This is a genomic window from Dokdonella sp. GW821-FHT11D02, from assembly GCF_058808595.1.
Genome location: NZ_CM179520.1, coordinates 1,309,631 through 1,364,393 on the forward strand (window position 1 = coordinate 1,309,631; position 54,763 = coordinate 1,364,393).

Annotated in this window: 57 protein-coding genes and 1 tRNA gene (2 of these 58 cut by a window edge); 32 read left to right on the plus strand and 26 right to left on the minus strand. The window is 66.3% G+C overall.

Annotated features, from left to right (window positions below; all coding sequences use genetic code 11):
* On the minus strand, positions 1-84 hold the 5' portion of the coding sequence (locus AC3QL3_RS05545; RefSeq protein WP_492897345.1) for an alpha/beta hydrolase. Its footprint begins 828 nt before the window's first position; 84 of the gene's 912 nt are visible here — the first part of the coding sequence; it begins with the start codon at positions 82-84; its stop codon lies beyond the left edge, outside the window.
* A gap of 179 nt (positions 85-263) precedes the next feature.
* Between AC3QL3_RS05545 and AC3QL3_RS05550 the strand changes: the two genes are divergently transcribed.
* Positions 264-740, plus strand: a complete 477-nt coding sequence (locus AC3QL3_RS05550) for a DUF952 domain-containing protein (protein WP_492897346.1) — start codon at positions 264-266, stop codon at positions 738-740.
* A gap of 55 nt (positions 741-795) precedes the next feature.
* On the opposite strand, the gene AC3QL3_RS05555 is transcribed toward AC3QL3_RS05550, so the two are convergent.
* Genes AC3QL3_RS05555 through AC3QL3_RS05565 form a run of 3 tightly spaced genes read right to left on the minus strand, consistent with a single transcriptional unit; the run spans position 796 to position 3,609 of the window.
* Positions 796-1,668, minus strand: a complete 873-nt coding sequence (locus tag AC3QL3_RS05555) for a hypothetical protein (protein ID WP_492897347.1) — start codon at positions 1,666-1,668, stop codon at positions 796-798.
* On the minus strand, positions 1,646-2,752 hold the full coding sequence (locus AC3QL3_RS05560; RefSeq protein WP_492897348.1) for a peptidogalycan biosysnthesis protein: 1,107 nt from the start codon (positions 2,750-2,752) through the stop codon (positions 1,646-1,648). The genes AC3QL3_RS05555 and AC3QL3_RS05560 overlap by 23 nt, the downstream gene beginning before the upstream one ends.
* Positions 2,752-3,609: an alpha/beta hydrolase gene (locus AC3QL3_RS05565; RefSeq protein WP_492897349.1), complete on the minus strand. Its 858-nt coding sequence runs from the start codon at positions 3,607-3,609 to the stop codon at positions 2,752-2,754. The genes AC3QL3_RS05560 and AC3QL3_RS05565 overlap by 1 nt, the downstream gene beginning before the upstream one ends.
* Before the next feature lie 195 nt (positions 3,610-3,804).
* Here AC3QL3_RS05565 and AC3QL3_RS05570 point away from each other — a divergent pair, with 195 nt between their 5' ends.
* Positions 3,805-5,325 (plus strand): hypothetical protein, encoded by a 1,521-nt coding sequence (locus AC3QL3_RS05570; protein WP_492897350.1) that lies wholly within the window; start codon positions 3,805-3,807, stop codon positions 5,323-5,325.
* Positions 5,326-5,427: 102 nt separating this feature from the next.
* Entirely contained in the window at positions 5,428-6,333 is a 906-nt protein-coding gene (gene gnd / locus AC3QL3_RS05575; protein ID WP_492897351.1) for a phosphogluconate dehydrogenase (NAD(+)-dependent, decarboxylating), read from the plus strand.
* Between the two features lie 36 nt (positions 6,334-6,369).
* Here gnd and AC3QL3_RS05580 read toward each other — a convergent pair whose 3' ends face one another.
* Positions 6,370-7,446, minus strand: coding sequence for an NAD(P)H-dependent flavin oxidoreductase (locus AC3QL3_RS05580; RefSeq protein ID WP_492897352.1), 1,077 nt, complete (start codon positions 7,444-7,446; stop codon positions 6,370-6,372).
* Positions 7,447-7,633: 187 nt separating this feature from the next.
* On the opposite strand from AC3QL3_RS05580, the gene AC3QL3_RS05585 reads away from it, so the two are divergent.
* Together AC3QL3_RS05585 and AC3QL3_RS05590 are read left to right on the plus strand one after the other, a co-directional pair.
* Positions 7,634-8,053 carry a YciI family protein gene (locus AC3QL3_RS05585; RefSeq protein ID WP_492897353.1) on the plus strand — a complete coding sequence of 140 codons (420 nt, stop codon included), beginning with the start codon at positions 7,634-7,636 and terminating at the stop codon, positions 8,051-8,053.
* Positions 8,054-8,083: 30 nt separating this feature from the next.
* Positions 8,084-8,506 carry a VOC family protein gene (locus AC3QL3_RS05590; protein WP_492897354.1) on the plus strand — a complete coding sequence of 141 codons (423 nt, stop codon included), beginning with the start codon at positions 8,084-8,086 and terminating at the stop codon, positions 8,504-8,506.
* Between the two features lie 81 nt (positions 8,507-8,587).
* Here the strand turns inward: AC3QL3_RS05590 and pgm are convergent, their stop codons facing one another.
* From pgm to AC3QL3_RS05615, 5 genes are all read right to left on the minus strand, one after another.
* On the minus strand, positions 8,588-10,237 hold the full coding sequence (pgm, locus tag AC3QL3_RS05595; RefSeq protein ID WP_492897355.1) for a phosphoglucomutase (alpha-D-glucose-1,6-bisphosphate-dependent): 1,650 nt from the start codon (positions 10,235-10,237) through the stop codon (positions 8,588-8,590).
* On the minus strand, positions 10,234-11,886 hold the full coding sequence (gene pgi, locus AC3QL3_RS05600; RefSeq protein WP_492897356.1) for a glucose-6-phosphate isomerase: 1,653 nt from the start codon (positions 11,884-11,886) through the stop codon (positions 10,234-10,236). The genes pgm and pgi overlap by 4 nt, the downstream gene beginning before the upstream one ends.
* Positions 11,883-12,977 carry a transaldolase gene (gene tal / locus AC3QL3_RS05605; RefSeq protein ID WP_492897357.1) on the minus strand — a complete coding sequence of 365 codons (1,095 nt, stop codon included), beginning with the start codon at positions 12,975-12,977 and terminating at the stop codon, positions 11,883-11,885. The genes pgi and tal overlap by 4 nt, the downstream gene beginning before the upstream one ends.
* Positions 12,978-13,277: 300 nt before the next feature.
* Positions 13,278-14,207 carry a DUF6923 family protein gene (locus AC3QL3_RS05610; RefSeq protein ID WP_492897358.1) on the minus strand — a complete coding sequence of 310 codons (930 nt, stop codon included), beginning with the start codon at positions 14,205-14,207 and terminating at the stop codon, positions 13,278-13,280.
* Between the two features lie 510 nt (positions 14,208-14,717).
* Positions 14,718-14,966 (minus strand): hypothetical protein, encoded by a 249-nt coding sequence (locus AC3QL3_RS05615; RefSeq protein ID WP_492897359.1) that lies wholly within the window; start codon positions 14,964-14,966, stop codon positions 14,718-14,720.
* Positions 14,967-15,219: 253 nt separating this feature from the next.
* Here AC3QL3_RS05615 and AC3QL3_RS05620 point away from each other — a divergent pair, with 253 nt between their 5' ends.
* Positions 15,220-15,492 carry a DUF2845 domain-containing protein gene (locus AC3QL3_RS05620; RefSeq protein ID WP_492897361.1) on the plus strand — a complete coding sequence of 91 codons (273 nt, stop codon included), beginning with the start codon at positions 15,220-15,222 and terminating at the stop codon, positions 15,490-15,492.
* A 785-nt stretch (positions 15,493-16,277) separates the two neighbouring features.
* Positions 16,278-17,897, plus strand: a complete 1,620-nt coding sequence (locus tag AC3QL3_RS05625; protein WP_492897362.1) for a putative bifunctional diguanylate cyclase/phosphodiesterase — start codon at positions 16,278-16,280, stop codon at positions 17,895-17,897.
* Positions 17,898-18,075: 178 nt separating this feature from the next.
* On the opposite strand, the gene AC3QL3_RS05630 is transcribed toward AC3QL3_RS05625, so the two are convergent.
* Complete coding sequence (locus AC3QL3_RS05630) at positions 18,076-18,513, minus strand: nuclear transport factor 2 family protein (RefSeq protein ID WP_492897363.1); 438 nt, start codon at positions 18,511-18,513, stop codon at positions 18,076-18,078.
* A gap of 249 nt (positions 18,514-18,762) precedes the next feature.
* Between AC3QL3_RS05630 and AC3QL3_RS05635 the strand changes: the two genes are divergently transcribed.
* The 3 genes from AC3QL3_RS05635 (at position 18,763) to AC3QL3_RS05645 (ending at position 21,187) form a co-directional block, all read left to right on the plus strand.
* Positions 18,763-19,863 carry a sensor histidine kinase gene (locus tag AC3QL3_RS05635; protein WP_492897365.1) on the plus strand — a complete coding sequence of 367 codons (1,101 nt, stop codon included), beginning with the start codon at positions 18,763-18,765 and terminating at the stop codon, positions 19,861-19,863.
* Complete coding sequence (locus AC3QL3_RS05640; RefSeq protein WP_492897366.1) at positions 19,864-20,598, plus strand: LytR/AlgR family response regulator transcription factor; 735 nt, start codon at positions 19,864-19,866, stop codon at positions 20,596-20,598.
* 292 nt (positions 20,599-20,890) lie between these two features.
* On the plus strand, positions 20,891-21,187 hold the full coding sequence (locus AC3QL3_RS05645) for a 2-hydroxyacyl-CoA dehydratase (protein ID WP_492897367.1): 297 nt from the start codon (positions 20,891-20,893) through the stop codon (positions 21,185-21,187).
* 616 nt (positions 21,188-21,803) lie between these two features.
* On the opposite strand, the gene AC3QL3_RS05650 is transcribed toward AC3QL3_RS05645, so the two are convergent.
* A tRNA-Phe gene (locus tag AC3QL3_RS05650) sits at positions 21,804-21,879 on the minus strand.
* Between the two features lie 167 nt (positions 21,880-22,046).
* On the opposite strand from AC3QL3_RS05650, the gene AC3QL3_RS05655 reads away from it, so the two are divergent.
* From AC3QL3_RS05655 to AC3QL3_RS05670, 4 genes are all read left to right on the plus strand, one after another.
* A complete protein-coding gene (locus AC3QL3_RS05655; protein WP_492897368.1) occupies positions 22,047-22,436 on the plus strand; it encodes a BlaI/MecI/CopY family transcriptional regulator in 390 nt (129 codons plus the stop codon).
* On the plus strand, positions 22,426-24,822 hold the full coding sequence (locus tag AC3QL3_RS05660; protein WP_492897369.1) for a M56 family metallopeptidase: 2,397 nt from the start codon (positions 22,426-22,428) through the stop codon (positions 24,820-24,822). The genes AC3QL3_RS05655 and AC3QL3_RS05660 overlap by 11 nt, the downstream gene beginning before the upstream one ends.
* Positions 24,823-24,887: 65 nt before the next feature.
* Positions 24,888-25,310, plus strand: coding sequence for a DUF6491 family protein (locus AC3QL3_RS05665; RefSeq protein ID WP_492897370.1), 423 nt, complete (start codon positions 24,888-24,890; stop codon positions 25,308-25,310).
* Between the two features lie 281 nt (positions 25,311-25,591).
* Positions 25,592-26,017 (plus strand): DUF6491 family protein, encoded by a 426-nt coding sequence (locus AC3QL3_RS05670; RefSeq protein ID WP_492897371.1) that lies wholly within the window; start codon positions 25,592-25,594, stop codon positions 26,015-26,017.
* Between the two features lie 42 nt (positions 26,018-26,059).
* Here AC3QL3_RS05670 and AC3QL3_RS05675 read toward each other — a convergent pair whose 3' ends face one another.
* Genes AC3QL3_RS05675 through ftsY form a run of 4 tightly spaced genes read right to left on the minus strand, consistent with a single transcriptional unit; the run spans position 26,060 to position 29,196 of the window.
* The gene (locus AC3QL3_RS05675; protein ID WP_492897372.1) at positions 26,060-26,332 is read right to left on the minus strand and encodes an oxidative damage protection protein; all 273 of its coding nucleotides are present in this window, start codon (positions 26,330-26,332) and stop codon (positions 26,060-26,062) included.
* Positions 26,329-27,402 (minus strand): A/G-specific adenine glycosylase, encoded by a 1,074-nt coding sequence (gene mutY / locus AC3QL3_RS05680; RefSeq protein WP_492897373.1) that lies wholly within the window; start codon positions 27,400-27,402, stop codon positions 26,329-26,331. The genes AC3QL3_RS05675 and mutY overlap by 4 nt, the downstream gene beginning before the upstream one ends.
* Positions 27,399-28,064, minus strand: coding sequence for an AsmA family protein (locus AC3QL3_RS05685; protein ID WP_492897374.1), 666 nt, complete (start codon positions 28,062-28,064; stop codon positions 27,399-27,401). The genes mutY and AC3QL3_RS05685 overlap by 4 nt, the downstream gene beginning before the upstream one ends.
* A complete protein-coding gene (ftsY, locus tag AC3QL3_RS05690) occupies positions 28,057-29,196 on the minus strand; it encodes a signal recognition particle-docking protein FtsY (RefSeq protein ID WP_492898870.1) in 1,140 nt (379 codons plus the stop codon). The genes AC3QL3_RS05685 and ftsY overlap by 8 nt, the downstream gene beginning before the upstream one ends.
* 67 nt (positions 29,197-29,263) lie before the next feature.
* Between ftsY and rsmD the strand changes: the two genes are divergently transcribed.
* From rsmD to AC3QL3_RS05730, 8 genes are all read left to right on the plus strand, one after another.
* On the plus strand, positions 29,264-29,869 hold the full coding sequence (gene rsmD / locus AC3QL3_RS05695; protein ID WP_492897375.1) for a 16S rRNA (guanine(966)-N(2))-methyltransferase RsmD: 606 nt from the start codon (positions 29,264-29,266) through the stop codon (positions 29,867-29,869).
* A gap of 35 nt (positions 29,870-29,904) precedes the next feature.
* On the plus strand, positions 29,905-30,408 hold the full coding sequence (gene coaD / locus AC3QL3_RS05700; RefSeq protein WP_492898872.1) for a pantetheine-phosphate adenylyltransferase: 504 nt from the start codon (positions 29,905-29,907) through the stop codon (positions 30,406-30,408).
* 11 nt (positions 30,409-30,419) lie between these two features.
* On the plus strand, positions 30,420-30,929 hold the full coding sequence (locus AC3QL3_RS05705) for a hypothetical protein (protein ID WP_492897376.1): 510 nt from the start codon (positions 30,420-30,422) through the stop codon (positions 30,927-30,929).
* 103 nt (positions 30,930-31,032) lie between these two features.
* Positions 31,033-31,296, plus strand: coding sequence for a YfhL family 4Fe-4S dicluster ferredoxin (locus tag AC3QL3_RS05710; RefSeq protein WP_492897377.1), 264 nt, complete (start codon positions 31,033-31,035; stop codon positions 31,294-31,296).
* Positions 31,297-31,311: 15 nt separating this feature from the next.
* On the plus strand, positions 31,312-33,006 hold the full coding sequence (gene ggt, locus AC3QL3_RS05715) for a gamma-glutamyltransferase (protein WP_492897378.1): 1,695 nt from the start codon (positions 31,312-31,314) through the stop codon (positions 33,004-33,006).
* Positions 33,007-33,129: 123 nt separating this feature from the next.
* Entirely contained in the window at positions 33,130-33,993 is an 864-nt protein-coding gene (locus tag AC3QL3_RS05720; RefSeq protein WP_492897379.1) for an MBL fold metallo-hydrolase, read from the plus strand.
* Positions 33,990-34,724, plus strand: coding sequence for a TMEM43 family protein (locus AC3QL3_RS05725; RefSeq protein ID WP_492897380.1), 735 nt, complete (start codon positions 33,990-33,992; stop codon positions 34,722-34,724). Before AC3QL3_RS05720 ends, AC3QL3_RS05725 begins: the two co-directional genes overlap by 4 nt.
* Positions 34,725-34,749: 25 nt before the next feature.
* Positions 34,750-35,151, plus strand: a complete 402-nt coding sequence (locus AC3QL3_RS05730; RefSeq protein ID WP_492897382.1) for an MAPEG family protein — start codon at positions 34,750-34,752, stop codon at positions 35,149-35,151.
* Between the two features lie 52 nt (positions 35,152-35,203).
* Here the strand turns inward: AC3QL3_RS05730 and AC3QL3_RS05735 are convergent, their stop codons facing one another.
* On the minus strand, positions 35,204-35,752 hold the full coding sequence (locus AC3QL3_RS05735; protein WP_492897383.1) for an NUDIX hydrolase: 549 nt from the start codon (positions 35,750-35,752) through the stop codon (positions 35,204-35,206).
* 237 nt (positions 35,753-35,989) lie between these two features.
* On the opposite strand from AC3QL3_RS05735, the gene AC3QL3_RS05740 reads away from it, so the two are divergent.
* On the plus strand, positions 35,990-37,456 hold the full coding sequence (locus AC3QL3_RS05740; protein ID WP_492897384.1) for a hypothetical protein: 1,467 nt from the start codon (positions 35,990-35,992) through the stop codon (positions 37,454-37,456).
* 16 nt (positions 37,457-37,472) lie between these two features.
* Here AC3QL3_RS05740 and AC3QL3_RS05745 read toward each other — a convergent pair whose 3' ends face one another.
* Positions 37,473-38,369 (minus strand): 5'-3' exonuclease, encoded by an 897-nt coding sequence (locus AC3QL3_RS05745; RefSeq protein ID WP_492897386.1) that lies wholly within the window; start codon positions 38,367-38,369, stop codon positions 37,473-37,475.
* An 8-nt stretch (positions 38,370-38,377) separates the two neighbouring features.
* A complete protein-coding gene (locus AC3QL3_RS05750) occupies positions 38,378-38,944 on the minus strand; it encodes a nitroreductase family protein (protein ID WP_492897387.1) in 567 nt (188 codons plus the stop codon).
* 161 nt (positions 38,945-39,105) lie between these two features.
* Between AC3QL3_RS05750 and AC3QL3_RS05755 the strand changes: the two genes are divergently transcribed.
* The 5 genes from AC3QL3_RS05755 to AC3QL3_RS05775 all read left to right on the plus strand — a co-directional run bounded on the left by AC3QL3_RS05755 (position 39,106) and on the right by AC3QL3_RS05775 (position 43,822).
* Positions 39,106-40,233 carry a Re/Si-specific NAD(P)(+) transhydrogenase subunit alpha gene (locus AC3QL3_RS05755; RefSeq protein WP_492897388.1) on the plus strand — a complete coding sequence of 376 codons (1,128 nt, stop codon included), beginning with the start codon at positions 39,106-39,108 and terminating at the stop codon, positions 40,231-40,233.
* A 113-nt stretch (positions 40,234-40,346) separates the two neighbouring features.
* Complete coding sequence (locus AC3QL3_RS05760; protein ID WP_492897389.1) at positions 40,347-40,643, plus strand: NAD(P) transhydrogenase subunit alpha part 2; 297 nt, start codon at positions 40,347-40,349, stop codon at positions 40,641-40,643.
* A gap of 5 nt (positions 40,644-40,648) precedes the next feature.
* Positions 40,649-42,055: an NAD(P)(+) transhydrogenase (Re/Si-specific) subunit beta gene (locus tag AC3QL3_RS05765; protein ID WP_492897390.1), complete on the plus strand. Its 1,407-nt coding sequence runs from the start codon at positions 40,649-40,651 to the stop codon at positions 42,053-42,055.
* A gap of 38 nt (positions 42,056-42,093) precedes the next feature.
* The gene (locus AC3QL3_RS05770; RefSeq protein WP_492898874.1) at positions 42,094-43,242 is read left to right on the plus strand and encodes an acyltransferase family protein; all 1,149 of its coding nucleotides are present in this window, start codon (positions 42,094-42,096) and stop codon (positions 43,240-43,242) included.
* A 91-nt stretch (positions 43,243-43,333) separates the two neighbouring features.
* Positions 43,334-43,822, plus strand: a complete 489-nt coding sequence (locus tag AC3QL3_RS05775) for a L,D-transpeptidase family protein (protein WP_492897392.1) — start codon at positions 43,334-43,336, stop codon at positions 43,820-43,822.
* 57 nt (positions 43,823-43,879) lie between these two features.
* Here AC3QL3_RS05775 and AC3QL3_RS05780 read toward each other — a convergent pair whose 3' ends face one another.
* The 5 genes from AC3QL3_RS05780 to AC3QL3_RS05800 form a co-directional block, all read right to left on the minus strand.
* Entirely contained in the window at positions 43,880-44,317 is a 438-nt protein-coding gene (locus AC3QL3_RS05780) for a hypothetical protein (RefSeq protein ID WP_492897393.1), read from the minus strand.
* A 119-nt stretch (positions 44,318-44,436) separates the two neighbouring features.
* Positions 44,437-45,261 carry an isocitrate lyase/PEP mutase family protein gene (locus tag AC3QL3_RS05785; protein ID WP_492897395.1) on the minus strand — a complete coding sequence of 275 codons (825 nt, stop codon included), beginning with the start codon at positions 45,259-45,261 and terminating at the stop codon, positions 44,437-44,439.
* A 20-nt stretch (positions 45,262-45,281) separates the two neighbouring features.
* On the minus strand, positions 45,282-45,749 hold the full coding sequence (locus AC3QL3_RS05790; RefSeq protein WP_492897396.1) for a GNAT family N-acetyltransferase: 468 nt from the start codon (positions 45,747-45,749) through the stop codon (positions 45,282-45,284).
* On the minus strand, positions 45,746-46,402 hold the full coding sequence (locus AC3QL3_RS05795; protein WP_492897398.1) for a pyridoxamine 5'-phosphate oxidase family protein: 657 nt from the start codon (positions 46,400-46,402) through the stop codon (positions 45,746-45,748). Before AC3QL3_RS05795 ends, AC3QL3_RS05790 begins: the two co-directional genes overlap by 4 nt.
* 4 nt (positions 46,403-46,406) lie before the next feature.
* Positions 46,407-46,853 carry a carboxymuconolactone decarboxylase family protein gene (locus AC3QL3_RS05800; RefSeq protein ID WP_492897399.1) on the minus strand — a complete coding sequence of 149 codons (447 nt, stop codon included), beginning with the start codon at positions 46,851-46,853 and terminating at the stop codon, positions 46,407-46,409.
* A gap of 90 nt (positions 46,854-46,943) precedes the next feature.
* Between AC3QL3_RS05800 and pdxR the strand changes: the two genes are divergently transcribed.
* Positions 46,944-48,401 carry a MocR-like pyridoxine biosynthesis transcription factor PdxR gene (pdxR, locus tag AC3QL3_RS05805; protein WP_492897400.1) on the plus strand — a complete coding sequence of 486 codons (1,458 nt, stop codon included), beginning with the start codon at positions 46,944-46,946 and terminating at the stop codon, positions 48,399-48,401.
* A gap of 120 nt (positions 48,402-48,521) precedes the next feature.
* On the opposite strand, the gene AC3QL3_RS05810 is transcribed toward pdxR, so the two are convergent.
* Positions 48,522-50,576, minus strand: a complete 2,055-nt coding sequence (locus AC3QL3_RS05810; RefSeq protein ID WP_492897401.1) for a glycosyl hydrolase family 18 protein — start codon at positions 50,574-50,576, stop codon at positions 48,522-48,524.
* Positions 50,577-50,864: 288 nt separating this feature from the next.
* Between AC3QL3_RS05810 and sufT the strand changes: the two genes are divergently transcribed.
* The 3 genes from sufT (at position 50,865) to AC3QL3_RS05825 (ending at position 54,603) form a co-directional block, all read left to right on the plus strand.
* The gene (gene sufT, locus AC3QL3_RS05815) at positions 50,865-51,422 is read left to right on the plus strand and encodes a putative Fe-S cluster assembly protein SufT (RefSeq protein ID WP_492897402.1); all 558 of its coding nucleotides are present in this window, start codon (positions 50,865-50,867) and stop codon (positions 51,420-51,422) included.
* Between the two features lie 82 nt (positions 51,423-51,504).
* Positions 51,505-51,924, plus strand: a complete 420-nt coding sequence (locus tag AC3QL3_RS05820) for a hypothetical protein (protein WP_492897403.1) — start codon at positions 51,505-51,507, stop codon at positions 51,922-51,924.
* Positions 51,925-52,257: 333 nt separating this feature from the next.
* The gene (locus AC3QL3_RS05825) at positions 52,258-54,603 is read left to right on the plus strand and encodes a S8 family serine peptidase (RefSeq protein WP_492897404.1); all 2,346 of its coding nucleotides are present in this window, start codon (positions 52,258-52,260) and stop codon (positions 54,601-54,603) included.
* Between the two features lie 130 nt (positions 54,604-54,733).
* On the opposite strand, the gene AC3QL3_RS05830 is transcribed toward AC3QL3_RS05825, so the two are convergent.
* On the minus strand, positions 54,734-54,763 hold the end of the coding sequence (locus AC3QL3_RS05830; RefSeq protein ID WP_492897405.1) for an asparaginase domain-containing protein. 456 nt of this gene lie beyond the right edge of the window; 30 of the gene's 486 nt are visible here — the last part of the coding sequence; the start codon falls outside the window, past its right edge — the gene reads right to left on this strand; it ends in the stop codon at positions 54,734-54,736.

The window sequence follows — 54,763 nt, forward strand, 5'->3', positions numbered from 1 at the left end:
AGGGGCTGATGCCGAGGAGGACTCGGCGGAAGCGGTGGAACAGGTGAGCAGAAGCGTCAGCGCGACGGGAAGAAAATTCGTCATTCGATGTCTTTAATCTTTGTTGGGATGGTGAGGGCGGCAAACCTTGCACCGTATGGCAACTGCAGAAGATTGACCATAGTCCGAAGAGCATGGGCTAGAAGAGGTCGCGATCCGTTCTGTTTCCGATATTGGCAAACGAACGCGTGTCGGTTGAACTTCCACATCGGAGCTGAAAAGTCATGCTGACCGTGCGATATGCGATGCTTTTGTCTTCGATCATTGCCCTGCTGGCATTCATGAACTTCTCGCGCGCTCAGGGGCAGTCTGACGGCACCGCTCAGGCGAAGCCGAAAGTCGCCTACAAGATTTTGACCGCGCAAGAGATGGCGGAGCTTGAAGCTACGCGGCGTTTCGCAGGTTCCGCGCAGGATCGTTCGGACGGCTACATCCATCTCTCGACCGCCGAGCAGTTGACGGCAACGGTCGACCGGCATTTCGCCGGTCAAACGGGCTTGTTCATCGTCGCCGTCGATTTGAAGGCGGCCGGCGATGTTTTGAAGTGGGAGTGGTCCGAGCGCCGCAAGCAAGACTTCCCGCATCTGTACGGAGCGTTGACTTGGGAGATGGTGATCGTGTCGGGTGCGCTTACCCGCGACGCCACGGGGACGGTGCAGCCGCCTGTCGCCAGCCGTAGCGGACGGCAACTAGAGTCTTAGCCGGCCACCGGGAAGCGCCGTATCGGGAATTCGCGGAGGCCTAGCCGGCCGTCGATCACGACCGCGCCGCGGCGTCGATCCGCTCGAGCAAACGCAGATTGAGCGCGTGCTGCTGCGCCTGCCACTCGGCCAGTTGCGCCGCGTCGATTTCCGGTTGTTCGTCGAGCGCGCTGAGCTTGCGCTTCCACCAGCTTCGGTAGCGATAGGCGGAGACGTCGCCGGTGATGTCGCTGCCGATCAGACGGCCTGTGAGCGCATCGATGCCGCGCGCGAGATCGTGTTCGAGCAGGCGGCCTTGATCCCAGTTCGTGTGCGCGACTTCGGGGCTCAGTGCGTCCTTGTCGATCGACAGATACACCGGCGCGGTCGAGCCGCGTTGTTCCTCGACGAAGCGATCGAGCAGGGCTGCGGGCGTGTCGAAACCGCGAAACGCGGCGTGTAGGCCGAGGCGGCGCGACCAGCCGGTATCGACGCCGACGGTCCAATATTCGAGCTTGCCGCGGCGCAGCGGGGTCAGATAGTTCTCCCACGCGTGCGCGGAGGAAACGTCGGCCGAGCTGATGCCGAGCACGCGTACGCGCGAAACGACCGGCAGCAATGCGACCTTGCGCACCCACGAACCGCAGTGCACGCCGAACGGGAAGCGCATGTTGTCGGGGTGGTTGTCGAATACGACGACTTCGAACGGTGCCTGCGCGGCACGACGTTCGATCAGCGGCCAGCTCAGGTGGTGGTAGTCGCCGCTGCCGAGGAAGACGGTACCGTAGCTCGCCGGCAGCTGCGCTTCGATCGCGCGCACGACCGCGCGGAAGCGGCGCAAGCCGCAGCCGAAGCGGATCGCCTCCTGCCACTGGCCGAGGTCGAGCACGCGCGCGCCGGGCAGCGCGCCGACCGAGCGGTCGAAATCAAGGACGAGCGGCGCCGGCATCGGTGTTTGAACCGGTGTCGCCGTCGAGACGCGCGCGGTCGCTCTCGAAGCGCCCGGCGATCTTCTGCAGCAGGGCGCGCAGCACGCGGCTGCGCGGGCGCACGGCATGGCGCGTGAAGGTGAAGCGCGCGCCGAGATAGGACTTGATCTCCGGATCGGTCCAGCCGGCGACGTAGCAGCACAGGTCGCGCCGCAGCGCGTAGTCGAGGTTGTGCATCCAGCTCACGAAGTAGAGGTTCTGCTCGCGCGCTTGCGGATAGCGGAAGCCGACGTATTTGTCGACCAGCGCATCACCGACGACGAAGCAGAGATTCCAGCCGATCAGCTCGCCGCGATGACGATACACGAACACGATACCGCCGCACGAGGCGTCTTGCAGCAGCGCGTCGAAGAACTCGCGACTGAGCTGGTCGAAGTGGATTTCGCTCTGCGCATAGACTTCGAGGTAGCGCGCGTAGAACTCCGCGCGTACCGCGGCGTCGGCGAAGTACGCATCGCCGGTCGGAATCTCGACGATCTCGAGTTCGGCGCGCGCGCGCAACTTGCGCCGGATGTCCTTGCGCCTGCCCGAGGACAGCCGCGCGAGATAGTCGTCGGTCGATTCGAAGTCGATCGGCACCCACGCCAGCGCCTGGCCTTCGAGCAGGACGAAGCCGGCCTGCTCGCAGGCGCGCGCGACCTCGCGCGCGGCAGCGTTGCTGGCCTGATCGAGCAGCGGCGATTCCTGCGGCAGATCCTTGACGATTACGAACGGCTGGCGTGCAGCCGGCGCGGTGCGCCATTCGCGCACCAGCGCGGCTGCGTCGGCGCCGCGCGGCAGCAGCGCGTACTCCGACACGGTGGTGCCGACGAAGCAGGTGCGCGGGCGCAGCAGGCGGCTCCACCAGCGATACAGCGGCAGCGCCGAGACGCGCCGGCGCATGTCGTCGTCGGCGGTGGTCAACAGATCGAAGCGCGCGACGAAGGCCGGCGTGCCCGAAGGCAGCGTCAAGGCGTCGAAGTCGAGCGGCGGATGCGCGAGGAAATGCCGTACCAGCGCGGGCGGTTCGAGCAGGTTGTGATACGCGCCCGCGACGGCCGTCATCAGTCGGCGGCGGCGATCGCCGCACCGTGCGGCAACTCGACCGGATTGTTTTCGACGATGCGCTGGAAGAACGCGGCCGAGCGTTCGATCAACTTGCCGCGCTCCTGATCGACCGTGACCATGTGGTAGCTGTTGTCGAGCAGCAGGGTTTCGACCGGCGCGTTCACGCCGCGCTCGACCATGCGCACGTTGCGCAACGAGGCGACGTCGTCGTTGGACGAATGCGCGACGAAGCACGGCGCGCGCACGCGGCCGAGGCGGTTGCGCACGTGCAGCGAAAGACGCTGGAACTGCGCCAGCGACGGCCACGGGAAGCCGGCCAAACCGGCCGCCTGGCTGTCGCCGGCGAGCATCGCGCCGACGATGCGGTTGCGGATGCGTTCGTCCTTGATGCCGTACGGCTCGACCTCTTCCGAGGCGCGGTCATGGCCGAAGCCGAGCGCGGTGATCAGGGGCAGCAGAAAGGCGAGGCGGCCGATCGCCGGCGTGGCCCAGCCGTCATGGAAGAAGGTGGTGCCGTAGAGGCCGAGGCCGTCGACGTCGCGCGGGCGGTCGAGCGCGAGCTTGAGCGCGAGCACCGCGCCCATCGACAAGCCGGCGACGAACAGATGATCGACCTGTTCGCGCAAGCGGTCGGCGGCGGCGTCGACGCTGGCGACCCAGTCGCGCCAGCCGGTGGCGAGCAGATCGGCCGGGTCGCCGCAGTGGCCGGCGAGCTGCATGCCGAGCACGCTGAAACCGGCGCGGTTGAGGCCGTTGCCGACGAAGCGCATCTCGGTCGGCGTGCCGGTCAAACCGTGGATCAGGAGCACGCCGGCGCGGCCGCCGCGTAAATAGAATTCCGAAGGTTTGATCATGAAGATTGTTCGGTAAATCAGTGTGTTGGGATGTCTCTAGCGACCGCGCGAACGCGCAGTGGCCGGACCTTGCCGATAGCTTGATGCAGCCGTCTTTCGGGCGGCTTTCGGCGGTCGAGCGGATGCGATGGGGAATGTCCCGATCCATCACGCAGTTGCGTACTTCGATGGCATCCACCACGCAATGGGAATGCCATGAGAACCGCTTTGTTCGCTTTCGGCCTGCTCGTACTCGCGCGCGCCTCCGCCATGGACATCGACAAGGACATCCTGCAAGCGCGTGTGCTCGACGCCGACGGACAGACCTTCGGCACGCTCGCCTCCAGCGACCTTACGCCGGATGCGAGCTTCGCCGGTTCCGGTTCGCGCACCGTCGATCTCAACAACGCCAGCGACAAATTCGACGTCGCCCTGCGCGTCTTCCCGAGCAGCGACGGCGGCTACTGGCTGGCCGGCTATCAGGCCGGTCCGTCGAACGCGCGCAGTCTGGCGATCAGCAAGCTCAGGGCCGACGGCAGCTACGACACCGCCTACAACGGCACCGGCAAGCGGCTGATCGCCTCGACCATGCTCGAGGTCACCGACGTCGCCATCGGCGGCGGCGAAACGCTGTACTTCGTCGGCACCCAGCACACCGGGTCGAACACCGACTTGGACATCCAAGTGGCCTGCGTCGACAACACTGGCACGTTGTGCGACGGCTTCGGTTCGGGCGGCGTGCACGCGATCTGGCTGGATCTGGGCGCCGATGCGGCGAACAAGGATGATCGCCCGAACCGCATCGTCTGGTACGCCAGCCAGCTCTACATCGTCGGCGAGACCGAAACCGATTCGGGCGTCGGCACGAGCAGGGACCCGGCCGCCTTCGCGATCAATCTGAACCCCGCCAGCGGCGCGCAGAACATGAGCTTCGGCAACGTCCCCGCGCACGCCGGCGTCTATCTGTACAACCCCAACCTCACGCCGAACGGGCGCGAGGCGGCGTTCGACGTGCTGGCCTACTCGCCGGCGCCGTTCGCCTATCGTCTGGTGATCGTCGGCATCAAGCAGCGCGCAGCCGGCGATGCAGACACCGACGGCTTCACTCTCAGCGTGAACGGCGTGACCGGGTACGCGGACGGTTTCATCGACGATTCCGTCTTCGGCGACCTCGGCAGCAAGAAGCAGGACGCGCTGCTGCGCGTGATCCGGCGCCACAACGGTGGTTTCGCCGTGGCCGGCTTCGCCTACAACGACAGCGCCAGCCCCACGCCGCAATACGAATTGCTGATGGCGGCCTACAAAGCCGACGGCAATCTGGACAACGGCTTCGGCGGCGACAACACCAATATGCGGCATCAGCTGCTGCTGAGCGGAACCAACGTACCGTACGGATTGGCCGAGCGCGTCGATACGCGCGATCTCGTCGTCGGCGTCGACATGAAGGCCGATCTGTTCGGCGATGGGCATCCGATGCAAGCGGTGGTCCAGCTCGGCAGGAATGGCGCGCCGCTGCACGGCTTGGCGATCCTCGACTTCGCCGCCAGCACGGACGCGCAGAAGGCTTCGGTCGGTTCGGATCTGATCATCGCCGGCGGCAAAGTCGTCACTGCCGGCTATCGTCGCTGGATGGAGGGCAGCCCGGCCGCTGCCGGCGACTTCGACATGACGGCCGCGCGCTTCGTCGCCACCGACACCATCTTCGCCGACCAATTCGGCGGACCGAACTCCGATTGACGCGCCGCCGCGACGCCGGCCGGCAGAGCATCGGCGGCGTCGCGGATTCCTTCGCGGCTATCATCGTCCTCGACGCGGACGTACCGCGAACGGAGTACGACGATGGAACTGGGCATGATCGGCCTCGGCCGCATGGGCGCGAACATGGCGCAGCGCTTGCTGCGCGGCGGGCATCGCGTGATCGGCTTCGACCCGAACGCGGACGCACGCGCCGCAGTGGTCGCGAGCGGCGGCGCCGCGGCGGCTTCGCTGCAGGAATTGGTCGGCCAGCTCGGCGCGCCGCGCGCGCTGTGGCTGATGGTGCCGGCGGGAGAGATCACCGATCGCACGGTCGCATCGCTGCTGCCCCTGCTCGCGCGCGGCGACGCCTTGATCGACGGCGGCAACTCGAACTATCGCGACACGCTGCGCCGCGCGGCGCAAGCAGCCGAGTACGGCGTCGACTACCTCGACTGCGGCACCAGCGGCGGCGTGTGGGGGCTGGCCGAAGGCTACAGCCTGATGATCGGCGGCGAGGCGGCCGCGTTCGAGCGGTTGCGGCCGATCTTCCAGGCCTTGGCGCCGGCGCCCGATCGCGGCTGGGGTCACGTCGGCGCGAGCGGCGCCGGGCACTACGCGAAGATGATCCACAACGGCATCGAGTACGGCCTGATGCAGGCCTACGCGGAAGGTTTCTCGATCCTCAAGCACAAGACCGATTTCGCCTTCGATCTGCACCAGCTGGCCGAAATCTGGCGCCACGGCAGCGTGGTGCGTTCATGGTTGCTCGACTTGACCGCCGACGCTTTGTCGAAGAATCCGTCCATGGCCGGCATCGCGCCGCACGTGGCGGATTCGGGCGAAGGCCGCTGGGCCGTGGCCGAGGCGATCGCGCTCGACGTGCCGGCGCCGGTCATCACGCAAGCTTTGCTCGAACGCCTGCGTTCGCGCGACGACGATTCCTATGCCGACAAGCTGCTCGCGGCGATGCGCAACGAGTTCGGCGGGCATGCGGTGAAGAAGGAATAGCGTCGACAGTCCGGGCGCGGCAGCGACGCGTAAGCGTCAGCGCGGCGGCAGGCCGCGCGCCAGCTCGCGCGTCAATGCTTCGGCCGGAATGTCGCGGCAGCCGCTTGCGTTCTGGCCGGACCAGAGCTGCGAGAAATCCGCACTGCCGCGCGCTTCCGCGTGCGCGCGCAACGGCGCGATCGCGATCGATGCGAGCGGGAACGCGGGCGCCGTTTCATCGAGCGGGCCGAGTTCGCGCATCAGGCGATTGACGATGCCGCGCGCCGGCCGGCCGCTGAAGAGATTGGTCAATGCCGTGTGCTGCGCCGTCTCGCCGCGCAAGGCGGCGCGATGCACGCTGTTGGTGGTCGCTTCGGGGCAGAGCAGGTAAGCCGTGCCGATCTGTACGCCGGCGGCGCCCAGTGCGAACGCGGCGGCGACGCCTTGCGCATCGGCGATGCCGCCGGCGGCGATCACCGGCACGCGCACCGCGCGCACGAGTTGCGGCAACAGGGCGAAGGTTCCGGCTTGGCGGGTGAGGTCGTCGGACAAGAAATGTCCGCGATGCCCGCCCGCCTCCAAGCCCTGCGCGACGATCGCATCGACGCCGCGCGCTTCCAGCCAAAGCGCTTCGTCCAAGGTCGTCGCCGACGACAGGACTTTCGCGCCCCAGGCGCGCACGCGTGCGAGCAGCTCCGGCGCCGGCAGGCCGAAATGGAAGCTGACGATCGGCGGCTTGAATTCCTCCAAGACATCCGCGGCAGCGGCGTCGAACGGCGTGCGCGATGCGGTCGTCGCCGCCGGCGGCAGATCGAGCCCGGCTTCGCGGTAGTACGGCGCGAGCCGTTCGCGCCAGGCCGCCTCGCGTCGCGCATCCGGCGTCGGCGGCGTGTGGCAGAAGAAGTTCACGTTGAACGGCCGCTGCGTTCGCTCGCGGATCGCCGCGAGCTCTTCGCGCAGAACCTCGCGTGAGAGCGTGGCGCAGGGCAGGGAGCCGAGCGCTCCGGTGCCGCACACGGCGAGCGCGAGCGCGCTGCCCTGCACGCCGGCCATCGGCGCCTGGATGATCGGCAGCTCGACGCCGAGCAGCGCGGCGAGGTCGGTGCGCGTCGGCGCTGCAACGATTTCGGTCATGCCCGGAACCTCGCCGCTCGAAGACGCCACAGCCTACTCCAGCCCGGTCGCCGGGAGCGCAGGGCTCGGCGAGCGGCCGTAAAACTTTTTTTGCGCGCGTGTCGATTTCCCGTTTTCCCGTTCGTCGTACCTGCAAGAGCGCAGGAACGGATCGTCCGTAACCCGCTCACATACGAGGAGAAGCGACATGCGATTCATGGTGATGATCAAGGCGAATGCGGACACCGAAGCGGGCGTGATGCCGAGCGAGCAGCTGCTTACCGCGATGGGCAAGTACAACGAAGAACTGGTCAAGGCTGGCGTGATGCTGGCGGGCGAGGGCTTGCATCCGAGTTCCAAGGGCCTGCGCGTGAACTTCGGCGCGGACGGCAAGCGCGCGGTCATCGACGGCCCGTTCACCGAGTCGAAGGAGCTCGTCTGCGGCTTCTGGCTGTGGCAGGTACGTTCGAAGGAAGAGGCGGTCGAGTGGCTCAAGCGCGCACCGTTCCAGGCGGGCGACGTGGTCGAGCTGCGCCAGGTGTTCGAAGCCGAAGACTTCGGCGCCGAGTTCACCCCCGAGCTGCGCGAACAGGAAGATCGTCTGCGCGCCGAGATCGCCTCGCGCTGATCCGAACCGACTGACGACCGGGACACGACGATGAAGCTCACCACTTATCTCAACTTCGACGGCAATACCCGCGAGGCGTTCGAGTTCTACGCGAAACTGCTCGGCGGCAAGATAGTCGCCATGATGAGCTACGGCGAAACCCCCGGCTGCGAAGACATGCCGGAAGCCGAGCGCAACAAGATCATGCACGCGCGCCTGGAAATCGGCAGCGATGCGTTGATGGCAACGGACAGCACCGCGCAGTATCCGTACCACAAGATCCGCTGCGCCTACGTCGTCTTCGATACCGACAGCTCGGAAGATGCCGAGCGCATCTTCGCCGCGCTGTCGGCCGGCGGCCAGATCGAAATGCCGATGCAGGAGACGTTCTGGGCGCATCGCTACGGCATCACCGTCGACCGCTTCGGCGTGCCGTGGATGATCAACCACGCCAAGCCGATGCCGGCGGCTTGATCGCCGTCACCGCAGCCGTTCGAAAATCCGCAATCCCCTCTCCCGCTCGCGGGAGAGGTGAACATCCGCGGCGGCGCGGACCTATGAGGCCAAGGCCGTATCGACGATCGCCTGCGCTTCGCGCAACAGTTCCTGCAGATGCGCTTCGTCGCGGAAGCTCTCGGCGTAGATCTTGTAGATGTTCTCGGTGCCCGACGGCCGTGCGGCGAACCAGCCGTTCGCCGCGACAACCTTGATACCACCGATCGGCGCGTCGTTGCCCGGCGCACGATCGAGCACGGCGAGGATCTTCTCGCCGGCGAGCGTGTCCGATTTCACTTCGGCCGGCGACAGTTTCGACAAGCGCTTCTTCTGTTCCAGCGTCGCCGTGGCGTCGACGCGCAGCGCGTGCGAGCCGCCGAGTTCGGAGGCGATGCGCGCGTAGCACTCGCCCGGATCGCGCTCGCTGCGCGCGGTGATCTCGGCGGCGAGCAGGGCGGCGGCGATGCCGTCCTTGTCGGTGCTCCAGGCGCGGCCGTCGCGACAGAGGAAGGACGCACCCGCGCTCTCCTCGCCGCCGAAGCCGAGCGAGCCGTCGAGCAGGCCGTCGACGAACCATTTGAAACCCGCCGGCGTCTCGTACAGGCGGCGTCCGAAACGTGCCGCGATACGATCGATCAGCGCGCTGCTGACCGCGGTCTTGCCCACCCCGGCGTCGGCACGCCACTGCGGCCGGTGCCGGAAAAGATAATCGACCATCACCGCGAGATAGCGGTTGGGCAGCATCAGGCCGGCGCTGCGCGCGACGATGCCGTGGCGGTCGTGGTCGGTGTCGCAGGCGAACGCGACGTCGTAACGGTCCTTGAGATCGATCAGTCCGCGCATCGCGTAGGGCGAGGACGGGTCCATGCGCACGCGGCCGTCCCAGTCCAGCGTCATGAACGAAAAGGTCGGATCGACGCGCTCGGCCAGCACGTCCAGTTCGATGCGATAGTGCTCGGCAATGCGCCGCCAGTAATGCACGCCGGCGCCGCCGAGCGGATCGACGCCGAGCTTCGGCGCGGCCGTACGGATCGCGTCGAAATCGATCACCTCGCCGAGACCTTCGACGTAGCGGCCGAGGAAATCGTACTCGTGCGTCGTCGCCGCCTTGCGCGCCTGCGCGAACGGCAACCGCCGCACCTCGCGCAAGCCCTCGGCGATCAGCGCGTTCGCGCGAGCCTCGATCGCCGCGGTCAGGCCGGTGTCGGCCGGGCCGCCGTTGGCAGGGTTGTATTTGAAGCCGCCATCAGCGGGCGGATTGTGCGAGGGCGTGACGACGATGCCGTCGGCGAGACCGCGTGCGCGCCCGCGGTTGTGCGCCAGGATCGCCTGCGACACTGACGGTGTCGGTGTGTACTCGCCACCGAGCGAAATCATCGTCTGCACGCCGTTCGCCGCCAGCACTTCGAGCGCGGACTCGAACGCCGGCACCGACAACGCGTGCGTATCGATGCCGATGAACAACGGCCCGTCGATGCCGTGCGTGCGGCGCGACTCGCAGATCGCTTGCGTGATCGCGAGCACGTGCTGTTCGTTGAAGCTGGCGTCGAACGAGCTGCCGCGATGGCCGGAGGTGCCGAAGGAGACGCGTTGTGCGGCGATTGAGGCGTCTGGTGTGATCGCGTAGTAGGCGTCGACCAGCGCGGCGACGTCGATCGGCGGCGTTTCGCGCGCCGAGTGGCCGGCGAGCGGCGAAAGATTCGTGCTCATGCCTGGCTCCTGCGCGCGCGATAGCGCCGGATCAGCGCGTTGGTCGAGCTGTCGTGCGCGAGCTTGGGTTCCTGCGCGCCGCTCAGTTCCGCCGCCGTGGTTTTCGCCAGCGCCTTGCCGAGTTCGACGCCCCATTGATCGAAGGAATCGATGTCCCAGATCGCGCCCTGCACGAACACGGCGTGCTCGTACAACGCGACCAGCGCACCAAGCGCATGCGGCGTCAGGCGGTCGGCCAGGATCGTCGTGCTCGGGCGGTTGCCTTCGAACACGCGATGCGGCACCAGCACAGGCGGCGTGCCTTCGGCGCGCACTTCGTCCGCGTTCTTGCCGAAGGCGAGCGCCTCGCTCTGTGCGAAGAGATTCGCGATCAACAGATCGTGCTGGTCGCCGAGCGGCGCCAGCGCATTGCAGAAGCCGATGAAGTCGCAGGCGATTCCGCGCGTCCCTTGATGGATCAACTGGTAGAACGAATGCTGGCCGTTGGTGCCGGGCTCGCCCCAGTAGATCGGGCCGGTCGAGTAGTCCACGCGACGGCCGTCGTGCGTCACGCTCTTGCCGTTGCTCTCCATCGTCAGCTGCTGCAAATAAGCCGGAAAGCGTTTGAGGTACTGCTCGTAGGGCAGCACTGCGACGCTGTCGAGGCCGAGGAAGTTCGTGTTCCAGATGCCGATCAGCCCCATCAGCGCGGGCAGGTTGTGCTCGAACGGCGCGCTGCGGAAATGCTCGTCCATCGCGCGGAAGCCGGCCAGGAGCTCGCGGAAGCCGTCGGGCCCGATCGCCAGCATGGTCGACAGGCCGATCGCCGAGTCCATCGAATAACGGCCGCCGACCCAGTCCCAGAAGCCGAACATGTTGGCGGTGTCGATGCCGAACGCGGCGACTTCCTTCGCGTTGGTCGACACCGCGACGAAATGCTTGGCGACCGCCGCCTCATCGCCCCCGTATGCGGCGAGCGTCCAGGCGCGCGCCGCGCGCGCATTGGCCAGCGTCTCCAAGGTGGTGAAGGTCTTCGAGCAGACCACGAATAGGGTTTCGCGCGGATCGAGATCGCGCGTCGCTTCGAGGAAGTCGATGCCGTCGACGTTGGAGACGAAGCGGAACGCGATGTCGCGCCGGCTATAGTGGCGCAGCGCTTCGTAGGCCATCACCGGGCCGAGATCGGAGCCGCCGATGCCGATGTTGACGACGGCGCGGATCGGGCGGCCGTCGTAGCCGGTCCAGGCGCCGTTGCGCACGCGCTCGGCGAACGCGGCCATGCGCGCGAGCACCGCGCGCACTTCCGGCACGACGTCGCTGCCGTCGACTTTGATCGCCACATCGGAGGGAGCGCGCAGCGCCGTGTGCAGCACCGCACGTTGCTCGGTGGTGTTGATGCGTTCGCCGCGGAACATCGCTTCGATGCGTTCGCGCAGGCCGACCGCAGCGGCCAGCTCGAGCAAGCTGCGCAGAATGGCATCGTCGACGCGTTGCTTGGAGTAGTCGAAATAAAGCCCGGCGGCTTCTGCGGCGTAGCGTTCGCCGCGCGCGGGATCGGCGGCGAACAGTTCGCGTAAGGTTCGTCGTGCCTGCTGCTGTGCCTGCACTTGCAGGGTTTGCCATTGCGGACGCGCGGTCAGGCCCGCGCCGGCCGTGGTCGGTTCGCTCATCCGGCGCTCCGCTGTGATCCGAGGCTGGCGCTCTTGTCGGCGATGCGTTGCAGCAGCTGCCGCCACGACTTTACGAACGCCTCCGCGCCTTCGCGTTGCAGACGCGCGGCGAGCGCGCCGAGATCGACGCCTTCGCCGACGAACTCGGCCAGCACGCTTTCCGCATCACCGCCGTCGGCGGGCATGGCGCCCTTGATCTCGCCGTGCTCGGCCAATGCGTGCAAGGTCTTTTCCGGCATCGTGTCGATCGTATCGGGTGCCGCGAACGCTTCGACGTAGAGCGTCGCGCGCGCATCCGGGTCCTTCACGCCGGTACTGGCCCAGAGCAGGCGCTGCGGCCTGGCGCCGGCCGCGGCCAGCCGCGCCCAGCGCGGCGAGGCGTAGAGCTCGCGATAGGCGCGATAGGTGCGCTGGCCGATCGCGATGCCGAGGCGGTTGTGCAGCGGCGCCGGCACCGAGTCGGCCACGGCGCGGTCCCAGCGGCTGATGAACAGCGAGGCGACCGAGCCGACGCGTGGATCGAGTCCGGCATCGAGGCGCCGCTCGATGCCGCGCAGGTACGCTTCGGCCGCGGCGAGGTAATGCTCACGCGAGAACAGCAAGGTCACGTTGACCGGCACGCCGGCGAAGATCGATTCTTCGATCGCGCTGACGCCGGCGGCGGTGCCGGGAATCTTCACGAAAAGGTTCGGCCGCGCCGCCTGCACGTGGATCGCTTTGGCCGAGGCGACGGTCGCTGCGGCATCGTCGGCGAGCAGCGGCGAGACTTCCATCGAAACCCAGCCGTCTTCGCCGCGGCTGGTGTCGTGGATGGTGCGGAACAAGTCGGCGGCGCGGCGCAGATCTTCCAGCGCGAGTTCCACGAACAGCGCTTCGCCGGCGAGGCCGGCGCGCGCCTTTTCGGCGATGCCGGCGTCGTAAGCCGCGGTCTTGCCGATCGCTTCGTCGAAGATGGTCGGGTTCGAGGTCAGGCCGGTGACCGACAGCTCGTCGATGTAGCTCTGCAAGGAGCCGTCATCGAGCATTTCGCGAGTGATGTTGTCGAGCCACAGGCTCTGGCCGAGTTCGTGCAGGAGGCGGGTGGGTTTCATGCGGGGTTCCGGGGTCGACACCGACGCGGCGCGCCGGCGCAAGGAGCGGCAAAGGATTCGGCAGGCGTCCGCCGGCGCGACGCGCGGCGGTTCGGCGAATCAGTTCGGGGCACGCGGCGAGGGCAGCCTCATGCGCCGACGATACACCGAGCCGCGCTCTTGTCCCAACTGGAGGGTGAGGGCGATCACAGGCCCGGCAAGTCGCCCGGCCGATGACGTCGACGCTCGCCTCGCAAACGAGTTAGCGCGGTCCGGGTTCGGAGCGGAAGGAGGGGGCACGTCCTTGTGCCCGAGCCTTGTTCAAAGGCCGGCTTCGAAGCCGTTGCAGAAGACGGTATCGCCGATGCGGCAAGTCAGCGGGATGGCCAGCGCCACCAGATCGACTTCGTCCTGATCGACACGCGGAACGCCGATCAGGGTTGCCTGACCGGTGTTCTTGTCGATGCTGTACATGCCGTTCGCGCCAAGTTCGAGGTTGGAGAAGTAGAGCGTCCCGCCGGCCGGATCGAAGGCGAGGCCTGCGGTGAAGATCGCCGGAACCCCGAGCGGGCCGACCACGGTGGCAGCGCCGGTGCTCTTGTCGATCTTGACCAAGCTGTCGCTCACTTGTTCGATTCCGTAGAGCTGGCCCTCTGCGTCGACCGCGATGCCGGTGATGGCGATGCTGCTGGAGCCGGTCGAGATCGTCGCCACGAAGGTCGTCGCGCCGGTAGCGGGGTTGATGGTCGACAAGGTTTGTCCGACGTTTCCTCCAATCCAGTACAGCGTCTGCGTGGTCGGGTCGACGGTCATGCCCCAGATGTCGTCCGTCGGCGGAGGCGCATCGGCGATTCGCGTCAGCGCGCCGGTCGTCGTATTGATTCGGTAGAAGCCGGTATCGCCGAGCGCGTACAGATCGGTGCCGAGGAAGGCCGAGCCCCAGATGGTCGCGCCGTTGGGTGAGGGTCCGATCCGCGTCGGCGCGGTGGGCGCGTTGAAGTCGAGCGAGACGAGCGTGCTGGCCTCGTTTCTGGTGATGATCGCGTAGCCCTTCACGGCAGTGGCGGACGGAAGCGGCGGCACCGGCGAGGCGGCAGCCGGCATCGCGACGGCGAAGCCGATCAATGCGGCGAAACCGAAACTCCGCGCGCGCTCGTAAAATCCGCGTTCAGCGTGAATCGGGCGGGGTTGTTTCGTTGTTGAAAAATATAATTCTCCACTGATTTCATTTGTGAGTCGCGTCCTTATCATGATGCATTTCCAGTCAGGGATGAGTGCCGGACTGTAGCAGCTGAAATTTGCAAGAAATGCAATTCGACGCGGTTATTCGTCTTTGCGCAGATTACGAATTTCTCGCTTAAGTCATCGATGGAGGCTCGACGAAAAGGCGCACACCGACGCAATCGCGCGGACGCAAGTAACTGGTGAGCAGAAGATTTACGGATGCCGTTGCGGAAGCAAGCGTGCGAGCCGACCGGCGATCGAGGAACATCCTCGGCTGAACGAGGACACGAATATTTTCAGTATTCAGGATCGGTTCTTCGAGATCGAAAAGCCCGAGGCGACGAAACGGCGCTATTCGTCCAGCCCGCTTTGGCGTGCGTCGCGTCGCCTCGACGCGACAAAGTTGGCGATAGCCAGACAGCAGGCGGACCGCAGCACGGCGTAGTTACGGTTCCAGCCAGACCAGCAGGGCGAGCACGAACGCGGATGCCGCGATCACGCCGAGCGCGAGCCTCGGCGACATGCCATACCGTACCTTCACGACTGCATCGCAGCGCGACGCGCTTTGAAACGGTCGAGCGCGGCTCGCAGTTCGAGGCTGCGCTCGTGCAGCGCCTTGAACTGCGCCCGCGATTTGATCACCGCATGCACGAGCTGCGCGCGCTGCAGCAAGTCGTCGCGGCGGCGCAATTGGCCGGCCGAGCACAGATGCGCACAAGCGGCCTTGGCGCGCTCGAGTATGGCGACGGCGGCCATCACGTCATTGGCGGCATTCTTGCTGGGCATGGCGATCTCCTGATCCTTCGAAAGCGGCCGTCTCGAACGAGAGCACCGCGGGTCGTATGAGGAGGGTTACGACGTGTGGGGCAGGAAACTGCCAATGGCGCGCGCGCGATCAGCGATATCGCAGGAAGAGCCGGCATCGATAGGCGCGTATCGGTTTCTGCGCATTGAGGTATCAGGGGCCGCATGAGTGCTTGTTGGCGCGCCGTGGCGATGTCAGGCTGGCTCTGTACAGCCACTCGACCTAAGCCACCCGATGGACGCCACCATGCGCTTCGCGATCTCGGCCATCCTGCTTTTCGCGACCGCCGCTCACGCGGACATGATCCGCATCGAGGGCAAGGTTCTGACCGACGGTGATTCGCCGGGCAAGGCGCGCCAGCTGCTGGGTACGCCCAATCTCGTCACGCGGCTCGAGAGCGTGTACGGCGGCGCCGAAGGCGAACGCTGGGACTACTACCGCGACGGCAAGACCATCGAGATCACGGTGCGCGACGGCAAGATCGCGCGGATCGTAGAGAGAAGGTAGCTTCCGGTGGCGAAGTCCTTGCGCGTGAGCGCGCAATGGACCGGGCCTCGCTCGCGAGAATCTGTCGATGCCGAGGACTACGGCCTCGGGTAGCTCACGCGTCGGCACGATACAGCGGCGCGGGCGAGTCCGTTTTGCGACGAAGGTGGACGGTGCGTCGGCCGTATCTTCCTGCGACCCGCCCATCTCGCCTCAGCTCCGCCGCGCCGTCCGCGCGTCGATGTTGCATGAGGCTGGGGGCAAGTGACGCCCTCAGGACCCGTGCGCATGTATTTGCCAATCCGGCGGCCGCCGAGATCAGGCGTAAGATTGCGAATATCATCACAAAACTGCATTGAGACGACTCTACGATTTAACGGCTAGTTGCCTGCGCTATTTGCAGTGATCGCGACGAGTGCCGAGTTTCAATGCGGTAGTTCATATTATAGATATTTGTATATTTAGATTTATACATTCGCCGATCGAATGGCGTCTCCATCCCGTCGGCGACAACGAGGAGGGGCACAGTGAAGATCGAATTCGTCCAGCTGTTCGAACGCCTCCGTGCCGTCCAGTTCGCCACACACAGCGAAAAAAGGACGCGAGAGGTCGCTGCCGCGGCCCTGCTCTTCATCGGCGGCGGGGCCGGTTTGACTTCGACTTTTCTGCCGGAAATTCCGCCTACCTACAACATCCCGTTGGTGCGAGCGATAGCCGGCTTCACGATTGTTCTCGCCGCGCTGGAATTCTTGCTCGGCAACAAGTGCCCTGCTTGGCGGCACCACATCTTCGAAGGTGCCGGCACCTTGTTGATCGGCGGCGCCATCTACGCGACCGGTGGCGGCGACGTCTCGGTCGCCGCGGCGATGGCTTCCATTCTGGTCATCCTGGACGCGACGATCTTTCTTGGCGCTACTGCGATGATTCTTCACGCCACTGCGTTGATCGCGGTGAACGTGATCGCCCTCACGCTGGTGCCGGACATTTCGTCCGCCTCCCTCTTCTTCGTCATCGCAGTTCTCGCCGGTTCCGCCGTGGTTTCGCATCGGATCATTCGGCAGCGCGAAGCGGTCGACAGCGATTTCGTGACCGGCTTACTCAATCAGCGCGGCTTCGAACGGCTGCTCGACGAGCAGTTGAGCAGAATTTCGAAGGTGCGCGACGGCTCGTGGCCGGCGTTGTGCCGGCTGCATACCGTGCATTCTCCGCAAGGAGAGGCCGGAAGTTCGCTCACGGACGAAGAGCTGCAGGAAATCGCCCAGCGATGGCAGGCGCTGCTGCCGGCCGGTTCGCTGTTTGGTCATTTCGGCGGCGGGCGCTTCGCGTTCTATTGCTCGACCGGTTCGCTGATCGAATGCGAGGCGAGCGTGCGGCGGCTGGTCGGGCAGGTCGAGAAGGGGCGCGGCAGCTGTGCCGGAGTCGCCATCGTGGAGCCGGGCGACGACGTTTCGACCTTGTCCAGCCGAGCCGCCTCCGCGTTGTCGATGGCGAGACGGCGTGGCGCGGGAAGCATCGTGCGCCATCCGGGCGCCTACAACGGCAGCGTTCAAATACGTGAAGCATTGGCCGACGGTCAGTTCGTCTTGCTGTTCCAGCCGATCGTGCGGCTCGGAGACAATCAGATAGTGGGAGCGGAGGCGCTGATCCGTTGGCGCCATCCCAAGCGCGGCCTCATCGATCCCGGCGATTTCATCGCCGACACCGAACTTACGGGAGCGATCGTCGAGCTAGGGCAGTGGGTGCTTGCCGAAGCCTGCCGCGAGGCGGTCAGGTGGCCGAGCGTCGCCGGGAGACTGCCTTACGTCAGCGTAAATGTTTCCGGGCGCGAACTGCGCGAGATCGGTTACGCCGACAACGTTCTTCGAGCTCTGATTTCGTCGGGGCTGAGAGGAGAGCGGCTCGTTCTCGAGTTCATCGAGACCGACTACGACGACAACAGCAAAAACGTCGCCGACAACTTGAGGCTCCTGCGGCAAATGGGCGTGCGGGTGGCGATCGACGACTTCGGAACCGGTTCCTCGAACTTCACGCGTCTGGATCGGCTGGACGCCGACATCCTGAAGATCGACAAATCCTTCGTTGCGCACGTGAAGGACCATCGTGCATCGACGCCGATCACCTCGGCTATCGTCGCGATTTCGCACGTGCTCGGTTTGCCGGTCGTCGCAGAGGGCGTGGAAAACCGCGAGCAAGCCGCTTGGCTGCGCGCGCGCGGCTGCTATGCCGCGCAGGGCTATCTATACAGCGCCCCGGTGGATGCGGCGGCGATGTTGCAGACTTTCTCGCGTTCGCTCGTCGATCGGGCGATGGCGGCTTCGATTTCGGAGCTGACGGCAAGCGTACCGAATACTTGGTTGGAGGGAGCCTCCGCGAAATCGACCGGTAACGGCGGGCTCGGCGAGCGCGTCGCAGGAGGCTTCTTCTAGATGCCTTCTATACAAGCGAGCTCATCGGCGGCATGAAGCAATTTAGCCGTTTCGCCGGCCTGTGCCGTGCTCATGGAGAGCGACACCAGGCCGGCGCCGGAAACAGTTTGCACCTTACTCTTTCCCTTGCTTGTCGCCGCAAACCCGGAGCTGCAGAAGCGGCTCGGCGATCTTCCTCTCACTCGATCGGCGCACCCATGCTGCGCACGACGACCCAGCGACCATCGCGCTTCTTCAAGATGTCCGAGTAGACCAGATTGACGGTGACTTCCTTGCCGTCAGTGGTTCTTTTCTCGGCAACATCGCCCTGAACCAGGGCGACATCGCCGAAGATCTGCACGTCCATCGGTCCCAGCTCGAACCATGTGAGCTTCTTCTTGCCGGATTTGATGTTGCGCAGGAGCGTCTCTTTGTTGGTGATGCTGCCGGTCAGCCCAATCGTCATCCAATCGTCGCCGAAGATCTGGTCGAGCTTCTCGACGTCCAGCGCGATCATGGCATCGCCCATATCCTGCCCGACCTGCTTGACGGCTTCGATGTCGGACGAGTTACCGGACGCTCGCGGCGGGGCGGCCCAGGCCGAAACGGCGATGACGGAAGCGAGTAGTACCGACACAGTAAGTCTTTTCATCTTCGCATCTCCTTCTCGATTGGCTGTGCGGGATCGAATCGAACGCGCTGCGCCCAGGCTGCCGCGCGGACGGTCTCGGCTCGGGGCGCGGAGCTGGCAGCGCCATCGACTTCGGAGCGTCGAAACCAGCGTAGGAGTCGTGCGCGGCTGCGGCGAGACCGCTCGCTGCACGGCATCCGCCGTTCACTGCATGACGCGGGTTGGCCGGTTTTGGCTTGATGTATCGTACCGGCCGTGATCGACCTTCGAACCCAAGCGGGCCGCACTCGTTGGCTCTGGATTGCCGCGGCCTGGAGCGCGTGCGCGCTGTTCGACGCCAGCCAAAACGTGATCGTGATGCGCGTGGTGGAGGGCAGGTATCACTCCTGGCTGCCGCTCCTGGCGACCGAACTGGCCTTGTGGTTGCCGTGGGCGCTGGCGACGCCCGCGATCATCGAGTTGGCGCGGCGATATCCGCTGGTCCGTGGCGTCAGCGTGCGCGCGATCGTCGTGCATCTCGTTGCGTTCGCCACCATCAGCGTGATCGTCGAGATGTGGTCTGCGTGGCTGCAGGTGCTGTTCAACCCGTGGGGGAACAAGCGCTGGCCCACGTTCGCCGATACCTGGAGCAAGTCGCTCGTCTACCAGGTGTTCACGTTCGCCATCGCCTACGCGCTGATCCTGACCGTGACGTATCTGGTGGACGCGCGCGACCGCATCGCTCGCCAGATGACGGAAGCTGCTCGTCTCAATGAAGAGCTGTCCAAGGCGCAGCTCACGGCGCTGCGCAAGCAGCTGGAACCGCACTTCATGTACAACACGCTCAACGCGATCGCCGGGCTCGTGCGCGATCGGCGCAACGACACCGCGGTCAACATGATCGTGGGATTGAGCGAATTCCTGCGTCGCGCGACGGAGAGCTCGCACCGAGCGCAGGTGAGCTTGGCCGAAGAGGTGGAGTATCTGCAGCGCTATCTCGATATCCAGCAGCTCCGCTTCGGCGATCGTTTGCGCGTGAACCTCGACATCGCCGACGGATTGCTTCACTCGAAGGTACCGAACCTGCTGCTGCAACCCCTGGTCGAGAACGCCATCAAGCATGGAATCTCCAAGCGCCTGGCCGGCGGCACGGTAAGGGTCACCGGCAGCGCCAGCGACGGCATGCTTCGGCTGAGCGTGTCCAACGACGGCCCGTGCTCGCAGGAAGATCTCGATGCGACGCGCAGCGGCGTCGGCCTGGGCAATCTCCGAACCCGTCTGCAGATTCTGCACGGCGACCGGTCCGGCCTGGTGCTCAAAAGCGCCGGTGCCGATGGCGTCGAAGTCGTGGTGACGCTGCCGTTGCAGGAGGCCTGAGTGGCGGCCTTGCGCGCCCTAGTGGTCGACGACGAGGCGATGGCGCGGCGCAGCCTGGTGGTGTTGCTGCAACGCGATGCCGATATCGGCGCGGTCGTCGAATGCGGTTCGGGTCAGGAAGCGATCGACGAGATGAGGCGCACGCGGCCGGACCTCTTGTTCCTCGACGTCCAGATGCCCGAATGCGACGGCTTCGACGTGCTGGAGCTGATGGGACACGACATGCCGGCGGCCGTCATCTTCGTGACCGCCTATGACGAATACGCGCTGCGTGCGTTCGACGCCGGCGCGCTCGACTATCTGTTGAAGCCGTTCGACGACGCGCGCTTCGATCGCGCCCTGCAGCGAGCCAAGAACCGGTTGGCGCTCGAACCGACGCACGCGCGCCGTTCGATCACCCAACTCGTGGTCAAAAACCGCGGGCAGACGCTTTTCGTGAACACATCGGACGTGGATTGGATCGAAGCGGCGAACTACTACGCGTGCCTGCACGTCGGCAACGACACGCACATCGTGCGTCGAAGCCTGCAGGCACTCGAGCAGGAATTGGACGAGAGAACCTTCGTCCGCATCCACCGCTCGGTCATCGTGAACTGCGAAAAAGTCCGCGGACTCGAACTGCAGCGCAGCGGCGAGTATGAGGTCGCCTTGCACTCGCAGGTTCGGCTGCAGTTGAGCCGTCGGTTTCGTAAGCGTTTCCAGGAACGGATGGGGGCGATGGGGGAGCGTGGCTGAAGCGTGGAATGTGCTGATTCCCGGTGCCGCCACCCGTAGGGATCAACATCGTTGTACCAACTATCGCTCCGCCGACGCCTAGCGGGCTAGCGAAAGTAGCGCGACTGGTTTGCCGAGACGGTGTTGGAGAAGCGCTGAGGGCCAGCCACTGCTCACTCTCGCGGGTGGCACGCCGGTGTGGGGCCTTAGTCAAAATGGTAATACCATTCGCGCCCGTGCCAGATCTGCCGGAAGCCATGCGCTCCGATCAGTGGTCGAGCGCCTGCCTTCCTACTCGCGAACCTAACGCCGCATGAACCAAAGCAACTACGACTTCCGCCAATTTCAACAAGAGCTAGCAGCGCTCGATCGCAAGAGTGACGCGCAGAAAGTCGAAGCGGGAGCGTCTGAGCCCGACTCCAAAGAAAGCCGTATGCGGCAAGCGAGGGCGGAGTTTCTGGACCTGCGGAAGCGCTACAAGCTGACCGTCGCTCATGTGATTGCATTCTTTCCGGAAGAGGAGGGCGTTACTTACCTGCAAAAGCTCATCGCAGAGCAGGAAGGCGGGCGGAAGCGTCGCACGAGAGCCGCAAAGACTACGATCGAGTAGCTCGTCAGAACGGCGACCGATCGCTCACCTATGACGGACGAGGAATTCCTGGCGATCGTCCAGCAACAGAAGGAATGAATCTCAATCGAAGATTCAATTGGTTATTGCCTGTCCTTCGATAGGTACCGATCGACGGGCGTTTTGAAGCCTAGTGCGTACGCTCCGAATATCCATCCCGCCCATATCGTGCCCGGCACGACAACGGCCAAGCTACCGTTAGTGCCGAGGATCTGGATGTTGTTAACGGTCAGGTTGTACATGATGAGAAAGAGCGAAATTGCTCCTCCAAGGGCGAAGAACCCGGCTAGCACCCGTGTGACGAAGTTCCGCATGGTCGCCCCCTAGAGCGTTCGTCGGTGCGGCTTGTATGACCGAGCGCACCGATCCATAGCATGCCGACACGGATAGCCAGAAGATAGTTCGTGTCCGTCAATACGCTGAGGATCCCCAAAGTAATGAGTAGGGGCTGGCGAGTCTGCCGACATACTCACGATGCTATTCACATTTCCGCCGGATGCCACCGTACGTCCAAGGACATCGCCGGACGCGGAAGGGCTTATTTCAGGCTGTTTTCGCGTCTTGCGTGGACGTCCTCGGACATCGCCAGACGCTGAAATGGTGGCCGGGGACGGAATCGAACCGCCGACACGGGGATTTTCAATCCCCTGCTCTACCAACTGAGCTACCCGGCCATGCGTGCTGCTTGCGTGCGACCGGAGGGCGGCCGCAGCGGGGCCGCGTATTAGAGCCGCGGGCCCGGATTTCGTCAAGCAGGGGCGGAGCATGACTTCCGGCCCGTTGCGGGCGGCGCGATCTTCTACTACAAATGTAGTACGACATCCGTAGAGGCCGGCGCGGCATGGGCAAGACGCGAGACGTGAGTTTGAGCGAGCTGCAGATCGCGCTGATGCGCGTGCTGTGGCAGCGCGGGGAGACGAGCACGGCCGAGGTGGCGGGGGAGCTGGCCGACGCGCGCGGCCTCAAGCACACCACCGTGGCGACGTTGTTGACGCGGCTGGAGAAGCGCGGCGTCGTCGCGCAGCGCCGTGATGGTCGTCAGTTGTTCTATCGCGCCCTGGTCGACGAGACCGCTGTGCGGCGCTCGATGGTCGCCGACCTGGTCGGCTCTTTGTTCGCCGGCGATGCGCGCCAGCTGGTCGCGCATCTGGTGGAGGAATCGGAAATCGCGCCCGGCGATCTGACCAAGGTCAGGCGGCGTCTGGCGCGTGGAGGCGGTGATGCGAACTGAAACGATCGTTGCGGTCCTGCTCACCTTCGTCGTGCACGCCGGCGTCTTGCTCGCGCTCGCCTGGGCGCTCGACCGCGGCAAGCTGCGCAGCCGTTCGGCTTGGCGCGAGCTGCTCTGGCGCGTCGCCTTGTTCGGGGCGGCACTGACCGCCGGCGTGCAAGCCGTTTCGAACGCGTCGACACCGCTGCGTTTCAGCCTGCCGCTGCAGTCCGTGCAGGACTCGGACAGCCTCGAAGCAACGCCGCAAGGCGCCGCCGCGGCGCTCGATCGCGCCATAGGGTCGAATGCGGTTGTCGCCGTGGCGTCCGAAGTGGCTGCGCCCTCGACTGCCGCCGAGCGTTCTGCGGCGGAATCGGAACTTTCGCGTACGGCGGCCGGCTCCGCGCAGAAATCATCGATGCGCACGACTACGGCATGGCCCTCGTGGCAGACCTTGCTGCTCGCCGCCTGGCTCGCCGGCACCGTGCTCGCGCTCGCGCGCCTGGGCCTGGCCTGGCGCAACTTGGCGCGCATGCTCGCGCGTGCCGAGCCGCTGCGCAGCGCGGCGATCGCAACCGATGCCGCAGCGCTGGCGATCCAGGGGCATACCGCGCCGCCGCGACTGTCCGTGCTCGACGATCTCGCCAGTCCCATCGCCGTCGGCTCCGATCGCATCGTATTGCCGCGCTGGGCGGTCGAGCTGCTCGATCGCGAGCAGCTGCGCGCGATGCTCGCGCACGAGGTCGCGCATCTGTCGCGGCGCGATCCGTGGTGGAAGCTGCTGACCACGGCGTGGTGCGCCGTACTCTGGTTCTTGCCGTTGGCCAGACTCGCGCGGCGGCGGCTGGACGAATCCGCCGAGCTCGCCTGCGACGCCTGGGCCGCGCGCCATCTCGGCGACGGCCGCTCGCTGGCGGAGTGTCTGGCCGAGTGCGCCGAACGCCGTCTCGGCAACTTCGAAAGCGCGCTGGTGCCGGGCATGGCGCAGCGCGAATCGTCTCTTCTGCAACGTATCGACTACCTGATCGGAGATGCACCGATGGATACCACGCTGTCGCGTGCGCGCGCCGCCGCCGCCGCGATGTTCGCACTGGCGATGGCCAGCTTCCTGCTGCCCGGGTTCGGCGCGGCGATCGCGCAATCGGCGCCGCCTTCGCCGCCCGCTTCGCCGGCCGCGCCGGCGGCACCGGCTGCGCCGGCCAAGCCTGCGAAGCTGTCGAGCAGCAATACACACGTGCACATTTCCGGCGAAACCAACGACAAAGGCAGCAGGCGCGAGTACACCAGCGTCAAGACCGGCGACGGCGATCACCAGCTCGACGTGCAGATCAAGGGCAAGATCGTCTTCAACGAGCGCGAAGACGGGGTGGAAAGCCTCAGCGAAGGCGGCAGCGCCAGCTTCTCCGAATCCAACAAAGGCAGCGAGCACCGCATCGAGTACCGCATGCGCGACGGCAAGCTCAGTCAGCGTTACTTCGTCGACGACGACGAGCAGCCGCTCGACGATGCCGGCCGCGCCTGGGTCTCGGTGTTGATTCTGAACGTGATCCGTGACACCGCGCTTGGCGCCGAGGCGCGCGTGAAGCGCATCCACGCGAAAGGCGGCGCATCCGCCGTGTTCGACGAGATCGCGCACATCGAATCGGGCTATGCGCGGCGCATCTACCTCGAGCAATTGTTCACGCTCGGCAAGCTGGCTCCGGCCGAGGTCACGCGTGCGCTGCAAGTGATCGAAGGGCTCGATTCCGACTACGAGCGCCGCAACGCGCTGTCCGCGCTGGCCGCTGTGGCGCCGTTCGACGAGTCGCAGCAGAAACTCGTGATCGGCATGGCGCAGAAGATCGACTCGGACTACGAGCGCACCGAATTGCTGATCGGCATACTGCCGCGCTTGGCGGCGAAGCCGGAACTGCGCAAGGCCTGGGTCGGCGCGGCCGAGAAGGTCAGCTCCGACTACGAACGCCGCCGCGCGCTCGGCGCTCTGCTCGACGCCGGTGCGGTCGACGATGCCATCCTGGCCGAGATCATCGCGGCGAGCAATTCGATCAGCTCGGATTACGAGCGGCGCGAACTCTTGGTGGCGGTAATCCGCCGTGTCGGCGACAGCGAGCGCATCGCAGCCGCTTATGCCAAGGCGGCCGGCGGCATCGGTTCGGACTACGAGCAGCGCGAGGCCCTGATGGCGCTGTTGCATGCACCGAAATTCGGCAAGCTCGGCTCGAGCGGCGTGCTCGACGTGGCCGATCGCATCGGCTCCGACCATGAATGCCGCGAGGTGCTGGTCGCGCTGGCGAAGGTGATGCCGCGCGACGCCGATCTGGTCGAGCGCTATCGCGGTGTGGCGCGCCGCCTGTCCGACAGCGACCGCGGTGCGGCCGAGCGCGCGCTGGATCGCGACGCGAGCTGAGTCGCGGTCTGCGTCGAAACGCCTGCGGCCACCGTCCTAGCAAGGCAATCCCACGGAGAATAACGATGAAATATCTGTTCTCGACTGCGTTGGGCGGCCTGATGCTGGTGGCCGGCAGCGTGCAGGCGGATACGCCGGAAACGCAGACGCGCAATCTCGAACGCTTCACGCCTTACCTGCAGAGCTCGGTGCCGCAGTTCAAGTTCTGGTCCATGCAAAAGTGGCAATTGGTCGGGCCGGACAAGGTCGTGGTGTGGACGACGATCAACGACGCCTATTTGCTCACCGTCGAGGCGCCGTGCACGCAGTTGCAGTTGGCGAACGACATCGGCGTCACCTCACAAGCCAGCCACACCGTCATGCGCCGCATGGATGCGGTCGTCGCCGATCACGAGCGTTGCCGCATCGCCGAGATCCAGCCGATCGACTACAAGCGCATGCAGAAGGACGCTGAGAAAGCGGGCGCCGCTGCGGACTCCGACCGCTGAGATCGCTCGCGCTCCTTCTCGGCGCGCGACCCGATCGAGGCTTTTCCATCGCATCGCGCGAATGAAGTTTTCTTCATGCCGCGTAACCGGCCTCTCGTTGCGCGCGGAAGGGGGCGGGAGCAGGATGCGCGTGACGGTTGCGCCTGTCGGAATGTCACGTGGCGATTCGCGATGCGGCCGCTTGTCTGTCAGGGCCGTAGTGCGAACCGAGCGACGATCTTGGCTACGCGGAAGCCGATTCCCGCACCGTCGTCGATGAACCCGAACGAAGGAGAGTCGCGATGAGAAGCCCGATTGCAGGTTTGTCGTGCGCGGCGATGCTGCTGGTCGGCAGCGCGCAGGCGGCTACGCTGGAGGTCATGAAGAAGAATCTCGATCGTTACGTTCCCTATCTGCAAGGGAGCGTGGAGAAGATCGAATACGATCGGCCGCTCGATCGTTTCAACTACCGCGCCTGGCCGATCGGACCGGACAAGGTTCTGGTGCGAATGTCGCGCGAGAAAGCCTATCTGGTGACCACGGAAGCGCCTTGTCAGCGCCTGCAGTGGGTCGGCGACGTGCTCTTCACTCGCCGCCAGTCCAACTACGAAGTCGTGCGCGGAAAAGACGACGTGCTCGCCGGCGCCATGTCCTGCCGGATCGCCGACATCCAGTCGATCGACTACGCACGCATGCGCAAGGACGGCTTGGCGAATCCTTACTACTGAGCGGGCAGAGGCGAGACGCCGCCGGCCGACAGAGGTACGCGCTCAGCCCTCCGGCGCGACGTAGCCGGAGGGCTTGTCCGAGCCGCCGCCGAAAAAGTACTTCTCCATTTCCGCGGCGATGAACGCGCGCGTCTTCGCATCGAGCGGGTTCAGGCGGTTCTCGTTGATCAGCATGGTCTGATGCGAGAGCCAGTCCTGCCAGGCTTGTTTGGAAACCTGCTCGTAGATGCGTCGCCCGAGCTCGCCGGGCCAGGGTGCGAAGGCGAGACCTTCCGCTTCGCGCTCGAGCTTCACGCAATGGACCATGCGCGTCATCGGATTTCCTCGTTCAAAGTGTCGAGCAGCTTGCGCACCGGCGCCGGCAGCCCGAGCGATTGCAATTCGGCCGCGCCGTACCAGGCGCGGTCCGCCGTTTCGGCGACGCGCGCCAACGGCAGCGCGGGTTCGAGCAGGAGCGGCGTGATCTGCAGATGATAGTGGCTGAAGCTGTGCAGGAACGGCGTCAGCGCGATGCCGTCGCCGGCGCGCACGGCGTAACGCTCGCGCAGGCGCTGCGCGGCGTCGCTCGCCTCGTCGACTTCCGGCAAGCTCCACAACCCGGCCCAGACGCCGACCGGCGGACGCCGCTCGAGCAGCACGCGCGCGTGCGCGTCGCGCACGATCAGCATGGTCGTCGCGCGTGTCGGCTTCGCGCGCTGCGGCTTGCGCGCAGGCAGTTCGGCGGTGAGGCCTTCGCGCAGAGCGACGCAATCATGCGCGGCCGGACAACGCGTGCAGTGCGGCCGGGCTCGCACGCACAAGGTCGCGCCGAGATCCATGATCGCTTGGGTGTAGTCGGCGACGCGTTCGTGCGGCGTGTGCGCTTCGGCGAGAAGCCATAGCTCGCGTTGCGTGGCGCTCTCGCCGGGCCAGCCACGCAAGCCGTGCCGGCGCGCGAGTACGCGGCGCACGTTGCCGTCGAGGATCGCGTGGCGCTCGCCCCAGGTCTGCGCCAGGATCGCCGCCGCGGTCGAGCGGCCGATGCCGGGCAGGGCGGACAGCGCATCGAGCGTGCGCGGCAGCTCGCCGCCGTGCTCGGCGACGCAAATCTGCGCGCTGCGATGCAGGTTGCGCGCACGGCTGTAGTAACCGAGCCCGGACCACAGCGCGAGCACCCGATCCGGCGCTGCCGCGGCGAGCGCCGGCAATGTCGGCAGCGCATCGACGAAGCGCTCGAAGTACGGAATCACGGTGCGTACTTGCGTCTGCTGCAGCATGACCTCGCTGAGCCAGACGCGATAGGCGGTGCGCTCGCGCTGCCACGGCAGGTCTTTGCGGCCGTGGCGGTCGTACCAGGCGAGCAGGGCCGGGGCGAAGGTGTCGGTGCTGGCGAGGCTCTCGCTCACGGCGATGGCTCGGCGTCGTTCTCGCGCGCTTCGATGCGCAGCCCTTCGATGCGCGTCGCGCCGATCTGCACGGCTTCGGCTTGCGCCGAACCGGATAAGGGCGGCAACAGGCTCGCGTTCGCTGCACGCACCTGCGCCAGCCAGGCGGCGAGATCGCCGCCGTTGGCGAACTGCAGGTTCAAGCCGCTGGCAATGGTCTTGCCGGAAGCGAGCAGGCTGGCGTCGTGCACCGCGAGCGCGAAACGCACGTCCGGCGCGGCGCCGCCGGCGGGTCGCGCGGCCAGCCAGCGCGAGAGCGCGTCGAAGTCGAGCTGCGGCCGTCGGATGTCGATGCGTTCGATCTCGATGCGATCGCTCCACAGGCTGCGCCACGGCACCATCGCTTCGATCGAGTCGGCTTCAAGCAAAATACCGTCGGCCGCCTTCAGACTCGGCTTGGGCAACAGCAAATGCAGCTTCGGCACGAAGCCAAAGCCGGCGTTGCCGGCGACGGTGAGATCGAGCCCGAACTGCGTGCGCGCTTGTTCGAGCAGCAGCGCCGTCAGTCGCTCGACGCGCGTGTAGCGATACAGCGCGAACGCGCCGATCGCACCGAGCAGAGCCAGCGCCAGCAGCAGCCACGGCCAGCGGCGTCGGCGCGGCTTCGCGGTGGTTTCAGCCATTGCCGCCGAGGCTAGCGGGCAGGAGTCCGTCGACGAAGGCCGCCGCATCGAACGCGCGCAGGTCTTGCGCGCCTTCGCCGAGGCCGACGTAGCGGATCGGCAGTCCGAACTCGCGCGCCAGCGCGAACACGACGCCGCCTTTGGCAGTGCCGTCGAGCTTGGTCACGACCAGGCCGCTGACGCCGATCGCTTGCTGGAACTGGCGCACCTGGCTGATCGCGTTCTGGCCGGTGGTGCCGTCGATAACCAGCAAGGCTTCGTGCGGCGCGTCGGCGTCGAGCTTGCCGAGTACGCGGCGGATCTTGGCCAACTCGTCCATCAGACCCGACTGGGTGTGCAGGCGGCCGGCGGTGTCGGCGATCAGCACTTCGATGCCGCGCGAGCGCGCGGTCTGCAGCGCATCGAAGATGACGCTGGCCGAATCCGCGCCCGAGCCTTGCGCGACCACGGCGACGCCGTTGCGCGTGCCCCAGGTCTGCAGCTGTTCGACTGCGGCGGCGCGGAAGGTGTCGCCGGCGGCGAGCAGCACCGAGCGGCCCTCGCTGCGGAAGCGATGCGCGAGCTTGCCGATCGTGGTGGTCTTGCCGACGCCGTTGACGCCGACCATCAACAGCACGAACGGCTTGCGGCCGCCGACCTCGAGCGGCTGCTCCACCGGCTTCAAGCGTGCGACCAGTTCTTCGCGCAACGCGGCGAGCAGGGCGGAAGCATCGGCGAATTCGCGCCGGCCGACCCGCGTGCGAAATTTTTCGACCAGCTCGGTCGCCGCGGCGACGCCGACGTCGGCGGTGATCAGGCAGGTTTCGAGTTCGTCGAGAAAGGCATCGTCGAGCACCGGATTGCGCGTGAACAGCGACGACAGTCCGCGCGCGAAGCCGCTGCCGGCCAGGCGCTCGCGCCAGGAGCGCTTGACCGGCGCGGCGGCTGCTGCTTCCGGCGGCGGCGTGACGGGTTCTTGCAGCGCGGCCGCTTCGATCGCGGCCGGCTGCGCCGGCTCGGTCGCAACTTCGGCCTCGCCAGCGAGCGGCTCGGCCACCGGCATCGGCGTTGCTTCGAGCGGAGCGTCGGCGGCGGGCGCGTCTTGCGTCGGCGCTTCCTCCGCCGGCTTTTTCTTTTTCCAGAACTTCAGCATCGCGAGCGAACGGGCGAGAATGCGAGCCGTCAATGCTAACACCCGCGTCCCGGACACGAAGTTCACGATGACCCGACCCCATGGCAAATCTCACAGCAAGCCGGCAGCCGGCAGCTTGCGCATCGTCGCCGGCAGCCTGCGCGGTTCGCGCCTGGCGGTGCCCGATCGTCCCGGCTTGCGCCCCACGCCCGATCGCGTGCGCGAGACACTGTTCAACTGGCTGGCGCCGATGATCGACGGCGCCCGCTGTCTCGATCTCTACGCCGGGACCGGTGCGCTCGGCATCGAGGCGCTGTCGCGCGGGGCCGCGAGCTGCGTCTTCGTCGAGCGCGATCGCGAGTTGTGCCGTCTGCTGCAGGATAATCTCGCGCGGCTCAAGGTCGCCGGCGCCAGCGTCGTCAACGACGATGCGCTCGGCTTTCTCGCCGCGACCGCGGCGGCGCCATTCGATCTGGTCTTCCTCGATCCGCCGTTCGACGCCGGCTTGTGGAGCGAGTCGGTGCTGCGGCTCGAACGCGGCGGTTGGCTGGGCGCCGCCGCGCAGGTCTACGTCGAGGCGGGCGCGGACGCCGATTTCGCCGTGCCGGCCAGCTGGCAGCTGCATCGCGAGGGTCATGCCGGCGCCGTGCGCTACGCCTTGTATCGTCGCTCGCCGGCCGATCCGTTAAGCTAACGGCTTGGCGATCGGCAAGGGTCCGAACAATGGCGATTTCGCAGCAGCGCGCGCGCATCGCGGTCTATCCGGGTACCTTCGACCCGATCACGAACGGCCACATCGATCTGGTCAGCCGCGCCGCGCCGTTGTTCGATCGCATCGTGGTCGCCGTCGCCGACAGCTCGACCAAGGGGCCGGCGCTCGGTCTGGACGATCGCATCGCGCTGGCGCGCACGGCCTTGGCCGGATTGAACAATGTCGAGGTGCGCGGTTTTTCTGTCTTGCTGGCCGAGTTCGTCGAGGAAATCGGCGCCGGCGTGATCCTGCGCGGACTGCGCGCAGTATCCGACTTCGAATACGAATTCCAGCTCGCCAGCATGAATCGGCACCTGATCCCGGCCGCGGAAACCCTGTTCCTGACGCCGGCCGAACAATACAGCTTCATCTCCTCGTCGCTGGTGCGCGAAATCGCGCGGCTCGGCGGCGACGTTTCCGGGTTCGTCCACCCGGCCGTGCAACAAGCGCTGCGGACGCGCTATCTGAAATCCAACCCATGAAGAGGTACACCATGCGCAAGTTTCTCTCGATCCTCCTCATCGCCTGCGTCGCGACCTTCGCGCTGAGCGCCTGCGATCAAGGCGAAAAGAAGACCGAAGCGGTCGCCGAGCAGAAGCCGGTGAAAGTGCCGCTGCCGACCAATGCGACCGACAAGACCGCGTGGAAGCAGTACCTGAGCGCGGTGGTCACCGACAACATGCAGGGCGTGAAGAGCAACCGCCCGTACATGTACTTCGTGCCGGCGGGCGAAGACGACGCGGCCAAGGCCGACCGCGCCAACCAGCTCGACAACGTCAAGACCACCGTCTCGCGCGGCGTGCTGCCGGGCAACATGATGGCGTTCGGCGGACCGGATTCGGCGGCGACCTCGCAGCTGGTGGTCGAGGCGTTCAAGGACGCTCAAGCCGGTGCGTTCAAGGACGTGGTCGTGCTGTTCATCGGCGCGACCGCCGACGGCGAGACGGTCAAGCAGGCGCTGGCGGCATCCGCGGCCGACGTGCGCGTGGTCGAGGCCAAGTAAGGCCGGGATTTGAGATTGGGGATTTGGGATTGGATAGGCGCCGCACAGGCCGCACATCCTTTCTCCGAATCCCTAGTCTCTAGTCCTCAATCCCGGCTTTACCATGTCGCTGAAGATCACCGAACTCTGCGTCAACTGCGACGTCTGCGAGCCGGTCTGTCCGAACGCGGCGATCAGCCTCGGCGCCGAGTTCTACGAAATCGCACCGAACCTGTGCACCGAATGCGTCGGCCATCACGATGCGCCGCAGTGCGTGGAAGTGTGTCCGGTCGAATGCATCATCACCGATCCGGCGCATCCCGAATCGCGCCAGCAGCTGCTGCTCAAGTTCGAAGACTTGACCCGGCACAAAGTCCCTGAGCCGTGATCAAGGAGGATCGAAATGGAGAACCCTGACATGAAGCGCGTGCGCGGCTTCTGCGCCGTGACGGCGGCCCTGATTTTCGTCTGCGCCGCAGCGCAGGCGGCCGACAAGGCGCCGCGTGCGGCAATCGCGAGCGCGCACACGCTGGCGACCGAGGCCGGTTTTGAAGTACTCGCCGGCGGCGGCAACGCGTTCGATGCCGCAGTCGCGGTGGCGGCGGCACTGTCGGTGGTCGAGCCGCAGAGCTCGGGCATCGGCGGCGGCGGGCTGTTTCTCCTGCATCGCGCCAGCGACGGCAAGGACGTGATGATCGACGCGCGCGAAACGGCGCCGGCGGCGGTCGATTCGAAGTTCTATCTCGACGCCAACGGCGAGCCCGATCGCGACCACGCGACCAACGGGCCGCTGTCGGCGGCGATTCCGGGCGAGCCGGCCGGCTTGGTCTGGCTGGCGAAACACTACGGCAAGTTGCCGCTGTCCAAATCGCTGGCGCCGGCGATCCGCATCGCGCGCAACGGCTTCAAGCCCGATGGCCGCTTCCTCAAGGAGCTGGCGATGCGCAAGGACGTCATCGCACGCTATCCGGCGGCAGCCGCGTTGTATCTGGTTGATGGCGAAGCGCCGAAGGCCGGCTGGACGTTCAAGTCGCCCGATCTCGCGCGCGTGCTCGAGCGCATCGCCGAGCACGGCAACGACGGCTTCTATCGCGGCGATCTCGCCAAGACCCTGGTCGACGGCGTGCGTGCGGCCGGCGGCAACTGGACGCTGGACGACTTGGCCAAGTACGAAGCCAAGGAACGTGCGCCGCTCGCGTTCGATTATCGCGGCTGGCGCATCGTCACCGCGCCGCCGCCGTCCTCGGGCGGCATCGCGCTGGCCGAGATGCTCAATGTTCTCGGCGGCTACGATCTGGGCAAACTCGATCGCGTGCATCGCGTGCACCTGACCGTCGAAGCCATGCGCCGCGCCTATCGCGACCGCGCCGAATACTTGGGCGATCCGGATTTCGTCGCGATGCCGATCGCGCAGCTGATGAGCGCCGACTACGCGGCCGGCTTGCGCGCGTCGATCCATCCCGACAAGGCCACGCCGAGCGACCTGCTGCCGCCGTATCTGGCATCGGCGCAGGGCACACACACGACGCATTTCTCGATCGTCGATCGCGACGGCAACCTGGTCTCCGCGACGCAAACGGTCAATCTGATCTTCGGCTCCGGCTTCGTCGTGCCCGGCACCGGCTTCGTGCTGAACGACGAGATGGACGACTTCGCCCTGGTCGCCGGCAAGCCGAACGCGTTCGGTCTGGTCGGCAACGACCGCAACGCACCGCGCCCCGGCAGCCGGCCGCTGTCGTCGATGACGCCGAGCTTCGTCATCGGCGCCGACAAGCTCGGCGTGATCGGCACGCCCGGCGGCAGCCGCATCATCACGATGGTGCTGGAAGGCGTCCTGGCCTTCATCGACGGCGAGTCGCCGGAAAAATTCGTCGCCAATCCGCGCTATCACCATCAGTACCTGCCCGACGTGATCTCGGTCGAGCGCGGTGCGTTCACGCCCGACGAAGTGAAGGCGCTGGAAGCGATGGGGCACAAGGTCAACGAATCGGAACGCCGCTGGGGCTTCATGAACGCGGTCAGCTGGGACAAGAAGACCGGCACGATGGCGGCGGGGTCCGATCCACGCGGCGATTCGGGCAGCGCGGTGGTTCGCTAGCCGGATCGGCATCGCCCTCCGTTTGCCTACGAAGTCCCTGAATCGTCGATCCGCCGCCGCCGATTGCTTTGCGCGCGCAAGCTCCCGACAATCGGGACGGACTCCGAATTGGACTGCGTGCCGATGAAACTCTGGTCCCTGCTCGGGAATTCGCAGAAGCTCGACGGCGGCGCGATGTTCGGCAACGTACCGCAGGCGATGTGGTCGCGCTGGATCGCGCCGGACGAGCAGAACCGCATTCCGCTTGCGTGTCGTGCGTTGCTGGTCGACGACCTCGACGGCAAGACCGTACTGTTCGAGACCGGCATCGGCGCGTTCTTCGAGCCGAAACTGCGCGAGCGCTACGGCGTGGTCGAAGAGCGCCACGTGCTGCTCGATTCGCTGCGCCAGGCCGGGTTTTCGCACGAAGACATCGATGCGGTGGTCGTCTCGCATCTGCATTTCGACCACGCCGGCGGACTGCTGGCGGCATGGCAGGAAGGCGAGCCGCCGCGGTTGTTGTTCCCCAACGCGACCTATCTCGTCGGCGAAGAGTGCTGGCAGCGCGCGCAGAATCCGCATCCGCGCGACCGCGCCTCGTTCATTCCGGAGTTGCAGCCGCTGCTGGAGGCCTCCGGCCGGCTCGAGCGCGTGCACGGTGAACACAGCGCGACGCTCGGTGCGCACGTGCGTTTCACCTATTCGAACGGTCACACGCCGGGATTGATGCTGGCCGAGATCGTCGCGGCCGGCGACGGCATCGTGTTCTGCGCCGATCTGATCCCGGGCCGGCCGTGGGTGCACCTACCAGTGACGATGGGCTACGACCGTTATCCGGAGCTGTTGATCGACGAGAAGCGCGTCTTCCTCGACGACAAGCTGGCACGCGGCGTGCGACTGTTCTTCACCCACGACGTCGGCTGCGCCAGCGCGCGCGTGGTGCGCGACGACAAGGGCCGTTACTCGACCGCCGACGAACGCGCCGAGCTGGTGGCGGAGGCGGCATGACCACGCGCACGCGACAAGGCGCGACGACCGCGCGAATCCTGGTCGGACTGACGCTGGCGCTCGCCATCGTCGTCCTGCTCTGGCTCGCCTGGCATCAGCGCATCGACAGCGCGCCGGCAACGCCACCCGTGCCGACGGAGACGGCAGCGCTGGCCGTATCGGCCGAGCGCATCGATGCGGCCAACGAAGGGCGCTCGATCGAAGTCAGCGGCAAGCTCGAAGGGAAGGATGCCCCGCGCGACGAACAATTCGGAATCCGCGCCGAGGCCGGCGCGATCGCCCTGCTGCGCCAGGTCGAGATGCGCCAGTGGGAGGAACGCTGCGCGCAGGAGAAATGCGAGTACGAGCAGGTCTGGGCGGACGAGCGGATCGATTCGAGCGCGTTCCGCCAACGGCAGGGGCACGAGAATCCGCCGCACTCTCCGTTCGAGGGGCAGGTGTTCCATGCGCAGGAGCTGCGCTTGGGCGCTTTCCGCTTCGATCCGGAGCTGGCCGCGCAGGTACTCTTGAGCGACGAGGCGCCGGTCGAACTGCCGGTGCGTGCATCGCAACTGCCGCCCAATCTGGCGGCCACTTTCAGCGATCGCGACGGCGCGCTCTACACCGGCGATCCGGCACAGCCGGCCGTCGGCGATCTGCGTGTGCGTTATCGAGCGGTCGCCGCATTCGAGGTTTCGCGCGTGCGCGGCGTACAACGCGGCGACTGGCTGAAGGCGCCGCCGCCGCACTGAATTTCACCAACGGGGGAAGGATCGAATGCGCATCACCGGAATCTACGCCGCACTGGCCGCGTTGCTCGTATTGCTCCTGGCGGCACGCGTGGTGCTCGCACGCACCAACCGCAAGATCGGCATCGGCGACGGCGGCGATCACGACCTGGTCAAGCGCATCCGCGCGCACGCGAATGCGCTAGAGAACCTGCCGCTGGCCTTGCTGCTGCTGCTCCTGCTCGAATTGAATCAGACCCAGCCGCTGTGGCTGCACGGCTTCGGCATCGCGCTGATCGTCGCGCGCGTGGCGCACGGGATCGGCCTGTCGCGTTCGTCGGGCCACAGTGTCGGCCGCTTCGGCGGCGCTGCCTTGACTTGGGTGGTGATGCTGGCGATGGCGCTGCTGCTGTTGTGGCAGGCATTCGCTTTCGCGCGCATCGCCGGCTGAGTTCCATCGTCGCTCTTGCGCGGTGAGCGCAGGAGCGACAAGTCGGCGCGAACTACGTAGGCGGGTTCTCGAACAAGGCCTCGCCGTGTTCGAGCAGATACAACCCTGCGAACATCTTCGGATCGATCGAATAGCCGGCGCGGATCTTCTCCACCAGCCAAGCGGCGGCTTCGCGGCGCGGGATTTCGTGCACGCGGATGTCTTCGGTCTCGTCGCCGCCGCCCTCGTGCGTGCGTTCGAGTTCGTAGGCGCGCACGAAGGCGAGGATTTCGTTGCTCATGCCGGCCGAGGTCGGGCCGGCCATCAGGAATTGGATGCGCCCGGCGCGATAGCCGGTTTCCTCGACCAGCTCGCGATGCGCGGCGTCGGCCGCGCTCTCGTCGGCGCTGCTGGCGACGTCGCCGACCAGGCCGGCCGGCATCTCGATGGTCATGCACTCGATCGCCGGACGGTACTGCTCGACGAACAAAATGCGGTCCTCCGGCGTGACCGCGATGATCATCACGCCGCCGCCCGGATTGGTGCGCTCGGCGTATTCCCAGCGGCCGCGCTTTTTGAGGCGCAGCCAAGTTCCGTTGCAAAGCGTTTGCGTTTCAGTCATGGTAGGCGGCTTTCCTGAGAGCCTATCCGCAAGGCGTAGCGAGCGAAGGCGGTTCCGGGCGCACGAGCGCAAGGCCCGCAGTGTACGCGTGAAGCACGCAAGGCCGCAGGCCGCTCGCGGCCTGGCCGAGCGCCGTCCGCGCTCCGGCGCCGCGCGTCATCGTTTTGCGAGCAGGTTCTGAACTTTCCTGGGCCCGTCCGGTCCTGCTACGTCCGGCTGGTTTGCGAGGTACTCCCGATGAAGATCAGACAGATTCTGTGCGCGCTCGCTTTCATTTCGATGGCGACGACGGCGCTGGCTCAACAAGCCCCGGCCGGCGGACGGCCCGCGCTCGATCCCGCTTCGCTGACCGAAGCGCAGATTGCGCAGACCCAAGTGCCCAAGGCCTTGTACCGTCTGGCCGCGCTGTACAAGCAGAGCGGCGACCTGGAGCGATTGAGCTGGGCGTTGCAGCGGCTGGTTCACTTACAGCCGAACGTGGCCGACCTCAAGCTCGCGCTGGCGACGACCTACGCGCTGCGCGGCGACAAGACCAAGACCTACGACCTGCTGCTGAACATGCAGAAGCAGGGGCTGGGCTACGACCTCTCCAACAACCCGAACTTCCAGAAGGTCAGCGACACCAAGGTCTGGACCTACATCGTCGACGCGCTGAAAACGAACTTGAAGCCGTTCGGCGAAGGCAAGACCGCTTTCGCGCTGCCCAAGGGCGACTATTTGTTCGAATCGCTCGCCTTCGATCCCGAACACAAGCAGTTTCTGGTCGGCAGCGTGCGCGAAGGCACGATCCAACGAGTCGGCAAGGACGGCAAGCTGCAGAGCTTCATCGCTCCCAACGCCGAGAACGGCATGTGGAGCGTCTACGCGATGGCCGCCGTGCCCGAAGACGACGCCTTGTACGTGGCGAGCACTTCGTCGGTCTACTTCAAGGGTTTCAAGAAGGACGACTACGGCAAGGCCGGCGTGTTCAAGTTCAAGCTGTCCAGCGGCAAGTTCGTCGAAAAGTATCAGCTCGATTCGGACGGCAGCGCGCGCACCTTGTCGAGCATTGCAGCCGGTCCCGGCGGCCAGGTATTCGCCGCCGACGGCCTGCGCAACCTGATCTACCGGCTCGACGGCGGTGCGCTGAAGCTGATGGTGCAGAATCCGCAGCTGACCAGCGTGCGCGGGCTCGCGCTCGACGCCGACGGCAAGAGGCTCTACTTCGCCGACTACTCGCTCGGCGTGTTCGGCGTCGATCTGGCCGCCGGCAAGGGCTTCGACCTCGACTACGACGCGGCCAAGCTGGTACTCGGCGGCATCGACGGCTTGTACTGGTACCAGCACAGCTTGGTCGCGATCGAAAACGGCATGTCGCCCAAGCGCGTCATGCGTCTGTCGCTCAACGACGACGGACGCAAAGTCACGCGCGTCACGCCGCTGGACGCAGGCAATCCGGCCTTCGAACTGCCGACCTACGGAACGATCGACGGCGACGGCCTGTACTTCATCGCCAATAGCCAGAAGAACGAGTACGACGCCTACGGAACGCCCAAGGACGGTGCGAAGCTCGCTGCGGTAAACGTGTTCCGCAGCGACCTCACCTCCAACGTCGGCACGGCGATCCCGTCAGGTGTCGCGCCGCTGCTGGCGCCGTCGAAATCGAAGCCGGGCGAGGGCGAGTTCCGCAACGTCGAAGCCGGCGCACAGACGGCGCAGGGTTGAAAGCAGGCGAGCCCGGTCAGGCCGGGTTCGTCGCAGCCGCCAGCGAACGCACGCGCGCCCGCGTCAGCGGGCCGAAATTCATCCGATCGAGCAGTGCTTCCAGTTCGCCGTCGAAATCGCGACGGCGATAGTCGGCTTCCGCGCTCGGCACCGGCGCATCCAGCGCGATGCCGGTGAGCCGGCGCGACAGGCGCGCGAGTTCGGCGTGTTCGCGCAGTTTCTGCGCCGCTGCGGCGGCACCGCGCGTGCGAAGGAAGGCGACTTCTTCGGCGCGCTCCAACAGCGCTTCGAGCGTGCCGAAATGATGCAGCAGGATCGCCGCGGTCTTGGCGCCGATGCCGGGCACGCCGGGGATGTTGTCGACCGCATCGCCGGTCAGCGCGAGATAGTCGGCGACCTGATCGGGTCGCACGCCCAGCCGCGCTTTCACGCCGGCGCCGTCCCAGCGCTGGTTGCGCGAGGGATCCCATTGTTCGTCGTGCAGGCCGATCAGCTGGCCGAAATCCTTGTCGGCCGAGACGATCACGCTGCGCAGGCCGGCGCGGCGCAGCGTTTCGAGCGCGCTGCCGATCAAATCGTCGGCCTCGTAGTGCGTGTCGACCAGTACGATCGCGCCGAGCGCTTGCGCGATGCGCCGACAGCCTTCGAACTGGCGCATCAGATCCGGCGGCGCCGGCGGACGGTTCGCCTTGTAGTCGGCGTAGATCGCGTTGCGGAAACAGGTCGTCAACGACTGATCGAATGCGACCGCAAGATGCGTAGGGCGAGTGCGTTCGAGCAGATCGAGCAGGAAGCGCGTGAAACCGTGCACCGCATGCGCCGGCGCACCGTCGGCGTCGAACACGTCCGGTCCTTGCGCGAACCAGGCTCGGCAGACGTAGAGGCTGCCGTCGACCAGATGCGCGGTCTGCATCGTCGTACTCAACGCCAGTCGGTGAGCAGTTCGGCCAGCGCCGGACGCGTGCGCTCGGGCGCCGGCTCCGCGCTGCTGCCGATGTGCACGAACGCGACCACGCGCTCGTTCTGTGCCAGGCCGAGCAGAGCCGCGGCATCGCGGTCGTAGGCGGCCCAGCCGGTCAGCCATTGCGCGCCGTAGCCGAGCGCCTGCGCGCCGAGCAAGAGGTTGTAGGCGACGCAGCCGGCGCTGAGCAGCTGTTCCTGCTCGGGCACCTTGGGGTGGTCGGCTTCCAGCTGCGCGATCACCGCGACGATCAGCGGCGCGAACGAATAGCGCTCGCGATCCTTCTGCAGCGCTGCGGGCGGCGCGTCGGGTTCGTTGCGCGCGTGGATTTCGGCCAGCGCCGCACCGAGCTTGGCGCGCGCCTCGCCGCGGATCGTGAGCAGGCGGAACGGCACCAGTTTGCCGTGGTCGGGCACGCGGATCGCGGCCGCGAGCAACTGCTCCAGCGTAGCTGCGTCGGGGCCGGGTTCGCCGAGCTGGCGCGAGGGCACCGAGCGGCGTTGATTGAGGACATCGAGAGCGGACAAGGCGATTTCCGAAGGCGAAAGGGGCTGCGTCCGAGCATAGCGGACGCTGTCGACATGTGCTGCTCGGGCGGCGGGCATTCAAGTCGCGGCCGTACAGCGCTCGTCATGCGGTGGCGAATTAGGCTAGGATCGAAGCTTCCCTAGGGGCGCGAGAGAAAGGCATGGCGACGACGATCGTGGCGTTGCGCGAGACCGTTCCCGGCGAGCGCCGTGTGGCGCTCACGCCCGAAGTCGCCAAGAAACTGCGGGCTCGCGGCGCGCGCATCGTGCTGCAGGACGGTGCCGGCGCCAGCGCGTACTTCGCCGATTCCGCGTTCGCCGAGAGCGAGGTCGTCACCGCTGCGGCGGCGCTGGCGCAAGCCGACGTATTGCTGAAAGTGCAGCCGCCGTCGCTGGAGGAAATCGCCGCCTTGAAGGAAGGCGCAGTGGTGATCGGCCATCTGCAGCCGCATCTCGCGCCCGAACGCACAAAGGCGCTGCGCGATCGCAAGATCACCGCCTTCGCGATGGAACTGTTGCCGCGCACGACGCGCGCGCAGGCGATGGACGTGCTGTCATCGCAGGCTGCCGTCGCCGGCTACAAGGCCGTGCTGATCGCGGCCGAGGCCGCGCCGAAATTCTTCCCGATGCTGACCACTGCGGCTGGCACGATCCGGCCGAGCAAGGTGCTGATCGTCGGCGCCGGCGTCGCCGGTCTGCAGGCGATCGCGACCGCCAAGCGTCTGGGTGCGCAGGTCGAAGGTTTCGACGTGCGTCCGGAAACGAAGGAGCAGATCGAATCGCTCGGCGCGAAATTCCTCGATCTCGGCGTCAGCGCTGCCGGCAGCGGCGGCTACGCGCGCGAGCTGACCGCGGAAGAACGCGAGCAGCAGCAGCGCGCGCTGGCCGAACAGCTGAAGGCGTTCGACGTCGTCGTCACCACCGCCGCCGTGCCGGGCCGCAAGGCGCCGCGCATCGTCAGCGCGGCGATGGTGGCCGGCATGAAGCCGGGTGCGGTGATCGTCGACATCGCCGCGGAAACCGGCGGCAACGTCGAACTCACCGAAGCGGGCAAGACCATCGTAAGCGCCAACGGCGTCAGCGTGATCGGCACGGTCAATCTGCCCGCCTCGGCGCCGGTGCACGCGAGCGAGATGTATGCGCGCAACCTGTACAACTTCCTCGAGCTGTCGCTGAAGGACGGCGCGCTCAGCCTCGACTGGAACGACGAGCTGATCGCGAAGACCTGCGTGACGCACGCGGGAGAAATCCGCCACGAGCCGACGAAGGCCTTGGTCGACGGCTCTTGACGCCGTCATTCCCGCGCAAGCGGGAATTCTCTTGGCTTCAAGGCTTGATGCGATTGCAGAAACGTGGATTCCCGCTTCCGCGGGAATGACGAAGCAAAGACGAGAGCAGCCCCATGATCGACGGATTCCTCGCGCTGTACATCTTCATGCTCGCCGCGTTCACCGGCAAGGAAATCATCGGCCGCGTGCCGGTGATCCTGCACACGCCGCTGATGTCGGGCTCGAACTTCGTGCACGGCATCGTGCTGGTCGGCGCGATGATCGCGCTGGCGCACGCGGAGTCGCCGCTGGCGATCGCGATCGGCTTCATCGGTGTCGTGCTCGGCGCCGGCAACGCGGCCGGCGGCTACGTCGTCACCGAGCGCATGCTGGAGATGTTCAAGTCGAGCAAGGACGGGAAGAAGGGATGATCGCGATGGATACGCAAACGATGCTCGTCTGGCTGGCCAAGGCCAGCTACTTCCTCGCCGCGGTGCTGTTCATTCTCGGCATCAAGCGCATGTCCTCGCCGGTCACCGCGCGCAAGGGCATCGTCTGGGCCGGCGTCGGCATGGTCATCGCGACCGTGGCGACGTTCGCGATCACGCGCGGCCACAATCTCGGCTACATCCTCGCGGCGATCGCGATCGGCGTGATCCCGACTTGGCTCTGGGGCAAGAAGGTCGCGATGACCGACATGCCGCAGATGGTCGCGCTGTTCAACGGCATGGGCGGCGGTTCGGCCGCGGCGATCGGCGCCGGCGAGCTGCTCAAGTTCACCCAGCTCGGCATCAATCCGCCGCTGGCGACGGTCGGCTTGGCCACCGTCGGCGCGCTGATCGGCGCCATCTCGATGACCGGCTCGATCATCGCCTGGGCCAAGCTCGACGGCCGCATGGACAAGCGCTTCACCTTCGGCGGCCAGCAGGCGATCAACTTCCTGGTGTTCGCGGCGGCCGTGCTGGCCGGTCTCGCCTTGGTGTTCTGGAAACTCGACATCACCCTCGTGGTCGTCTTCTTCCTGCTCGCGCTCGCCTTCGGTGTGCTGATGACGCTGCCGATCGGCGGCGCCGACATGCCGGTGGTGATCTCGCTGTACAACGCGTTCACCGGTCTCGCTGTCGCGTTCGAAGGCTATGCGATGGGGATCGAAGCGCTGATCGTCGCCGGCATGGTGGTCGGCGCGGCCGGTACTTTCCTGACCCAGCTGATGGCGAAGGCGATGAATCGCCCGATCAGCAACGTCTTGTTCTCCAACTTCGGCGGCGGCGGTGAAGGCACCGCGATCGCCGGCGCGCAGAAAGCGATCGAGGCAGCCGATGCCGCGTCGCTCCTGTACATGGCCGAGAAGGTCATCATCGTGCCCGGCTACGGCATGGCAGTGGCGCAGGCGCAGCACAAGATCTGGGAGTTGTCGCAGGCGCTGATCAAGGCCGGCAAGGAAGTGAAGTTCGCGATCCATCCGGTCGCCGGACGCATGCCCGGCCACATGAACGTCTTGCTCGCCGAAGCCGGCGTGCCCTACGACCTGATCGCCGACATGGACGACATCAATCCCGAGTTCAAAACCTGCGGCGTCGCCATCGTGATCGGCGCCAACGACGTGGTGAACCCGGCCGCGAAGACCGACAAGTCCTCGCCGATCTTCGGCATGCCGATACTCGACGTGGTCGATTCGCGCCAGACCATCGTGATCAAGCGCGGCAAGGGCACCGGCTTCGCCGGTATCGAGAACGCGCTGTTCTACGCCGACAACACGCGCATGCTGTACGCCGACGGCAAGGAAGCGGCGAGTCAGCTGATCGCCGAACTGAAGGCGGTCGAGGGTGGCGGCGGACACTGATTGGAGCTGAGGCGGGAACTTCCCGCCTCTTGCCTGGCATGCGCGACTTGGTTGCATCGGTGCCGCTCGAGCCGGCCGCGAAAGGCGAGGCCGCGCGTTGGGCGCACATCGATGCGTTGCGTGCGATCGCCGCCTTACTGGTGGTGTGGATTCACGTCACCGAGAAGTTCGTCAATCTGAGTCCGGTCACGCAGCAAGGGCATTGGCTGCTGGACATCGCACGCGAGGTGGACGTCGGCCGTATCGGCGTCGCGCTGTTCTTCGCGATCAGCGGATTCGTGATTCCTTTCAGCGTGCGCGTCGGCAGTCCCGCACCGGTGCGCGAGTTCCTCGTGCGGCGTTTCTTCCGCATCTTCCCTCTCTATTGGTCCTCCATTCCGCTGGGGATACTCACGGGGGCGTGGATCTGGGGCGCGTCTTTCCGCTTCGACCACTTCCTGGTGAATCTGACCTTGCTGCAGTACTGGCTCGACGTGCCGAGCGTGATGGGCTTGTACTGGACCCTGGTGGTCGAAGTGCTGTTCTATCTGGCCTGCGCTGCACTCTTGTGCCTGCACAGCCTGTTCCATTTTCGAAGGATCGCGATCATCGCGATCGTACTGATCGCGGCCCACCTCGTCGGCATTCTGCTGGTGGCCAGGGGCGGGTACCGCGGCAACGTCTATCTCGGCTCGCTGTGGTTCCTGCACCTGGGCATCATGTTCTGGGGGCTTTTGTTCCGGGCTTGGCACGACGGCAGATTGCAGGATCGGTTCGCCAAGGCTTGCCTGTGGGGAATGCTGTTGTTCCTGCTGCTGATCTATCCGGTTTTCTGCAGGAAGATCGGCGGCTTTCCGTACAACTATTTCGTGCCCTACGTGCTGGCGATCGCGCTCTTCGTCGTCGGCACTTTGTGGTTGAGGCTCCGGTTTGCGCCGCTGGTCTGGGTCGGCCGCATCAGCTACTCCGTCTACCTGATGCATCCGGTGGTGTTCTTTCTGCTGTTGCGCCTCGTGATGCTGACCCCGCCCGATTCGTGGTGGCGTACGCAGCACTTGCTCACGTATCTGTTGGCCAACGTCGTGCTCACCATCGCGCTGTCGGCGTTGACCTTTCGCTGGGTCGAACAGCCGGCCATCGCGCTCGGGCGGCGCCTGGTGCGGCGTTGGTTCGATACGCCAAGAGCTGCTGCGAATGCGCCCGGGTGACCGCATGAATTGGCGGGATCGGGCGAGATTCGGTGCAGCTTTCCGATCAGCGCTCGGATGCTTGCTCGCGCTGGCGATCGGCGCCGCGTGCGTGCCGACCGCGAACGCGCGTGATGCCGGCGAGGTGCGCATCGAAGTGTTCAAGGCCGAGCGCGAGCTGCGCGTCTACTCCGGCGACGAACTGCGCAAGACCTATCGCATCGGCCTGGGCAGCAATCCGATCTCACCCAAGCGCCGCCAAGGCGATCGCGCGACGCCGGAAGGCCGCTACTTCATCTCGCACAAGAATCCGCGCAGCCAGTTCTATCTCTCGCTCGGTGTCAGCTATCCGAACGTGGACGATGCCGAGCGCGGCCTGCGCGAGAAATTGATCAGCAGGGCACAGCGCGACCGCATCGTGCAGGCGATTGCGGCGCATCGCCCGCCGCCGTCGAACACGGCGCTCGGCGGCGACATCTTCGTGCACGGCAACGGTTCGGCTTCGGATTGGACCTGGGGCTGCGTCGCGCTCGACGATGCCGACATGAAAGCGCTGTACGAGTCGATCGAGGTCGGCACGCCGATCACGATCCATCCTTGAGCCCGGCTGCAACGCATCGATCGCAGTCGCAGCAGCGTTCGCTATGTTCGCGTCGGCCTACGTGTTCTCGCGCGGCGCGAGCAGCATCGCGCCGAAAGCGGCGGCGAGCGCCAGCAGTACGATCGCACCGTTCCAGCCGATCAGGTTCGCGCGCGCGATCGCCATCGCCATCGCCGGTTCCATCTGCAACAGCGCGGCGCGCATCGGCAGACCGAGCATCGCGGCGACCTGCGCGACGGCTTGCAGATAAAACGAATAGAGAGCGGCGAGGGCGACGCAGAAGCCGGCCAGGAACGCGCCGAACCAGCGTCCGGCCCAACCGTTGCTGCGCAGCTGCCAGACCACCACCAGGGCGACGACGAAGGCGAATGCGGCAAGCTCGCCGCGCGTGTGCAGCGAGAGCAGACACCAGACGGCGCCGCCGGCGAGCGCGCACATCAGCGCGATGAGGGAGCCGAACAGGCGCGGATGCTGCTGGGTGGTCGCTGCGCTCATCGATGGCCGATCCGGCGCCGGCGATCGGCGCGAAGCGCGCGATGATAGCTGCGCCGAACCGCGCACGGAACGGACCTTGGTCACGTTGCGTCGCAGCAGGCGCCGCATGCGCTTCAATGCTACTCGCGCAGAAATTCGTTCAGCTGCGCGGTGGTCAGGATGCGATCGAGATATTCGAAGCGACCGTGTTCGCGCACTTCGCGCGCCGCCTCGAGCAGACCGCTCATCGCGGCGCGATAAAGCGAGGTCGCCAGGCTGATGCGGCGCACGCCGGCAGCTTCCAGTTCCGCCACCGAAAACGAACGTCCGCGGATGCCGGCCATGAAGCTCAGCGGCTTGGACAAGGCCGCGCACACCGTACGTACCGCGTCGAGGTCGGGCAGGCCCGGCGCGAACAACACATCGGCGCCGGCTTGCTCGTAAGCGCGCAGGCGACGGATGGTGTCGTCGAGATCGGGCCTTTGATGCAAAAAATTCTCCGCGCGCGCGGTCAGCGTGAAGCGGAACGGCAGCGCGCGCGCCGCTGCCGCGGCGGCCGCAACGCGCTCGGCCGCGTGTGCGAGATCGTAGATCGGCTCGTCCACATCGCCGCTGAAATCCTCGATCGAACCGCCGACGAGTCCGGCGTCGGCGGCGAGGCGGACCGTCTCCGCCACGATGGCGGGCTCGTGGCCGAAGCCGTTCTCGAGATCCGCCGACACCGGCAAATCGGTGGCACGCACGATCGCGCGCGCCTGCGCCAGCGACTGTTCGCGCGTGATGCCGCCGTCGCGCCGCCCGAAGACGCCCGCGCTGGCGCCGCTCGAGGTCGCCAGCGCTTGGAAACCGAGTCCGTCGAGCAGGCGTGCGGAGCCCGCGTCCCAGGCGTTGGCGATGACGAAGGCGCTGCTGCCGGCGTGCAAGGCGGCGAAGCGTTCGGCTTTGGCGTGCTGATCCGTGTTCATCGATGTGCGCGGCGAGTGATTCAGGCGGAAACCTCGGCTTGGACCGCTTGCTCGAAATGGAACGCAGTGGCGACCAGTCCTTCGCGGAAATAGAACTTGTGCGCCTGCTGGCGCTGCGTGCCGGAGTCGAGCGTGAGCTTGAGGCAGCCGCTGCGGCGGGCGATGCCTTGCAGATGCGCGAGCAGCGCCTTGCCGACGCCGAGCGAGCGCTGCTCGCCGTCGGTGACCAGATCGTCGACGTACATGTGCACGCCGCTGAAGGTGTTCTCGTGCATGCGGTAGACCGCGACGCCGACGACGGCATCGTCGCGCGCGGCGATGCACAAGCGGCCACCGCCCGCGAAAACTCGACGCATCTTGCCGGTGTAGTCGGGCGGCAGATGCGGCCGCAGTTGCCGATGAACCGCCTCGGCGCGCTCCAGCCACGGCGCGGCGACGATTTCGCCGGACACGTCGGTGACATCGATGATGCGGATGACTTCGTTCATTCGCGTGCTCCGTTCGCGGCGAGCAAGGTGCGCACCGACGCAGGTAAAGGCATGTCGGCCGCGGAAGCGTCGGCGTCCGGCGCGGCGTAGTGCGTTTGAATGGGAACCACGCCGGCCCAGTGCGGCAAGGTGAGATCGGCCGCGTCGTCCTTGACGCCGCCGTCGCGCACCTTCGCGCTGGCATCTTCGATCTCGAAACGCAGCAGCCGGGTCGCGGCCAGTTCGTTGCGATCGGCCGCACGCGATTCCGCGGCGCGCTGCGGAATCAGCGCATCGACGAAACGTGCCAGCGCTGCGGCCTTCTGCGCGGTGTCTTCGACCGCATAGGCGCGGCCGAACGCCACCACCGAACGGTAGTTGAGCGAATGATGGAAGTGCGAGCGCGCCAGCACCAGGCCATCCACATGCGTGACGCTGAGGCAGGCCGCGATGCCTTCGCCGAGCTGATTGATCAGGCGGCTCGCGATCGAGCCGTGCAGCAGCAGCGCGTCGCCGTCGCGCGCGTACAGCATCGGAATCACGAACGGTTGCGCGTCGACGCAGAAACCGACGTGGGCGATCATGCCGGCGTCGAGGATCGCGTAGATCGCCTCGCGCTCGTAGCGCGCACGCTGCTTGGTGCGTTGGACCTTGTGGCGGGCGGCGGTGCGCATCGGCTCAGCGCACGCGCACGGCGGGGCGGAAGCCGATGCCGATACGGTTCCAGGCGTTCATGCCGGCGATGACCAGGCCGAGATCGACCAGCTCCTTGTCACCGAAATGCTCGCGAGCCTGCGCGTAGGTTTCGTCATCGTCCGCATGCGTGATGGCGCTGCGCGTGAGCATTTCGGCCCAACCCAATGCGGCGCGCTCCTTCGCGTCGAACATCGTCACCTCGCGCCAGACGCACAGGCAATCGAGGCGTTGTTGCGTCTCGCCGGCGTCGCGCGCTTCGCGCAGGTGCATGTCCACGCAGTAGGCGCAGCCGTTGATCTGCGAAATGCGGATCTCGACCAGTTTGCGCAGCTTCAAATCGATGCCGCACTCGGCCAGGTAACGGTTGATGCCGGCGAGCGCGTCGATCGCGGCAGGTGCGGCCTTGCGGTAGTCCAGGCGGGCTGACATGCGTACGGTTCCACATTGGGAAAGTCCTACTTTAGCGCCGATTATTGGTACCATGTAGTTCCAGAATCACGAGCATCGAAGGGGCCAATCATGTACCTCGATCTGGATGGTCAAGGGGCGCGTTACGCGCAGCTGATACGCGCTCTGAAGGGCGCCATCATGGACGGCCGCGTCGCCGCCGGTGCGCGCTTGCCGGCCAGCCGATCGCTCGCGCGCGAACTGGATCTGTCGCGCAACACCGTGCTCGCCGCCTACGAGCAGCTGCAGGCGGAAGGTTTCCTGCTCGGCCGCGTCGGCTCCGGCAGCTTCGTCGCCAATATCGGCAACGCGGCGCCGCTGCGGCGGCCCTCGAATGCGTTGATCGCGCCGCTGTCGGCGTTCGCGCGGCGCGCGCTCGCCAATACCGACGGCCGCCGCATTCCCGGTCGCCAGCATTCCGATCTGCGCTACAACCTCCAATACGGCCTGCCGCTGGTGAATCCGCTCCTGGCCAGCGTGTGGCGGCGCGAAGTCAGCCGCGCCGCCGAGCACACCGAGTTCGACTACCCCGACGCGCAGGGTCTGCCGGCGCTGCGCGAACAGATTTGCGACTACCTCTCGCGCCGGCGCGGCGTGCCGGCGGCGCCCGAAGATGTATTGATCGTCTCCGGCACGCAGCAGGCCTTCTCGCTCGCCGCGCGCGTGCTGCTCGAAACGGGCGATACGGTGGTGCTGGAAGACCCGCACTATCGCGGCGCGCGTCAGGCGTTCACCACGCACGGCGCGCATGCGCGCGGTTGCCGCGTCGATGCCGACGGTCTGGTGCCGGCGGCATTGCCGGCGAGTGCGCGGCTCGCGGTGGTGACGCCGTCGCACCAGTTCCCGACCGGCGCCTTGCTGCCGCTCGGACGCCGCGTGGAATTGCTGGAATGGGCGGCCGAGCGTCACGCCTGGCTGATCGAGGACGACTACGACGGCGAGTTCCGCTACGGCGGCCGTCCGCTGGCGGCGTTGAAGTCACTCGATCGCGATGGCCGCGTGATCTACATCGGCAGTTTCTCCAAGGCGCTGTTCCCGGCCTTGCGGCTCGGCTACATGGTGTTGCCACCGGCGCTGCGCGACGCCTTCGTCGCGGCGAAATGGCTGGAGGATCGTGGCAACAACTCGCTCGAGCAGGCCGCGCTCGCGCATCTGATGCAGAGCGGCGGCTTCGAGCGCCATCTGCGCCGCGCCGCGTTGGCGCTGCGCGCACGCCGCGCGGCGATGTTGAACGGCTTGAAGAAACACGCGGGCGGACTGGTCGAAGTGGTCGACTCCAACGCCGGCATGCACCTGACCGCCTGGTTGAGCCGGGCCAACCACGGCGACTGCGAGCGCCTCGTCGCGCATGCGCGCACGCGCGGCCTCGGGCTCTACACGGTCGCGCCGTACTGCATGAAGCCGCCGCCGCGGCCGGGCCTGGTGCTCGGCTATGCCGGCCTGCCGCCGGCCGACATCGAGGCGGCGATGAAGCTGTTCGGGAAATGCCTGCGCGAAGCGGGCCTGCAGTCGACGCCTGCGGCGGCGTGACGAACGCAGCTTCGTAGCGAAGCAGCAGCTGGCCGAAACACGGTCGCCGCGGCGCGCAGAGTTCGACTCTGCGCGCCGCGGCGAGAGCAGCGCGTGCAGGTAGCGCGCTACTCCTCGGGGCTATTGCAGCCCATTGCCCATCGCTGCGGCCAATGAACCCTGCGCGTCGTCGCCGCTGAGTTCCCAGAAGAACGCGCCGCCGAGCCCCAGCGTCTTCACGTACTGCATTTTTTCCGCGATCTGCGGCGGCCCGTCGAAGGTCCAGAAGGTCGAGCCGTTGTAGATCCACGCCGAGCGCGTCTGCGTATCGGTGTAGCTCGGATAGTTCAGATTCTTCAGCACGCGGTAGTCCTCGATGCCGGCTTCGTAGGTGCCGGGCGCCGCGCTGCCGCTCTGATACAGGCCGTTGTTGGAACTCCCAACGCCAGTCCAGCCGCGGCCGTAGAAGCCGATGCCGAGATTGAGCTTGGCGGCCGGTACGCCGGCGGCGAGGAAGGCGCGGATCGCATCGTTGGTGTTGTAGTGCGCGACGTCGCCGGTGGACGGGTCGGCACTCGAGGCGTACAGCGCGGAGTGGAAGTTCGTGGTCGGCTCCCAGGCACCGTGGAAGTCGTAGGTCATCACGTTGATGAAGTCGAGCGAAGCCTGATACTGCCCCGGCGCGGTGACGCGGATCTTGTCGACGCCGGCACCGGCCGCGATCGACAGCAGGAGACCGGGGCGCACCGCGTCGAGCTGGCGGCGGAACTCGGCCAGCAGCGCGGTGAAGTTCGCGTTGTCGGCGGGCGTGCCGCAGCTCAAGCCGCAGGCGACCGGGTACTCCCAATCGATGTCGATGCCGTCGAACACGCCGGCCGCCGCACCGGCTCCGCCGGCGCCGTCGGTGACCGGCAGATTGCCGCGGATGTAGGCGTCGATGCAGGAGGCGACGAACGCCGTGCGGTTCTCCGGCCGTGCCGCTTCGGCGAATCCGCGCGACCAGGTCCAGCCGCCGAGCGAGATCAACACCTTCAGGCCGGCGTGGCGCGCCTTCAATTTTTTCAGCTGATTCCAATTGCCGCGCAGCGGTTGATCCCAGGTGTCGCCGGCGCCGTCGACGCTTTCGGCAGCGCCGAACGAGCGCGTGTAATCGGCGAAGGCGTCGCCGCCGGCGCCGGTGTTCGGATCGCTGGGCTGGATCACGCCGACTTCGCAGCGGTTGTTGCGCACGTTGCCGAAGGCGTAGTTCAAATGCGTCAGGCGCGCGGCCGTGCCGCTGGTCTCGATGTTCTTCACCTTGTAGGCGCGGGCGTAGATGCCCCATTGCGTGAAGTAGCCGATGACGCGCTTGTCGCCGCCGTCGTCGATCGGCTGCGTGCTGGCCGACAGTGCAGCGCTCTGCGCGGAGGCGTTGCCGGCGCGGTCCCGCGCACGGACGCGGTAGCTATGGGTCGAGTTGGCGGCGAGGCCGCTGTCGACGTAGCCGGTCGTGCTCGGCGAGCCGACCAGGCCGCCGTCGCGATAGACGTCGTAGCCGCCGACGCCGCTGCCGCCGGCGTTGTCGGTCGAGGCGTTCCAGCTCAGCGTGATCGTGCTCGCGGTCTGCGCCGGTGAGGCGAGGCCGCTGGGCACGCTGGGCGGCGTCGTGTCGCTGCCGCCGCCGTTCACCGTGATGTGGACGACGGCGGAGGTGGTGGTGGCGCCGTCGTCGTCGGTGGCGACCGCGGTTAGTGCATAGCTGCCGGCCGGCAGGTTGTTCCATTGGACTTGGTAGGGCGCAGCGCTGGCGCTGCCGAGCGAGGTCGAACCTTGCAGGAACGCGACCTGGGTGACGCTGCCGTCGGAATCCTGCGCGTTCGCCGTGATGGTCAGATTGGTGCCGGCGCTGAAGCTCGCGCCGTCGGCCGGGGCGCTGATCGTCACGCTCGGCGGCAGGTTGCCGCCGCTGCTGCCGCAGGCGCCGAGATCCCGGTACCAGCCGCAGCTGGGGCAGTGCGTCGGCGGTGCATTCCAGATCGAGACTTGGGCTTCGTACAGGCGGCCTTGATAGACCAGCCTGTCGCCGGGGTTGTAGATGGCTGCTGCGTTCCACGCGGCGACGCCGTCGCAGGAAACGCTTTGTGCGAATGCGCTGACGAGCAGCAGCGCGTTGAGTAGTGCCAGGGCGAACAACCGGATGCAGGTACGGATGAACATGGCGGGCGCTCCTCGATGCGAGGGGGAAGGGGCAGGCGGTCGAGAGTCGAAAGCCGCGTGCCGAGCGTCAGGCTGCGCCCGTACTGACAACGTTGTCAACGATGAATTCCTCTTGTTTTCGCGGGCATCGTCACATAATGGCGAATCGAGATGTCTGGTGGACATCGGCGTCGCCGCCGAATCGGTTGAAGCGCGCCGTGGACGTCCCGATGTAGTAGCCATCAGCCACAGAGCAGGCGCCGGGCACGCACCGGCATAATGTGCGCTTCACTGGATGCCAGAAGAGTCATGGGTTACAGCCAAACCTCCGAACCGATCCGCTTCGAACGTGACTGCGCCGCCGTGATGGTGCCGCAGGGCGAAGTCGTGACCTTGCCGGCCGGACAGGTCGGTTACATCACCCAGGCGCTCGGCGGCAGTTTCACCGTGTACGTCGACGGCAATCTGTTCCGCATCAAAGGCACCGACGCCGACGCGCTCGGCAAGGAAACACCGCCCGCGCTGGAGCTGCCCGAAGGCGCCGGCGACGCCGACGTCGAGAAGCTGGTTTGGCAGCAGCTGCGCACCTGCTTCGATCCGGAGATCCCGATCAACATCGTCGAGCTCGGCCTGGTCTACGACTGCGATCTGGAACGCCTCGACGACGGCCGCCGCAAGGTCAACGTGCGCATGACGCTCACCGCGCCGGGCTGCGGCATGGGTGACATCCTGGTCGACGACGTGCGCACCAAGCTCGAAGCGATTCCGACCGTGGCCGAAGCCGACGTCGATCTGGTCTTCGATCCGCCGTGGAATCAGACCATGATGTCCGAGGCGGCGCGGCTCGAAACCGGCATGATGTATTGAGCACGAGGTAGCGAGCTTGCGACGCAGCGGTCGTTCCGCTGCCGCGTTTCGTTCTAGCATCGGCACATCAGGGAGGGCTGCCATGAAAGCTCGTTTGCACGTGTTCGCCTTGCTGTTGTTTCTCGCGAGCTTGATTTACGACCTCGTCGTCTGGGGCGCGGTGCCGACGCTGGAAGAGATCGGTCCTTCGATCGCCGATTCGGCGCGGCGCGAGGCGCCGCTGGCGGCGACCTACATCGCGCTCGGTGCGCCGCTCAATCGAATGATTTCACCGTTACAGGCATACGGCCGCCAGCGCCTGGATATTGCGCTGGCTGCTGGCCTCGAGCGCTTGCGCGAAGACAAGACCGCCGCGATGGATCTGATCTTCGGCAATAGCTGGAATTTCCAGCACCGCTGGATCAAGGCGATGTACTGGGCGCCGCCGCTGCTGCTGCTCTTGACCTTGGTGCTGTGGTTGCGGCGCCCGCGTCAGCTGCACGCACTTGCGCCGCGCCGCTGAACTTCGCCGGCGGCAGGCCGTGAGGCGTCGCACACAAACCGGCAAATCTTCAAAAATTCGTTAATACGTTCAGGGATTTATGTGCGTCGTTCCCCGGAATGCCGGCGCGCATGCTGATAGCGTCGAGGGGCGCACCGCTTGTTGGATCGCGGGGCGTCGGTACCGAGGCGTCGAGCAGCGATGCGCGGCGCCGTCGCAACAGTGCCCGGCGACGGACTGAGAGAGGAGGCCGTCAGCCGAGGCGGATGCGACCGCGGGGCGGAGGGAGTTCGCGTTACGGGCGTCGCGCGCTGCGCGGCGATTTCGTCCACTCCAACGCTGGGGATAAAACTGATGTCTATTTCGCACCGTCGTATGCGGCGTTCCGTGCTTGCGGGCGCCATTCTTGCCGCCGGTCTGTTTTCGGCGGCGCAGGCCGCAAGTCCCGTCAACGCAGCCGATCTGCAGACCTATGCGGACCGCGCGAATTTCGCCGCGGCTTCCGAGCAAGTGCTGTATCAGGCCTACATCGTGACCTACGCGCCGGGCAGCGCGCAGCGCATGCAGCAGGCCGCAAGAAAGCAGGATTTCGCGCGAGTCGCGGCCGAAACCGGCCTCGAGGTCAAGCACGTGCGTACGCTCTCGACCGGCGCCGAACTCGTCACGGTCAGCGGCGACAAGCAGCTCGTCACCTCCTACGCGGAGAACGCGCGCCAGGTGATGGTCGCGTTCGCGAAGAATCCGGCGGTCGAATACGTCGAGCCGGATCGCATCATGCATGCGGTGTTGAGTCCGAACGACACCAACTACGGCAGCCAGTGGGATCTGACCGATGCGACCGGCGGCGTCAATCAGCCGCTGGCCTGGGACGTCTCCACCGGCAGCGGCATCAACGTCGCCGTGATCGACACCGGCATCACCCCGCACAGCGACCTCAGCGGACAGACCGTCGGCGGCTACGACTTCATCAGCAGCTCGACCACCGCGCGTGACGGCAACGGCCGCGATTCCAATCCGAACGACGAAGGCGACTGGAACAACTCGACCGAATGTCCGCCCTTCGGCGCCGCCAATTCGAGCTGGCACGGCACCCACGTGACCGGCACGATCGCCGCGCTGACCAACAACAGCAAGGGCGTCGCCAGCATGGCGTACGGCTCGAAAGTGGTGCCCGTGCGCGTGCTCGGCAAATGCGGCGGCACGGTGTCGGACATCGTCGATGCGATCGTGTGGGCCTCGGGCGGTTCGGTCAGCGGCATTCCGGCCAACGCGAATCCGGCTCGCGTGCTCAACCTCAGCCTCGGCGGCGGCGGTGCCTGCGGTTCGTTCCAAGCCGCGATCAACACCGCGCGCGCGAACGGTTCGGTGTTCGTGGTCGCGGCGGGTAACGAGAACCAGAACGTCACCAACTCCTCGCCGGCGAACTGCAGCGGCGTGATCTCGGTCGCGGCCACGACCAAGGCCGGTTCGCGTGCGTCGTATTCGAACTACGGCAGCACGATCGTCGTCTCCGCCCCCGGCGGCGCCGGCACCGGTGGCAGCGCGGACATCCTGTCCACGTTGAACACCGGCACCACGACGCAAGGCAGCGAGACCTACGCCTACTACGCCGGCACCTCGATGGCTTCGCCGCACGTGGCCGCCTTGGCCGCAGCGATCCTGTCGAAGAACTCGTCGCTGACGCCCGATCAGGTGAAGAACTTCATCACCGCCAACGCACGTGCGCTGCCGGGCAGCTGCTCGGGCGGTTGCGGCGCCGGCATCATCGATGCGAAGAAGACGCTCGATGCGGTCAGCGGCGGCGGCACCAATGTAGCTCCGACCGCGAACTTCGGTTTCACCACCAGCGGACTGACGGCCAATTTCACCGATTCCTCGACCGACAGCGACGGTACGATCGCCTCGCGCTCATGGAACTTCGGCGACGGCAGCGCGGCTTCGACGGCGACCAATCCGAGCCACACCTACGGCGCCGCCGGTAGCTACAACGTCGCGTTGACGGTGACCGACAACGGCGGTCTCAGCAACACCAAGACGCAGTCGGTGACGGTCTCGACCGGCGGCGGCAACGTGCTGCAGAACGGCGTCCAGGTCACCGGCCTGGCCGCCACCACCGGCAATTCGCTGAGCTACACGCTGAGCGTGCCGGCCGGTGCGACCAACCTGAAGTTCGTCACCGCCGGCGGTAGTGGTGATGCGGACCTCTACGTGAAGTTCGGTTCGGCGCCGACGACCTCAAGCTACGACTGCAGCTCCGAAGGCAGCAGCACCAGCGAGACCTGCAACATCGCCACTGCGCAAGCCGGCACCTACTACGTGCTGGTGTACGCCTACGCGAGCTTCAGCGGTCTCGGCCTGACCGGCAGCTACAGCACCAGCAGCGGCACTGCGCTGAGCAACAACGTACCGGTGACCGGCCTGGCGGCAACCAGCGGCAACTGGACGCCAACCTACACCCTGGTGGTGCCGAGCGGTGCGACCAACTTGTCGATCGCGATCAGCGGCGGCAGCGGCGATGCGGATCTCTATGTCCGTCTCGGTGGCGCACCGTCGACGACCAGCTACACCTGCCGTCCGTACTTGAGCGGCAACAACGAGACCTGCTCGTGGACCGCGCCGACGGCAGGAACCTACTACGTCGCCGTACGCGCGTACTCGACCTTCTCCGGCGTCACTCTGACGCCGCGTTACACGCCGTAGCGGTGAGTGATCGCAGGACGCGATGAAAAAAAAGCGGCGGCCGGAGCGATCCGGCCGCCGCTTTCGGTTTACTCGCGCGATCGTCCTCGATCAGCCGCAGCCATCCTGGCCGCACTTCCGACCGGTCGCTTTACAGACTCTCGAAGCGATTCGCGTCGCG

Bases quoted from the DNA above. Each gene is read 5' to 3' on its own strand.
- pgm (WP_492897355.1), bottom strand. From the start codon at position 10,237: ATGAGCACGAATCTTTCGCCGCTCGCCGGCCACTCGGCGCGCGAAACG.
- AC3QL3_RS05705 (WP_492897376.1), top strand. From the start codon at position 30,420: ATGCGCAAGTTTCTCTCGATCCTCCTCATCGCCTGCGTCGCGACCTTC.
- AC3QL3_RS05555 (WP_492897347.1), bottom strand. From the start codon at position 1,668: ATGCCGGCGCCGCTCGTCCTTGATTTCGACCGCTCGGTCGGCGCGCTG.
- AC3QL3_RS05760 (WP_492897389.1), top strand. From the start codon at position 40,347: ATGATCGACGGATTCCTCGCGCTGTACATCTTCATGCTCGCCGCGTTC.
- AC3QL3_RS05825 (WP_492897404.1), top strand. From the start codon at position 52,258: ATGTCTATTTCGCACCGTCGTATGCGGCGTTCCGTGCTTGCGGGCGCC.
- AC3QL3_RS05580 (WP_492897352.1), bottom strand. From the start codon at position 7,446: ATGACCGAAATCGTTGCAGCGCCGACGCGCACCGACCTCGCCGCGCTG.
- sufT (WP_492897402.1), top strand. From the start codon at position 50,865: ATGGGTTACAGCCAAACCTCCGAACCGATCCGCTTCGAACGTGACTGC.
- AC3QL3_RS05585 (WP_492897353.1), top strand. From the start codon at position 7,634: ATGCGATTCATGGTGATGATCAAGGCGAATGCGGACACCGAAGCGGGC.
- AC3QL3_RS05735 (WP_492897383.1), bottom strand. From the start codon at position 35,752: ATGACTGAAACGCAAACGCTTTGCAACGGAACTTGGCTGCGCCTCAAA.
- AC3QL3_RS05710 (WP_492897377.1), top strand. From the start codon at position 31,033: ATGTCGCTGAAGATCACCGAACTCTGCGTCAACTGCGACGTCTGCGAG.
- AC3QL3_RS05800 (WP_492897399.1), bottom strand. From the start codon at position 46,853: ATGTCAGCCCGCCTGGACTACCGCAAGGCCGCACCTGCCGCGATCGAC.
- AC3QL3_RS05660 (WP_492897369.1), top strand. From the start codon at position 22,426: ATGCGAACTGAAACGATCGTTGCGGTCCTGCTCACCTTCGTCGTGCAC.
- ftsY (WP_492898870.1), bottom strand. From the start codon at position 29,196: ATGCTGAAGTTCTGGAAAAAGAAAAAGCCGGCGGAGGAAGCGCCGACG.
- AC3QL3_RS05770 (WP_492898874.1), top strand. From the start codon at position 42,094: ATGCGCGACTTGGTTGCATCGGTGCCGCTCGAGCCGGCCGCGAAAGGC.
- AC3QL3_RS05645 (WP_492897367.1), top strand. From the start codon at position 20,891: ATGAACCAAAGCAACTACGACTTCCGCCAATTTCAACAAGAGCTAGCA.
- AC3QL3_RS05745 (WP_492897386.1), bottom strand. From the start codon at position 38,369: ATGCAGACCGCGCATCTGGTCGACGGCAGCCTCTACGTCTGCCGAGCC.
- AC3QL3_RS05810 (WP_492897401.1), bottom strand. From the start codon at position 50,576: ATGTTCATCCGTACCTGCATCCGGTTGTTCGCCCTGGCACTACTCAAC.
- AC3QL3_RS05620 (WP_492897361.1), top strand. From the start codon at position 15,220: ATGGACGCCACCATGCGCTTCGCGATCTCGGCCATCCTGCTTTTCGCG.
- gnd (WP_492897351.1), top strand. From the start codon at position 5,428: ATGGAACTGGGCATGATCGGCCTCGGCCGCATGGGCGCGAACATGGCG.
- AC3QL3_RS05790 (WP_492897396.1), bottom strand. From the start codon at position 45,749: ATGAACGAAGTCATCCGCATCATCGATGTCACCGACGTGTCCGGCGAA.
- AC3QL3_RS05720 (WP_492897379.1), top strand. From the start codon at position 33,130: ATGAAACTCTGGTCCCTGCTCGGGAATTCGCAGAAGCTCGACGGCGGC.
- AC3QL3_RS05560 (WP_492897348.1), bottom strand. From the start codon at position 2,752: ATGACGGCCGTCGCGGGCGCGTATCACAACCTGCTCGAACCGCCCGCG.
- AC3QL3_RS05755 (WP_492897388.1), top strand. From the start codon at position 39,106: ATGGCGACGACGATCGTGGCGTTGCGCGAGACCGTTCCCGGCGAGCGC.
- pgi (WP_492897356.1), bottom strand. From the start codon at position 11,886: ATGAGCGAACCGACCACGGCCGGCGCGGGCCTGACCGCGCGTCCGCAA.
- tal (WP_492897357.1), bottom strand. From the start codon at position 12,977: ATGAAACCCACCCGCCTCCTGCACGAACTCGGCCAGAGCCTGTGGCTC.
- AC3QL3_RS05725 (WP_492897380.1), top strand. From the start codon at position 33,990: ATGACCACGCGCACGCGACAAGGCGCGACGACCGCGCGAATCCTGGTC.
- AC3QL3_RS05795 (WP_492897398.1), bottom strand. From the start codon at position 46,402: ATGCGCACCGCCGCCCGCCACAAGGTCCAACGCACCAAGCAGCGTGCG.
- AC3QL3_RS05655 (WP_492897368.1), top strand. From the start codon at position 22,047: ATGGGCAAGACGCGAGACGTGAGTTTGAGCGAGCTGCAGATCGCGCTG.
- pdxR (WP_492897400.1), top strand. From the start codon at position 46,944: ATGTACCTCGATCTGGATGGTCAAGGGGCGCGTTACGCGCAGCTGATA.
- AC3QL3_RS05590 (WP_492897354.1), top strand. From the start codon at position 8,084: ATGAAGCTCACCACTTATCTCAACTTCGACGGCAATACCCGCGAGGCG.
- AC3QL3_RS05675 (WP_492897372.1), bottom strand. From the start codon at position 26,332: ATGACGCGCATGGTCCATTGCGTGAAGCTCGAGCGCGAAGCGGAAGGT.
- AC3QL3_RS05765 (WP_492897390.1), top strand. From the start codon at position 40,649: ATGGATACGCAAACGATGCTCGTCTGGCTGGCCAAGGCCAGCTACTTC.
- AC3QL3_RS05665 (WP_492897370.1), top strand. From the start codon at position 24,888: ATGAAATATCTGTTCTCGACTGCGTTGGGCGGCCTGATGCTGGTGGCC.
- AC3QL3_RS05740 (WP_492897384.1), top strand. From the start codon at position 35,990: ATGAAGATCAGACAGATTCTGTGCGCGCTCGCTTTCATTTCGATGGCG.
- AC3QL3_RS05610 (WP_492897358.1), bottom strand. From the start codon at position 14,207: ATGATAAGGACGCGACTCACAAATGAAATCAGTGGAGAATTATATTTT.
- AC3QL3_RS05670 (WP_492897371.1), top strand. From the start codon at position 25,592: ATGAGAAGCCCGATTGCAGGTTTGTCGTGCGCGGCGATGCTGCTGGTC.
- AC3QL3_RS05730 (WP_492897382.1), top strand. From the start codon at position 34,750: ATGCGCATCACCGGAATCTACGCCGCACTGGCCGCGTTGCTCGTATTG.
- AC3QL3_RS05785 (WP_492897395.1), bottom strand. From the start codon at position 45,261: ATGAACACGGATCAGCACGCCAAAGCCGAACGCTTCGCCGCCTTGCAC.
- AC3QL3_RS05565 (WP_492897349.1), bottom strand. From the start codon at position 3,609: ATGATCAAACCTTCGGAATTCTATTTACGCGGCGGCCGCGCCGGCGTG.
- AC3QL3_RS05780 (WP_492897393.1), bottom strand. From the start codon at position 44,317: ATGAGCGCAGCGACCACCCAGCAGCATCCGCGCCTGTTCGGCTCCCTC.
- AC3QL3_RS05550 (WP_492897346.1), top strand. From the start codon at position 264: ATGCTGACCGTGCGATATGCGATGCTTTTGTCTTCGATCATTGCCCTG.
- AC3QL3_RS05570 (WP_492897350.1), top strand. From the start codon at position 3,805: ATGAGAACCGCTTTGTTCGCTTTCGGCCTGCTCGTACTCGCGCGCGCC.
- AC3QL3_RS05820 (WP_492897403.1), top strand. From the start codon at position 51,505: ATGAAAGCTCGTTTGCACGTGTTCGCCTTGCTGTTGTTTCTCGCGAGC.
- ggt (WP_492897378.1), top strand. From the start codon at position 31,312: ATGGAGAACCCTGACATGAAGCGCGTGCGCGGCTTCTGCGCCGTGACG.
- rsmD (WP_492897375.1), top strand. From the start codon at position 29,264: ATGACCCGACCCCATGGCAAATCTCACAGCAAGCCGGCAGCCGGCAGC.
- AC3QL3_RS05685 (WP_492897374.1), bottom strand. From the start codon at position 28,064: ATGGCTGAAACCACCGCGAAGCCGCGCCGACGCCGCTGGCCGTGGCTG.
- AC3QL3_RS05615 (WP_492897359.1), bottom strand. From the start codon at position 14,966: ATGCCCAGCAAGAATGCCGCCAATGACGTGATGGCCGCCGTCGCCATA.